Genomic DNA, 57,671 nt, shown 5'->3' with positions numbered 1-57,671 from the left:
TCGTGGCGAACTCGGGCGTGGCCGGGTCCTCACCGTAGATCTGGCCGGCGGTCTGCCGCAGCGTCAACGGGGCTGAGGCTGCCGCCATCAGGGCCAGCAGCAGGAACGCGGGGTCGATCCCGGCGGGGAGTTCGCCGGCGGCCTGACGGGCCCGCATCTCCTCCACCTGGCCGCGGAAGAACTCCTCGTCGGTCGGCGGGCTGTCGCCTGCCAGGTTCGCCCACGCCCACATGCGGCCGTGGTCGGTGAGCGTGGTCATGACGAACCCCGCCACCACCTCGTCCAGCGCCTGCTGGCGGCCCGCGAGCTCGGCGGCGGAGGAGTGCCAGCTCGTGGCGAGCTCCTTGTAGATGCCTTCCTTGCCGCCGAAGTAGTACGAGATCAGCTGCTTGTTCACGCCCGCCCGCGCCGCGATGTCCGTCGTGCGCGTGGCCGCGTAACCCTTCGCGCCGAACTCCGCCGCGGCCGCCTCCAGGAGCAGCGCCCGCGTGCGTTCGGGGTCGCGCTTGCGTTCCGAGGCGGCGGGAGAGCGGCGTTGATCCACGGCGACACGGTAGCCGACGGACTGTTTTCAACCAACGGGTTGACTTAATCAACCAAGCGGTTGAAACTCGGCGGCATGAGAATCGCAGTGGTAGGTGGGGGAATCGGCGGGCTGTGCCTGGCGCACGGGTTGCGCAGGGCCGGCGTGGACGTGGCGGTGTACGAGCGCGACCTCTCGCGCACGGACCGCCTGCAGGGGTACCGGGTGCACATCAACCCGCACGGTGCCGCTGCCCTGAGAGAGTGCTTGCCCGCGGCGAGCTGGGAGCGGTTCGAGCGGAGCGCGGGAACGGACGGCAACGGGTTCGGGTTCCTGACCGAGCAGCTCCAGCCGCTGCTGGTGCTCGACCCGGACGAGGAGAGGCACTACTCGGCCAGCCGGATCACGCTCCGGCAGGTGCTGCTCGACGGGCTGGACGTGCGGTTCGGCAAGCGGTTCGAGCGCTACGAGCAGGGCGACGACATCAAGCTGCACTTCGAGGACGGCACGGCTGAGTCGTGCGACGTGCTGGTCGGCGCGGACGGCATCCGGTCGCGGGTGCGCGCGCAGTACCTGCCGCACGCGGGCACGGAGAAGATCGGTGTCACGGCGATCGCGGGCAAGCTGTTCCTCGACGACAACGACTGGGTGCCGCGGGAGCTGGTCGACAGGGCCAACACGGTCGTCCCGACGTCCCGCGCGGGCATGTTCCTGGCCGCGCACGACGGGCTCGGCGTCACCGACGACGACGATCTGTTGTTCGACAACGTGCGTCCCTACCTGATGTGGGCCTATGCGGCCGCGGATCTGACCGTCCACGATGGACAGGACCTGCAACGCGAGGTGCTCGCCAGGATCGCGGGGTGGAGCCCCGAGCTGACCCGGATCGTCGCGACCTCACCGGCCGAGACGATCAGCGAGTGGCGCATCCGGTCGTCCAGGCCGGTCGAACGCTGGCAGCCGACGAACGTCACGTTGCTCGGCGACGCCGTCCACGCGATGACGCCGATGAGGGGAATCGGGGCGAACATCGCGCTCAGGGACGCACAACTGCTGACGCGGTGCATCGCCGAAGGTGGTGACGCCATCGCCAGGTACGAGGAGGAGATGTACGACTACGGCTTCGCGGCCGTGCGCGACTCGCTCAAAGCCGCCCGCCGGTTCGCCGATGGTGGCCCTGTCGCACGGACGATCTTCAGGACCGTGCTCAGGACCGCGAGCGCCGTGCCCGTGTTGAAGCGCGCGATGTTCTGAAAATCAGTTTGAACCGTTCTGGCCTTCTCTGCGTGTGATGGGCGTCGGAGGCACTAGCCAGGAGGTTCAGGATGATCCGCAAAGGTGTGGCGGTCGTCGCGCTGGGGTTGATCTCGCTGACCGCCTGCGCGGGGACGCCGGAGAGCAAGCCGGTGGCACAGCAGCGGCAAGAGGGCGCGGTGGCGCTGAAGACCGCGGAGATCGTGGACCTCGGCCCGGTCGTCACCGACGACAAGGGCTTCACCCTCTACCGGTTCGACGGCGACAAGCCCGGCGAGTCCACTTGCGACGGTCAGTGCGCCGCGGCCTGGCCTCCCGCCACCGTTCCCGCCGAGGACTTCTCGGTGAACGGCGTCGACCAGGCCCTGGTCGGTTCCCTCGTCCGCAAGGACGGCAGCCGCCAGATCACCGTCGACGGCATGCCGCAGTACCGGTTCGCCAAGGACACCAAGCCCGGTGAGACCAAGGGCCAGGGCCTGCAGGGCAAGTGGTTCGCCACCGGCGTGGACGGCACCCGCACCCAGCTCGCGGCACGAACCGGTGTCGTCGCGGGGCTCGGCGCGGTGCTGACCAACAACGCGGGCCTCACGCTCTACCGGTTCGACGGCGACACGGCCCAGCCGCCGGCGTCCACTTGCGACGGTGGCTGCGCGGAGAACTGGCCGCCTGTCATCGTGGAGGGCGACACGCCGCGGGTGAAGGGCGTCGACCCCAAGCTGCTCGGCACGGTCACCCGCGCGGACGGCAAGAAGCAGCTGACCGTCGCGAACTGGCCGCAGTACACGTTCAAGAACGACGGCAAGCCCGGTGAGGCCAAGGGCGTCACGGTGCCGAAGTGGTTCGCCACCGCCACCGACGGCAAGAAAGCCCAGCAGAACAAGGCGATCGCGCTGACCAGCGCGACCGTCGGGGACCTCGGCGTCGTCGCCACCGACTCCGACGGCATGACGCTCTACCGGTTCGACGACGACACCGCGGAACCGCCGGTGAGCAACTGCTCCGGCGACTGCGCGGTGCAGTGGCCGCCCGCCTTCGTCAGCGAGGGCTTCCAGGTGCAGGGCGTGGACGCCTCGCTCGTGGGGACGATCGAGCGGGACGGGAAGAAACAGCTCACCATCGCGGGGTCGCCGCAGTACCTGTTCGCAGGGGACGAGGTCTGCGGTGAGGCCAACGGGCAGGGCGTTGGCGGGAAGTGGTGGGCCACCAAGGCCGACGGAAGTCGCGCCGGCCGGTAAGAGGGGAGAGGAAGGCCCCGGCGGGAAGCACTCCGCCGGGGCCTTCTTCCTATGTGAGGCGCAACAGCAGTGCCTGCTCCGGTTCGAGCACGGGCAGCTGGACACCGACCTCCGACAGCACGGAACCGGGCAGCTCCACCGAATTCCAGTCCGCGGGAAGCCTCTGGATCAGCCTGGGCCGCCCGGCGGGAGCGTCGAACGACAGCCGGTACGTCCGCGCGGGGTCGAGTCCCGGCAGCCGCACCCGGCGCGGCTTGTTCTGCACCGAGGTCGCGAGCTGCACGTACCCGAACAGGGCCTCGGACCGGTCGGGGGCAACGATCCCGTGCACCCAGGCAGCGGGGTCGGGGTGGTCGGAGTGCACGGTGACACCGGTGTGCACCAACGACCGCACGTCCTTGTAGTACTCGATCGCGGCCTGCAGCCCGGCCCGTTCCTCGTCCGTGGCCGAGTTGATGTCCCACTCGATCCCGAAGTGCCCGAACAGCGCCGTGGCCACCCGGAACGACAGGTCGTGCACGCGCCCGGTCGTGTGCGACTTCGTGGGGCCGACGTGCGCACCCATCAGCTCCGGCGGCAGGAACACGCCGGTCCACCGCTGGATCAGCTGGCGTTCCAGGGCGTCGTTGCAGTCCGACGTCCACACCCGGTCGGTGCGCGAGAGCACGCCGAGGTCGATCCGCCCGCCACCGGACGAGCAGCTCTCGATCTCCACGTGCGGGTGCCGCAGCCGCAGCTCGTCCAGCAACCGGTAGAACGCGGCCGTCTGGTCGTGCACGCGCGAGCCGATCAGGTCGCGGTTGTGGTCCCACTTCACGAACGCGATGTCGTTGTCCGACAACACCGACGAGACGCGGTCGAGGATGTGCGCGTACGCCTCGGGGTGCGCGATGTTCAGCACCTGCTGGTTGCGCGACGGCGGCGGCAGCACGCCGGGACGCGGTCCGAGCACCCAGTCCGGGTGGGCGCGGTAGAGGTCGGAGTCGGTGTTGACCATCTCGGGCTCGAACCACAGCCCGAACTCCATGCCGAGCGCGCGGACGTGCTTGATCAACGGCGTCAGCCCGTCCGGCCACACCGTCTCGTCGACGTACCAGTCACCGAGGCCGGCGGAGTCGTCGCGGCGGTGCCGGAACCAGCCGTCGTCCAGCACGAACCGCTCGACGCCCATCGCCGCGGCCGTGTCGGCCAGCGAGGTCAGCCGCGCGAGGTCGTGGTCGAAGTAGACGGCCTCCCACGTGTTGAGCACGACCGGGCGGGGACGCAGCGAACGCTCCCGCAGCTGCTGGTGGAACGCGGCGCTGATGCCGTCGATGCCCGTGGACGAGTAGGCGGCGTAGAGCCACGGCGACTCGTACTCCTCGCCCGGCGCCAGCCTGATCTCGCCCGGCAGCAGCAGTTCGCCGCCGCCCAGGACGGGCAAGCCGTCGACCAGGTTCTCCGCGTACGTCACGTGGTTGCCGCTCCACGCCACGTGCAGCGCCCACACCTCGCCGTCGCGGAACGAGAACCCCGGCGTGCCGGCCAGCAACCCGATGGTCGCGTCGTGCCCGGTGCGGCCCCGCCGGCTCTCCCGCACCCAGGACCCGTACTGCAGCGCCTGCCGCTGCGGTGCGCGCTCACGAGCCCAGCGCCCGGTGAAGTCGAGCAGTTCGGTGGCGTGCGAGGGAACGGGGAGCGCGGTTTCCAGGCCCTCCAGCGAATACGGCGTCTCGCCGTCGTTGCGGACGACGTGCCGCAGCCGGAGCATGCCGGACGGCAGCAGCTCCACGGTGCCGGTCACGGTCAGCCCGGCGGCCTCGTCCGACGCGACGTAGCGGAAGATCGAGCCGTCCTCGCAGGAGTTCGACGTCACCGCCAGCGCGGGCGCGAAGTGCTCGCCGCCGCGGTGGCCGCGCAGTCCGGGACGGCCGACGTACCCGGCGCCGGCGTCGGGCAGCAGCGCGAGCGGGACCGGTGCGTCCGGCGCGTTGTTCGGGTTGGTCCACGAAACGGCGCCGACCAGGCCCAGCAGCGCGGTCTGGTCGACGTCTCCGAGCGTTCGCCCCCAGTGCGCCACGACCGGCAGGCTCGCGCCCGCGAGGGTGATGACGACGCTGGAGGTGTCGTCGTGCAGGTGCACGACCTCCGTGTTGCTCATGCGGGCCCCGTCCACATCAAACACAAATGAACATTGAGCCGATCCTCAGATGCGGGCGGGGTGTTGTCAAGCGTTCGAATATGTTGGGTTCTGTCTTAGCTCGTGCAGTTCGCGGCCTGCTTGTAGGCCGCGTCCAGCGCTGGCTCGGCGTCGCGCAGATCGCCCAGGCCGGGGCCTTCCGGCAGCCACGACATGACCTCGACGCCGGCGAGCACAGCGGGCGCGTCGATGCCCTGCGCGGGGAACCTCTGCACGTTGTCCAGGTACTGCTGCAGCTTCGGCACGATCTCGCCGAGGCCCTTGCGGTGCCCGGCGACCAGCTCGTCGCCGCGCGGGACCGGGGACGGACCGACGCCGTCGTACGCCGTCTTGGCCTGTGCGTACATGTCGCGCAGCTTGGTGACGTACGCGATCACGGCAGGCCGGTCGGCTTCTGTCGGCTGCCGCTCCGGGGAGAACTTCGGACCCGTCGCGACCACGGCGCTGACGGTGAGGATCGGCTTGTCGGCGGCGCAGATCTGGTCGATCCACGCCAGTACCGCGGACTTGTCCGTTGCGGGGGAGGAAGAAACCGGTGGAGACGCGGGCGGCGGTGGCGAGGAGCACCCCGCCACCGCCGCGATCACGAGCACGCAGGTCAGGTTTCGATTCACACGGTCAGACAACCAGACTGAGCACCGCCGCGACCACGAAACCGACCACCGAGAGGATGGTCTCGAGGACCGTCCACGACTGCAGCGTCTCCTTCACCGACAACCCGAAGTACCGCGACACGATCCAGAACCCGCCGTCGTTGACGTGCGAGGCGATGATCGAACCGGACGCGATGGCCATGACGACCAGCGCGAGCTGCGGCTGCGAGTAGTTCAGGTCCGCCAGCACCGGTGCCACGATGCCCGCGGTCGTCACGATCGCGACCGTCGCCGAACCCTGCGCGATGCGGATGACGCAGCTGATCACGTACGCCAGCGCGATCACCGGCAGGCCGATGCCGGACAACTCGGTCGCCAGCGTCTTGCCGATGCCCGTCGCGGCCAGCACGGCGCCGAAGAAGCCACCGGCGCCGACCACGAGCAGGATCATCGCGACCGGCTTCAGCGAGGCGGCGGACAGTTCCGCGACCTTCTCCCGCGTCATGCCGCGCCGGAAACCCAGCAGCCAGAAAGCGAGCAGCACCGAGATCGTCAGCGCCACCGCGGGCGTGCCGAAGAACGTCGCCACCGAGTACAGCTGCGTGCCCTTGGCCAGCAGGATCGAGCCGAACGTGCCGGCGAGGATCAGCACCAGCGGCAGGCCGATGATCGAGAGCACCAGGCCGAGCGACGGCGGTTCGCGGTCGCCGTTGTCCTCACGCGCGGCCTCGGCCGCCGCCAGCATCTCCTCCGGCACCGGCACGTTGATGCGCTTGCCGATCCAGTACGAGTACAGGACGCCGCCGACGAACCACGACGGCAGTGCCACCGCGAGGCCCATGATGATGATCCAGCCGAGCGACACGCCCAGGAGACCGGCCGCCGCCACTGGTCCCGGGTGCGGTGGCATGAACGCGTGCATGACCGAAAGGCCTGCCAGCAAGGGCATGCTGAACAGCACGATCGACTTGCCGCTGCGCTTGGCCGCCACGTAGACCAGCGGTGCGAGCACGAAGATGCCGATGTCGAAGAAGACCGGCACACCGAAGATCAGGCCGGCGAGTCCGATCGCGACCGGCGCCTTCTTCTCGCCGAACGCGTTCATCAGCTTGTCCATCAGGACCTGCGCGCCGCCGGACGCCTCGAGGATCGCGCCCAGCAGGGTGCCGAGACCGATGATCGCGGCGATGTGCCCGAGGATCGAGCCGAAGCCCTTCTCCAGCAACGAGTCCGAGGCCTTCTGCGCCGACCCGACCAGTTGCTCCACCGGCACGCCGGCCAGGAGGGCGACCAGCAGCGCCACGACGATCAGCGCGATGAACGGCTCGACCTTGAACTTGATGATCAGTAGCAGCAGCACCGCGATGCTGACTACCGCGAGGGTGAGCAAGCCCCCTGTTGAGTGTTGCAACCAGTCGATCACGGGCGGCTCCTGAGTGAATGGCCTGGCAATGAGCCGGTGGCGGTTCCGTCGTCGATCACCGTCACCCCGTTGCAGAACACGTACGGGATGCCGGCGGCCTGCTGTCGCGGCTCGTCGAACGTCGCCGTGTCGGCGATCGTCGCGGGGTCGAACAGCACCAGGTCGGCCGCGTAGCCCTCGCGGACCAGACCTCGGTCGGTGAGCCGCAAACGCTTGGCCGCGCGGCCGGTGAGGTGCTCGACGCACTCCTCCAGGCTCAGCACGCCCAGTTCGCGGACGTAGCGCGCGAAGTACCGGGGGAACGTGCCCCACGCGCGCGGATGTGGCCGGTCGCCGACCAGCAGCCCGTCGCTGCCGCCGGTGTGCGCCGGATGCTTCATGATCGCCTGCACGTTCTCCTCGTGACCCACGTGCATGAGGCACGAGGTACCCATCCGCTCGTCGACCAACACGTCGAAGTAGAGGTCGCCCGGCGCGCGTCCCAGCCGGGACGCCGACTGGAGCACGCTGGAACCGACGAGGTGCGCGTTGCGCTCGTTGCGGACGCCGTTGATCTCGATGGAGTCCCAGTCGACCGGCACGCCGTGGCAGCCGTCCGACCCGGTCTCCTCGATCTCGGCCCGGATGCGCTCGCGGGTGTCCACATCGGACAACCTCGCCAGTGCCCTCTCCGGCCCGCCCTCCGTGGCCCACGACGGCAGCAGCGCACTCAGATAGGTCGCGCCCGGCAGGTACGGGTAGGTGTCGAGCGAGATGTCGGCGCCGTTCGCCATGGCGTCGTCCAGCAACGCCAGCAGTTCCGGTGCCTTGCCCTTGTTGACCGGGAAGTTCATCGTGGCGTGCGCGAGGTGCAGCGCGCACCCCGAGCGCTTCGAGACGTCCACCATCTCGGCGTAGGCCTCCAGCGCGCCGGCGCCGTAGCTGCGGTGGTGCGGGCTGTAGAAGCCGTTGTGCTGCCCGACGACCTCGCAGAGCCGCACGAGCTCGGACGTGTCGGCGTACATGCCCGGCGTGTAGGTGAGCCCGGACGACATGCCCATCGCACCCTCGGCGAGCGATTGCGCCAGAACGGACCTCATCGTGTCCATTTCGGACTCGGTAGGCCGCCGGTCGTCCCAGCCGACCACCAGCATCCGCAGCGTTCCCTGCGGCACCAGGTACGCGGCGTTCACCGCGATGCCCTGGTCGAGCCGGTCGAGGTACTCGCCGACCGAGCGCCAGTTCCAGTCGAAGCCCGGCGGGTCGTCGTTCCACCCGGCGAGCTGACCGCGCAACGTCGCGAGCACCTCGTCGTTCACCGGCGCGTACGACAGGCCGTCCTGGCCGAGCACCTCGGTCGTGACGCCCTGCGAGACCTTCGCCAGGTGGTCGGGTTCGGCGAGCACGCGCAGGTCCGAGTGCGAGTGCATGTCGATGAACCCCGGCGCGAGCACCAGCCCGTCCGCGTCGATCGACCGCGTGGCGCTCACCCCGTTGCCGATGGACGAGATGACGCCGTCCTTGATCCCCACATCCGCCTGGTAGGCGGGTGCGCCCGTGCCGTCGGCGATCAGTGGTCCACGCAGGACGACGTCGTCCATCGGTGCGCTCCTTCTAGAAGTAGGTGCGGATCAGGTCGACCACGGTCGTGCCCTGCACGACCGGGATCAGCTGCCACTTGTCGAACACCGTGCAGGGGTGCGACAGGCCGAGGCCGATCCAGTCGCCGACGCGGACCGTGGCCTCGGGACCTAGCTGGAGGAACGCGTGCTGGTCGTTCAGCGCGGTGATCCTCGCGCCCGTCAGCGGGGCGATCGCGCCGTCGCCGCGGCGGACGAGCTGCGGTTCCGGCAGGCCCTCGTCGAACGACGCGTCGCGCTTGCCGATCGTCAGCAACGCCAGGTCGCGCTGCGGCCGTGACGTCACCTGGGCCCAGGCCCGCAGGGCCGGTCGGAACGGCTCCACGCCGCCGATCCGCGCGAACGGTGAGATGCCGCGGTAGAAGCCGTCGTCGTGGGTGATGTACGCACCGCTGCGCAGCACCGGCGTCACCGGCATCGGCCACGGCTGCGACAGCGTCGTCGCGACCTGGTCGAAGTACGCGCTGCCGCCCGCGGTGACGATCACCGTGTCCAGCTCGTCGAGCAGCCCGCCGTCGGCCAGGCGCAGCACGAGCGTGCGCAGGTCGGTCAGGTAGCGGTCCACGATGGACTGCGACGACTCGGACGCGTCGTGCGCGAGCGCGCCCTCGTAACCACCGGCGCCCACCAGCCGCAGCACAGGGCTCTGGGCCACCGCCCGCGCGACACCCAGCGCCGTCTCCAGGTCACGCGCACCCGTCCGGCCGCCGGGGGCACCGAGCTCGACCAGCACGTCGACCGGCCGTGACGGCTGGAGCTCCTGCAACGTCTCGCTCATCAGCGCGACCCCGGCCTCGGAGTCGGCCCAGCAGCTGAACTCGAAGCCGGGGTCCCGGTCGAGCTCGCGGACCAGCCAGCGCAGCGCGGCGGGGTCGAGCAGCTGGTTCGCCAGCAGGACCCGGTTCACCCCGAACGCCCGGTAGACCCGCAGCTGCGACGCGTTGGCCGCGGTGAGGCCCCAGACGCCGTGCTCGACCTGCCGCCGGAACAGCTGCGGCGCCATCGTCGTCTTGCCGTGCGGTGCCAGCTTGACGCCGTGGTTGTCGCACCACTTCGCCATCGTCGTCAGGTTGTGCGCCAGCGCGTCCTCGTCCAGTACGACGAACGGCCCGACGAACTCGTCGCCGAACAGGTCGAGGCGCCGGGCGGCGACTTCGCCGATCGTCGACCCGAACGTGCTCGACGGCAGGCCCTTGAAGCGCCAGCTGACCTGTTCCGACCGGATGTCCTCGACGGCCGCGAGGTCCATCTCCATCAGATGTTGCATATTTTGCAACTCCCATTGCGCGATGTGATGCTGAGTTGTGTAGCATTCGGTCTCGCCGCCGTCAACGAACACCTCTGGAGCGCGCATGCGGTTCGATCACGTCGGCGGTGTCGTGTGTCTCGGCGAGACCATGGTGATGATGGTTCCGGCTGAACCCGGTCCCGTGCATCTGGTGCGAACCTGGCACAGGGCCGTCGGTGGCGCCGAGTCCAACGTCGCCGTGCACCTGACGCGGCTCGGCGTCCGGTCGTCGTGGGTCAGCGCGGTCGGCGACGACTCGTTCGGGCTGGCGGTGCTCGACGCGGTGGGCGGCTTCGGCGTCGACGTGTCCCGCGTCCGGATCGACCCGGCGCGCCCGACCGGTCTCTACGTCAAGGAGGCCTCGCCGCACGGCAGCCCGGTGCGCTACTACCGGCGCGGTTCGGCGGCCTCGGGCATGGGGCTGGAGATGATCGACCGGCTCGGCCTCGGCGAGGTCGGGCTGGTGCACCTCAGCGGCATCACGGCCGCCCTGTCCGACTCGTGCCTCGCGATGATGCGCGAGCTGCTGCGCCGGCCGCGGCACGGGTTCCGGATCTCGTTCGACCTGAACTGGCGGCCCGCGCTGTGGACCGACCGCGACCCGCGCGTGCTGCGGGAGCTCGCCGACATGGCGGACGTCGTGCTGGCGGGCTCCGACGAGGCGGAACTGGTGTGGGGCACGGGTGACCCCGCCCGGTTGCGGCAGCTGCTGCCCGGCCCGGCGTCGCTCGTGGTCAAGCAGGGTGCGGACGGTGCGACGCTGCTGGAAGGCGGTGCGTCGTACTTCGAACCGGCGCTGGAAGTCGAGGTCGTGGAACCCGTCGGCGCGGGTGACGCGTTCGCGGCGGGCTTCCTCGCGGCCACCTTGGCGGGGGAGTCGCCATCGGTGCGGTTGCGCGCCGGGCACCTGCAGGCGGCGACCGCTTTGCTCACCGCCGAGGACGTCGGAGATCCTTTGCCTGACGACGTGACGGTTCCGCTGCTGCACGCCGACCCGCAGACCTGGGCTTCCGCCCGCCTGGAGGTGTGAATGAGCCAGAGTCTCGACAGAGCGCTCACCCTGGTGAGCCAGCTCGCGACGGGCCCGAAGACGCTGGACGAGCTGTCCGGCGTGATCGGCGTCCACAAGTCCACGACGCTGCGGTTGCTGCGCACGCTCGAGTCGCACCGCTTCGTGCAGCGCGACGGCGTGCACCACTACCGGCTGGGTACGGCGCTGTTCGACCTCGCCAACCGCGCTCTGGAGGAACGCGACGTCCGCCGCGCCGCCGAGCCCGCGTTGCGCGACCTCAACTCCCGTCTCGGCCACACCGTCCACCTCGCGTCCTACGAGGACGGTGAGGTGATCTACATCGACAAGTACGAGTCCAGGCACCAGATGCGCATGTACTCGCGCATCGGCCGCCGCGCGCCGTTGCACTGCACGGCCGTGGCGAAGATCCTGCTGGCCGACCTGCCGGGGCCCACCTTGCAGAAGGTGGTGTCCGGCATGGAGTTCCCGCGCCTGACCGAGAACACCATCCTCGGCCCGGCCGCGTACCTGGCCGAGCTGGACCGCGTGCGCGCCCACGGGTACGCCGTCGACAACTCCGAGCACGAGGACTTCATCCACTGCATCGCCGCCCCGATCAAGGGCGCGCGGGGCGAGGTGCTCGCGGCCGTGTCGATGTCGGTGCCGAAGGTGCTGCTCGACTACGACGGCCTGCTCTCGCACCTGCCGGACCTGCTCGCCACCGCCGAAGCTGCATCAGTCGAATGCGGTTATGTTCCAAGATAAGGGGAATTACGTTGTCCAAGGTTGAGATCAAGACCGCTGACGCTCCGCAGCCGGTGGCCCGCTTCTCGCAGGGTGTGCGCAAGGGCAACATCCTGCAGGTGGCCGGACAGGTCGCGTTCGACCCGAAGTCGGGCGAGATCGTCGGCACCACCGTCGCCGAGCAGACGCGCCAGACGTTCGCGAACCTGCACGCCGTCCTCGCCGCCGGTGGCGCGTCCATCGACGACGTCGTGATGATCCGCGTCTACCTCACCGACACCGCGCACTTCGCGGAGCTGAACGAGGTCTACGGCGAGTTCGTCACCGACCCGGCACCCGCCCGCACGACCGTCTACGTCGGACTCCCGGCCGGCCTGCTGGTGGAGATCGACGCCCTCGCGGTCGTCGACTGATCCCGTTGCACGACAACGGCCCCGCGGAGACGTTCCGCGGGGCCGTCGTCGTGCGTGCCGTCAGCGCAGGCGCTTGACCTTGCCGCCCTGGTAGGCCGGTCCGGCGGCCGCCGCCGAACGCTGTGCCGTGGCCGAAGGGCTGACCTGGCCGTACAGGCCGCGGAACACGACGAGCTCACCCATCGGGTCGCGGAACGCCGTCCTCCACGTGCCGTCGGTCCACATGGTCATCGAGACGTCGCTGGCGATCTCGTAGGGCTTCTCGCCCACGAGTTCCTGCCAGGCGCGGAACGGGCTGCCCGGCGCGTTCTGGCCGGTGTGGTAGGCCTGGGTGCCGGTTCCGCGCACCACGACCTCGACGGTGTCGTTGTCCGTCCACACCGCGGCGGGGGCGCTGGCGGCGACGAGTCCGTCGATCACCGACCACGAGCCCGGGAAACCGCTGACGCTCTCCTGCTGGATGTAGATCTTGTTGTCGGACTTGCGAATGAGGATCCGCAGCCTGTTGTCGTCGTCCACGACCACTGCCGCCTTGCCCACGCCGTTGGTGCCGCCGAGGTGCGTCCAGCTGCCGAGCACGCCGTTGGTGAGGCGGGCGACGCGGAACGAGTTGTCCGTGTGCCGCGCGACGACGGCGAACGAGGTGCCGTTGGCCACCACGGTGATGTCGGTGGTCAGGCCGGTCGCGCCCGCGACCTGGTTCCAGGCCGGGAACACGCCGTTCGCCGCGATCTGCTTGCGGGACCAGAGCTTCCCGTCACTGCTGACGCCGAACGACGACAGCGGCCCGTCGCTCCCCTTGACCAGCACCGAATCCCCGGCCAGGTGGCCGCGGTGCTGGGTGAGGCCGGGGCCGAACGCGCCGTTGACCGCCGCCTGCGTCTTACCCCGCGTCTCGGCGTCGTCGAAGCTGTGCGCCTGGACCTCGAACAGGTTGTTGGCCTGCATCGCGGCCCCAGGCGTGCCGGTGTACTTGTCGTGACCGGGCAACGGGGTGTGGTCGACGGTCTGGAGGTCGCTCGAGCTGCGCTGACGGCCGTGGATCAGGGCGCCGTTGTTGTGCACGAAGAAGTAGTTCGGCAGGTTGTCCTGGCCCTGGAGGATCGCGACGGGGGAGGTGAAGTTCCCCGGCACGGAAGGACGAGGCGTCGTCGGGTAGCCGAGCAGCCGGCAGGCGTTGGTGTCGGCCATGACGTCGAACTCGCTGTACCAGCCGGTGCCGACGACCTTGCCCAGGCCGGTCGCGGGGTCGCCGGGCGCCCAGGTGCCGGTGTCCTCGTGGTAGCGGTACCAGAGCAGCTGGCCCGTGCCGTCCTGGCCGGGCCACGTGCCGTAGAGGATGTCGCCGCCGGGGGAGAAGATCCGGTTGAACATCTGCCAGCCGGCGCCGACCTGCCGCGGCGCGGCCTCCACGAACCGGTCGGCCGCCGCGTCGTAGCGGTAGCGGAACAGGCTGCCGTCGGGCTTGCGGGCGTACAGCACGCCGTCGCCGGACGCGGTGATCAGGTCGTACTGGCCGAAGCCGGTGGCGAGGACCTTGCCGCCGCCGGTCTCGGCGGTCCACATGCCGTCGTCGCCGCCCTGCCAGACGAACACCTTGAGGTTGCCGTCCGCGTTGATCTCGTACAGACGGCCCTTCTCGTCGATCGTCACCTTGTTGCGGTGCACGGCTTCGGTGTAGCGGGACCAGCCGCTGCCCACCTGGCGGAACTGGCCGCCGCCGGGTTGGGTCACCCAGGACGCGGGCGCCGTCGTGTAGTCCAGCCGGAACCGGCGGAGGTCACCGCTGCCGGCGACCATGCTGTAGATCACACCGTCCGGACCGGCGAGCGTACGGCCGCCCGTCCAGCCGCTGCTCGGGATCGACTGCTTCGCACCCCACACGAAGGTGCCGTTCTCCGGCTCCTCGTGGGGATACGTGAACACGGAACCCTGCTGGTTCACGCCGATGACGGTCGCCGCGGTGTTGCAGCTCAGCGTCGCGGCGGCGGAAGCGACGGTGGCACCGGGTGCGACGATCAGGGAAACGCCCAGCACGCTGGCCACGGCCGCGCCCAAGCTGGATCTGCGCACGCGAGAAGAGCGCGTTGACATTAACTCCCCCAGAGTCCAGTCAAAGTGGACAGTCGACGCCGTGTCCGCGTCGTTCCTGCGCCACGTTCTGCGAAGCGGAACGTAACCCAGCCGGCCCGAGAAGACCAGAGCCGTCCGGGAGGGAAGTACGTCCGGCTTCGTTTTGACAGGCCGGAAAGCCGCTCAGCCCTTGACACCGAGTCGGCGTCCTGACGATGCTCAGGCGTCGACGTCTGGGGTTGACAGCGATTTCACATGCTGTGTCGAGCACACGGATGCCTGGGGGTAGTCCAATGGCCAGCGGCCGTATTTGGCGTGCGCGGATTCTGTTCCCTCGTACGAGAAAAGGCAGGATCGCCGCCGTCGTCGGTCTGGTCATGGTGCTGCTCGCGGGCACGGTGGGGCCGTCGGCGCTCAACGTGATCCCCGGGTGGGGCGGCGGGAACAGCCTCGATCCGAGCGAGCTCGCGCCCGACCAGAGATGGGGCTCGGCGGAGGGACAGCCGCACGAGTCCGAAGCCACCCCCGGCAACCGTGCGATGCCGAAGTCCGAGCTCGCGAAGCACCCGCAACCGAACTTCCCGGCGGCACCCGCTCCGCCGCCCAACGCGGCGCACGAGGTCTCCGCGCCCAGCGGCTTCACCGGCTTCAAAGCCGGGGACAGCAAGGAGGACGCGGCCAAGCGGGACGCGAACTCGCGCACGTACCGCAACCCGGACGGCACCCAGACCACCGAGTACTCGCAGTCGGCGCTGAACTACCAGCGCTCCGACGGCTCGTGGGAGCCGATCGACACCAGGATCGTCCCGGACGGCGACGGATACCGGAACGCCGCGGACTCCGTGGAGACGCGCTTCAACGCCACCGCCTCGGAATCGCCGTTCGTGCGCATGCGCCTGCCGGACGGCCACGAGATGTCGTTCGGTTTCGCGGGAACGGGTGCGGCGAAGGCACGAGTCGAGGGCAGCCGGATCACCTACCCCGGCGTCGCCGCGCAGACCGACCTGCGGCTCGACGTCGGTCCGGGCGGTGTCAAGGAGACACTCGTGCTGTCGTCGAAGGACGCTGCCACGACCTGGCTGTTCCCGTTGCAGCTCAAGGGTTTGCAGGCCAAGATCAGCAACGGTGCGGTCGTGCTGAGCGACGGCTCCGGCGCCGTCAAGGCCACGATCCCGGCCGGTGACATGACCGACGCGGCGGGCAGCGCGTCCACCGCGATCTCGTACGAGCTGGTCTCCCACAACGGCGGCCAGGCGTTGAAGATGACCGCGGACGCGGCCTGGGTGCGCGACGGCGCGCGCAAGTTCCCGATCGCCGTCGACCCGACGGTGACCGGTCCCAGGGCGGATGTCGCGATCTCCACTAACGGCAGGGCGTCCGAGGCCCTCACCGGGTCCACCCTGAAGTCGGGTGACGGGTACACCACCTACCTGAAGTTCAGCCTTCCCACGATCGCCGGCCACCGCGTGTTCGCCGCCCAGCTCTACCTGTCGAACTACGACGCGCCCTCGTGCCTGCCGCAGCCCATCAGCGTGCACCCGGTCAACCAGAGCTGGAACGGCCAGACGACGTCGGTGCTGGCCACCGGCGCCTCACTGGCCGGTGCGTCGTTCGCGTACGGCCACGTCGGGCTCGGCCAGCCCCAGTCGGCCTGCCCGCCGCGACCGGAGGCGATCGACCTCGGCGACGCCGGCAAGAACCTGGTGCAGGGCTGGGTCAAGGGGCAGCCCAACAACGGCCTGGCGGTGAAGGCCCTCGCCGGTTGGAAGCTCTTCGCGGGCGCCCTCACGCAGAACCCGCCCAAGTTGTTCGTGACGAGCACGCCGTACGACGCGGGATACCGCATCGAGCGCGGAATCCCGGAGCCCCCGGTCCACCGCACCAGCGACGACCCGCCGGCTTCCAACCCGGCCAAGCCGCTCGTCCGGATCGCCGTCACCAACAAGAGCTCCAGCGAGTGGACCCCCGGCGACTACAAGCTGTCGTACCGCGCGTTCACCACGGCCGGCCAGCCGAAGGACGCGAGGGTCGCGGCGGAGCTGCCGCGCCGTGTCCCAGCCGGCGACACCGTCACACTGGACGCCAGGGTGTTCCAGCTGGACCCGGGCGACTACCTGCTCGACTTCAGCATGGTGTACCGCAACACCTTCTTCACCGACGAGCAGATCCCGCCCGCCCGCCTGTCGTTGACGGTGTTCGAACTGCCGCCGATCGTGAAGGCGCAGTACCCGCCGGCCGGCCATTCGTCGCCGGTGCTCACACCGCAGCTGTGGGCCGACGCGGTGGACGTGGACGCGCCGCCGAACACCACCGTCGACTACGAGTTCGAGATCTGCCAGCGGGACGAGGCGACCGGCCAGATCAACCTCGGCTGCCGCGTCTCACCGAAGTCGAAGTCACGCACCTGGACCGTCCCGAAGAACTGGGCGCTGCAGTGGAGCGAGACCTACTACTGGCGGGCCTTCGCGATCGACCCCGCGGGCACGCGCAGCGAGAAGCTGGAGTTCAGCGCGCTGCTGACCGCCGTGCCGCAGCCGGACATCACCTCGCACCTGGGCGGAGCGCCCTACAGCGCGGGTGACCTGGACTTCGACCCGCAGATCGGCAACTACACGACCGCCGCGGTCGACGCGGCCATCGGTGTCACCGGACCCGACCTCACGGTCGCCCGCACCTACAACAGCCTCGACCCGCGCAAGGACTCCGCGTTCGGTGCCGGCTGGTCGACGCGGTTCGACATGCGTGTCGTGCCGGACGGCGACGACACGGGCAACGTCGTGGTGACGTACCCGGACGGCCAGGCGGTCCGGTTCGGCAAGAACGAGCAGGACGGCAGCTTCGACCCGCCGCCCGGCCGCCAGGCGACCTTCTACCAGGACGTCCTGGAGCCGCGGAACTACGTCCTGGTCGACAAGTCCAACACCGTCTACCGGTTCCGCGCCTCCGACGGCAAGGTCGTCACGATCCACGACAACGCCGGCCGCGCGGTGGAGTTCGACTACGGCGTGACCGGGCAGCTGAAGCGGGCGATCAGCCGCACGAGCAACCGGACGCTGTACTTCACCTGGGCCGGCAACCACGTCAAGGAGGTCAGGACCGACGCGCCGGTCACGGGTGGCACGCCGATCAAGTGGACCTACGAGTACCTCGGCGACCAGCTCAGGAAGGTCTGCGACCCGACCAGCGCCTGCACCCAGTACGAGTACTCCACCGGCTCGCACTACCGCACCGCGGTGATCGACTCGAAGCCCGACTCCTACTGGCGGCTGGGCGAACCGCAGGGTGACCCGGCGGTCAGCCAGGTCGCGACCAACCTCGCCAAGGACTGGGGCACGCACGTCGCCACCACGCGCGACCACACCGGTCCGCTGGACGGCAGCCCCGACAGGGCGACCGGGTTCAACGGCACCAGCTCGCACGTCAAGCTGCCCGACGGCGCGATCAAGAAGAGCCGCGACCTGTCGATCGAGATGTGGTTCAAGACCACGGCCGGTGGACCGCTGATCGGCTTCCAGCAGAAGCCGTTCACCGAGGACCCCGTGGGCGCCGTACCCGTCCTGTACGTGGACAGGGACGGCAAGCTGCGCGGCCAGTTCTGGCACGGCAGGGTCTCGCCGATCACCAGTGCCGGCGCGGTGAACGACGACCGGTGGCACCACGTCGTGCTCACCGGCTCGCTCGCCGTCACGACGATGTACCTCGACGGCGGCAAGGTCGGCGAGATCACCGGCGCCGAGATCGACGACAGCCTGCTGAACTTCGGCCAGATCGGTGCCGCGCACGCCGTCGGTCCCGCGGACTGGGCGCCGCACGGCTGGTGGCCCAACGAGGGCAAGAAGTTCTTCACCGGTCAGATCGACGAGGTCGCGCTCTACCAGCACCCGCTGGGCGAGTCGGCCGTCAAGGCGCACTACGGCGCGCGTGAGCACTCCGACCAGCTGGCCAAGGTCACGATGCCGTCGGGCCGCGTCGCCGCGCAGCTCGCCCACGACACCGTCAACGACCGCATCTCGGAATACACCGACGAGAACGGCGGCACCTGGAAGCTGGGCCTGCCGCAGGTCTCCGGCACCGAGGACAAGGACCCGGCCGGGCGTTCGGTCAAGAACCTCGTGCGCTCGATCGAGGTGACCGACCCCGGCAAGCGGCCGCACTTCTTCGACTACGACCCGGTCAAGGGCCGGATCATCCGGTTCGTCGCGCCGCTGGGCGTCGGTGTCCGGCAGGAGGACAGGCTCGATCCGTCCGTCGTGCCGACCGCGCCGACCTCCGCCCAGCCGTGCACGGGCACGCCGGCACCGAACCCGGACGGCAGCCCGATCTACTGCGGTGGCAAGGCGAGCAACGACCCGACCTGGGTCGGTGGTCCCGTCCAGGGACTCGGCGTCCGCACGTACGACTACGACGAAAGCGGTTTCCAGCACGTCATCACCGACGAGAACGGCCATCAGGTCGTGCTCCAGCACGACGAACGCGGCAACGTGTTGTCGCGCAAGACGTGCCGGACGTCGATCCAGTGCGACACCGAGCACTTCACCTACCAGAAGCCGGCCGCCGGCAAGGTGAACGACACCGATCCGCGCATCGACAAGCAGCTCACCGCCCGTGACGCGCGGTCCGCGAACGCGGACGACAACACGTACAAGACGTCGTCGGTCTACAACCTCCTGGGCGACCTGACCGAGCAGATCTTGCCGGACGGCTCGAAGGTCAAGCACAGCTACACCACGTCGGGGCAGCTGGAGAGCACGACGGACGGTCGTGGCCAGACCACGCTGTACAAGTACTACCCGAACGGCGACCTGCAGTCCGTCACCGAACCGCCGCGCGCGGCCGGCGCCGCGGGCGTCGTCACCGAGTACCGGTACGACCTGCTCGGCCGGAAGACCAGCGAGAAGCAGATCTCCGACGCGTACCCGGACGGTCTGGAGACGAAGTTCGTCCACGACGGGCGGAACAAGCCCGTCGAGGTGACCGACGCGGCCGTCACGAACGCGGTGACCGGCGTCAAGCACACCAGGCACACCAGGACGACGTTCAACGCCGACGGCCTTCCCGAGCGGGTCGACATCGCCGACCTCACCGGTGGCGACGAGACCAGGACGATCTCCTACGGCTACGACGACCGCGGCCGGCAGAGTTCGGTGACCGACGCCGAGGGCGCGACGACCTCGTACGCCTACGACGTCTTCGGCAACCGGACGTCCGTCGTGGACCCGTTGGGCACCAAGGTCGAGTACGCCTACACGGCCCGCAACAAGCTCGCCGAGGTGCGGCTGCGCGGCTTCCACGGCAAGGCGATCACCGGCGGCGTCAACGCCGCGGAGCCCGAGGACGACGGCCGCCTCGTGGTGCTGGAGTCGTACACCTACGACTTCGGCGGCCGGCTCGTCTGGCAGACCGATGCCATGGGCCGCAAGACGATGTACGAGTACTACCAGAACGGCCTGCTGTTCCGGTCGCGCGCCGAGATCCGCAACGCCGACGGCACCAAGTCCACGAAGACGCTGGAGGAGAACTCCTACGACGCCGTGGGCAACGTGGAGTCCCGCAAGGGCGTCGGCGACCGCGTCACGACGTTCCAGTACAACACCAACAACCAGGTCAAGGTGATCATCGCCGATCCGGGCCGGCTGGCCAGGAAGACGGCGTACACCTACGACGAGAACGGTCTCGTCAAGCAGATCGCCAAGTCCGGCCAGGCTTCCGGCACCGGGCCGACGGTCGACGCGTCGACGGACGAGGTCGTCGACTACACCTACGACAGCGTGGGCAACCAGCTCACCGAGTCGGTCAAGTCCAGCCTGCAGACGTACAGCACGGCGCGGAAGTACGACCGCCGCGGCCTGATGGTGGAGGAGACCGACCAGCGCGGTTTCACCACCGAGTACTCCTACGACGAGCAGGAGCGCCAGGTCCGGGTGAAGCTGCCGGCGGTCGACGTGGAGACCGGTGGCAACGCACCGGTCAGCGCCAGGCCGGAGTCGTCGGTCGGCTTCAACACCTTCGGCGACGAGGTGCAGAACAAGGACGAGAACGGCCAGATCACCAAGCGGTTCTACGACAAGAACGGCCGCCCGACCAGGGTGGAGCTGCCGGACTACGTGGCGCCGGGCACGACCACCCCGGTCAAGTCCGTCACGTCCACGAAGTACGACGTCGCGGGCAACGCCGTCGAGACGACCAACCCGCGTGGCGCGGTCAGCCGGTTCCGCTACGACCAGCTCGGCCGCATGGTCGAACGGCAGGACCCGAAGGCGGACGCGCCGACCGAGGTCGGCGGCGTGTGGAAGTACACCTACACGAACAAGGGCGAGCAGCTCTCCGCCACGGACCCGACGGGCGCGCGCACCGAGTCGACGTACGACGACCTCGGCCGGGTGGTCACGCAGTCCGTGCTGGAACGCAAGCCCGTCGCGGCCGCCTTCACGACGAAGCTCGAGTACAACGACGCCGGCGAGCTGGCCAAGGCCACCGCGCCGAACAACGACGTCACGACGTTCACCTACGACTCGCTGGGCCAGCGGATCACCGCCACCGACCCGGCGAACGTGACGACGAAGTTCGGCTACGACGGTGCGGGCCGCCAGGTGTGGCAGCAGGACGCGCTGGGCCGCACCAGCTACGTGCGCTACGACGCGGCGGGCCGCATGACCGGCCAGTCCAGTCTCGACGCGCAGGGCCAGACGTTGCGCCGCAACGGGTTCACGCACGACCAGGCGGGCAACGTCCTGACCGCGACCGACGCGATGGACCGCACCGCGCGCTACACCTACGACGCGCTCGGCCGGATGACCCAGCAGGTCGAGCCCGTCTCGGACAACGCTGCCGAGAACATCACGACCTCGTTCGGTTACGACGCCAAGGGCCAGCGGACCCGGTACACCGACGGCCGCGGCAACAAGTTCATCACCCACTACAACTCGTGGTCGCTGCCCGAGTCCGTCGTCGAACCGTCGACCGACGCGCACCCGAACGCGGCCGACCGGACGTGGACGAGCACCTACGACGCCACGGGCAACGTCGCGAAGATGGTGGCACCCGGCAACGTCACGAGGGAACGGCAGTACGACTTCCTCAACCGCGTCGTGCGGGAGACGGGAGCCGGTACCGGCGTGGCCTCCGCCGAGCGGACCCAGGCCTACGACCTGGTCGGCAGGCTGCTCGAGTCCGGTGCGCCGGGCGGCAAGAACGTCTTCACCTACGACGACCGCAGCGGAATGCTCACCGCGAACGGCCCGTCGGGCGACTCGTCGTTCGAGTACGACGACCTCGGCCGGCTGAAGACCAGGACCGACGCCTCCGGCACCGGCCGCTTCACCTACGACAAGGGCCGGCTGCACACCGCGACCGACAGCGTCACCGGCACCGGCCAGGTGTTCACGTACAACGCGGCCGGGCAGGTCTCCCGCGTCCAGTACGGCAGCAGCCGCAGCCGAGACCTCGACTACGACGTGCTCGGCCGGATGAAGTCCGACGTGGTGAAGAACGCCGCGACGTCGGCCGTGGTCTCGTCGACGGCCTACGAGTACGACAACAACGACCGGCTGACGCGCAAGCTCACCACCGGCCTGGCCGGCGCGGGCGACAACACCTACACCTACGACCACGCGAACCGGCTGAAGTCGTGGACCGTCGGTGGCGTCACGACCGGCTACGAGTGGGACGCCTCCGGCAACCGCACGAAGGCCGGCGCCAAGACCGCGGAGTACGACCAGCGCAACAGGCTGAAGTCCGACAGCGACTACACCTACAGGTACTCGCCGTCCGGCGCGATGCTGTCGCGCACGTCGTCCGGCTTCGAGGAGAAGTTCTCCTTCGACGCCTTCGACCGGATGATCGCGGTGGGCCAGACCTCCTACGCCTACGACGGTTTCGACCGCGTGGTCTCCCGCAACACCAAGAAGTTCGCGTACGCCGGCACCGACATCGACCCGGTGTCCGACGGCGACGCGACCTACGGCCGCGGCGCCTCGGGCGAGCTGCTGTCGATCGGGCAGGGCACCGAGAAGCGCATCGCCGTGACGGACAAGCACGGCGACCTGGTCGGCGGCTTCGACCCCGCCCAGCAGGGCATGCAGGACTCGACGGCCTACGACCCGTTCGGCAGGCAGATCGCCTCGGCGGGCACGAAGCGTTCCGTCGGCTACCAGAGCGACTGGACCGACCCGGACTCCGGCCAGGTCAACATGGGCGCCCGCTGGTACCAGCCGAACACGGGGGCGTTCGCCTCGCGCGACACGGTCTCCGCCTCGTCGGGCGCCTCGATCCTGTTCAACCGCTACACCTACGGCGCCGGCCGCAGTCTCGACATGATCGATCCCGACGGCCACTGGCCGGACTGGGGCAACGTCTGGAACGGCGTCAAGTCCGTGGCCAAGGTCGGCCTCGAGGTGGTCAAGGAGGTCTCCGGCTACAACGACATCGCGAACTTCATCCGCGAGCCGAGCCTGGGCAACTTCCTGTGGGCAGCCTCGAACTTCGTCCCGTTCGGCAAACTGGCCAAGGGCGCCAAGTACCTCTTCAAGTACGGCGACGACGTTCTGGGAGGCGCACGCAGGTACGGCGACGACATCGTCGGCGCGGGCCGGAAGTACGGCGACGACGTAGCAGGCGCCGGCCGCAAGTACGGCGACGACCTGGCCGGGGCCGGCCGCCGCAACGCGGGTGACATGGCCAAAACAGCGGCCCGCGAGGCAGCACAGACAGCAGCGAAGAGAGCCGCCGCCGCAGCAGCCGCCGCGGCAGCCCGCCTGGCGGCGATGAAGGCGGTGACGGCCCGCGCCAAGGCCGCGATCGCCCACGCCGTCAAGAACAACGCGATGCCGATCCTCCAGGCCGCTTTGAAGCCGAAGATCGCCGCGAAGGACCTCGTGTCCTCCTCGGCGAACATGCCGGCCCGGCTCGTGTCGGCGGTGGCCGAGAACGTCCAGGACGTCAACAAGGTCTGGGAGACGATCAAGGCCACCATCATCAAACCCGGCGTGTCCGTGGTGCAGTCCGTGGGCGAGCAGATGGTCTCGGACTTCGCCAACAGCCAGGTGCCTGGGCTGGGTGATGTGATCGGGCTGTTGGGGGCGAACAAGAAGCGGGGCAACGACAAGGCCAAGGACTCCGGGGCTCAGGGGCGCAACGCGGCCGGTGCTTCCTGCCCGATCTCGACCGCCAAGAACAGTTTCACCGGCGACACCCCAGTTTTGATGGCGGACGGAACGCGCAAACTCATCCGGGATCTTCGCGTCGGTGACGTCGTGCTGGCCACCGATCCGACCACTGGTGAGACCGCGGCCAAGGAGGTCACCGACGTCCGTGAGTACCTGACGGACGCTTTGGTCCACCAGCTCGATGTTTCGTCGGAGACCGGGAGCGGCAAGATCTCGGTGAGCGAGGAGCACCCGTTCTGGGTGCAGGGGCTCGGGTGGCGTGAGGCCCAGGACATCCTGCCCGGGTACCAGTTCCTCACGGCGGACAACCGGTCGGCGACGGTCACTGGGACTCGGCCGCTCTCGGCTGGACGGCTCGTCTACAACCTCACGGTTGACGGGCTGCACACCTACTACGTGGGTGCCGGTGGTGCTGGAAAGGCTGCCGCTGCCGATGTCCTCGTTCACAACCAAGATCCGAGGAACTCGGCCGGTTGCGGGGGCGTCGAGCCGGGGCCGGGCGGGGAAACCGACGCGAGACTCGCCATGGATCGTGCCAACGAGCTGGCCGCGCAGTACTACGCGGAAGGCACCGTCGCGGTGATCGGTGTGTTCAACACCAAGACGAAGGCCAGGTCGATCCGGATCGGCATCAATGGAGACCGGGACAAGCCTGCGGGCTGGAAACTGCGTGACGGTGAGGAATTCGTGCGGGAGGGCGGACACGCCGAGGAAGGCATCCTCGACAAGCTCGGCGAGCACGAGCTGGTGGAATTCGGTGGTGTCAGCCGGAACGTATGCTGGGACCGCTGTCACCGAGCACTGGCTTCACGTGATCTGGTGTTCGGCGGTGGGGAGTTCCCCGGCCGGGACGACAAATCGCCGTGGCGGATGTTCTGGACTCGTCGTGATTGATGGAGGCGGTGGCTGTGCGGGCACACGAGGTTCCCGAGGTCGACGACGGCGATGTGGTCGTGTTGTCGAGCCCGGTGGTCTCCACGACCGTGGCCGAGGTCTCGGCCTATCACGTCTACCTCGTGTGGCCGTGGAAGACGAAGGACCCGGAGTCGCAGTTCGCGTGGAACGGGACGGTGGCGTTCTCCAGGGATTCCGAAAGCCCAGAGTGGCTCAACACGCCGTGGCGCTTCGGGAGTGATCCTTCGGATCTGAAAACCGGGGACACGGTGGAGCTGTCCATTCCCGAATTCGAGGCCACAGTCCTGTCGGTGAAGAAGCACGAACCCGCAAGGGATGCGGGCTGGTTGCCTCGCCCCACGCTGACGCTGGGGTTGTGCGCCACGGAGTTCGTCGATGATCCGGAAGCGGGGTTCGTCATCTACTGCGACACCGAAGAACCAATTTCGATGTTTGTCGCCGACCGAGGTTGAGTGGGCTATCCGCCAGTGGCTGGAGGCGAGTGATTGATGATCGAGTCGCCGGACGCGCGGCGTCCGCCACTTGATCATCGACGCCTGAACGGTCACGTGACACCATCCGCCACATGAAGTGGTACGCGGACAGACCGGCAAGGTTCACGCGTCAGCTGATCGCCGACCTGCTAGCCGTGGCATGGGTGGCCACCTGGATCTGGGTGGCCACCACCGTCCACGACTGGGTCCTGGAACTCAGGGCCCCGGGAGACGGCCTGGTCAACGCGGGCGGCGACATCCGCGACGTCTTCACCAACGCGGCAGCCAAAGCCAGGGGCGTGCCCTTCGTGGGCGAGGACCTGGCGGGCGCGCTGGGCAACGGCACCAAAGCCGGCGAAACCCTGACCAGCGCGGGCAACGCGCAGATCAGCGTGGTCCAGGACAGTGCTTTCTGGCTCGCCACCGCCATCGTTGTCATCCCGGTCCTGTTCCTGCTCATCACCTGGCTGCCGGTCCGCCTGAGGTACGCCCGCAAGGCGGCCGACACCGCGCGGCTGCGCGACAAGCCCGACCTGCTGGCCCTGAGAGCGCTCACAAGCCTCAGCCCCCGGCAGTTGAGCAAGTTCGACGGTGACCCCGCCGTGGCGTGGCGGACGGGGGACACGGACGTGATCGACGAGCTGGCGCGGCGTCAGCTGGCCTCGGTGGGGGTGAAGGCGTGATCGCGATCGCTGTGATCGCCGCGGTGGTGGCGATGTGCGCTTTGGCCGTCGCCTTGTGGCAGGCGCGCGAGGCCAAGCACGCGCAGACGGCCGCGCAAGAGGCGCAGAACGCCGCGGGCAGGGCCCAGGAGGAGGCGCAGGCCGCGCGCAAGGCCGTCGAGCAGGCCACGGCCAGTGCGTTCCAGGCCAAGAACGCCGCCGAGGAGGCCAAGAAGGCGGCGATGAAGGCCGAGGAGGCCGTGGGGAAGGCCGCCGAGGAGGCCTCGGCTTCGCGGATGCTGGCGGACGAGGCGCAGTTCACCGCGCAGCAGGCGACGGCGCAGATCAACGAGATCACCGAGCTCATCGCGGTCGAGCGCAGCAAGCGGGGGATGCCCACGTTCGCGATCACGCCCGGCGCGCCGGACGAGTTCCGGCTCAGCTACTTCGGCGGGCCCGCCGTCATCGAGCAGCTCACCGTGTCGGTGGTGCCGGGGTCACGGGTGCTCGGGCTCTCGCAGTACGACGAACCGCCCGCCGAGCACCTCGAGCTCGGGCCGCTCCACAACGGCTCCGCCATCACCTTCCGGGCCGCCACCGGGCAACGGTCCAGTGCGGTCTTCCAGGTCAGGGCGGAGCCGTGGGAGCCGGTCGTCGTGCGGGCGGATCAGTAGACGGGACCGGTGAACTTCTCGCCGGGGCCCTGGCCGGGCTCGTCGGGCACGGCCGAGGCCTCGCGGAACGCGCGCTGCACAGACTGCAGGCCGTCCTTCAGCGGGGCGGCGTGCGGGCCGAGGTACTCGGAGGTCGCCGTGACCAGGCCGGCGAGGCCGGTGATCAGGCGGCGGGCCTCGTCGAGGTCGCGGCGCGGGGAGTTGTCCGGGTCCGGGTCGGCGAGGCCCAGGCGCTCCGCGGCGGCGGACAGCAGCATCACCGCGGCCCGGCTGATCACCTCGATGCTGGGGACATCGCCCAGGTCACGGATGCTGTCTTCAAGCGGATCGGTCACGCCCCATTCAAGCAAGCCGCCGGGGAGGGCCTGCGTCACAGGGCCGCGATTCGGGGGTTGACAAGAGTGTCTGCTAGTATTTCGGACGCGACCAGCTCTCGTTAGTGCGAGAGCGGCAAGTGGAGCCCCGCTCCCACCCGCGTTCACCGCTTCTTGAGGTGGCCGGGTCCGGTCCTCCAGGCGACAGGCACACGGGTGCTGGTTGTTCTGAGGTGCGATCGGTCGGAAGCGGGCCCCTTCACCGGGAGACGGTGACGGGGCTCTTGTTTTTGGCGCAACCGAGTCTCAAAGGACGTGAATGACAAGTCCCTCGAACCGCGGTGCACCCGTCAGCACCGAGCCGCGCATCAACGACCGCATCCGGGTGCCGGAAGTTCGTCTGGTCGGGCCGAATGGTGAGCAGGTCGGGATCGTTCGCATCGAGGACGCGCTCCGACTCGCGCAGGAAGCGGATCTCGACCTCGTCGAGGTCGCCGCTCAGGCTCGCCCGCCGGTCTGCAAGCTCATGGACTACGGCAAGTTCAAGTACGAGACCGCGCAGAAGGCTCGCGAGTCGCGTCGGAACCAGCAGCTGACGGTCATCAAGGAGCAGAAGCTCCGCCCGAAGATCGACCCGCACGACTACCTGACGAAGAAGGGCCACGTGGCCCGCTTCCTCTCGCACGGGAACAAGGTCAAGGTGACCATCATGTTCCGCGGTCGCGAGCAGTCGCGCCCCGAACTCGGGTACAGGCTTCTGCAGAAGCTGGCGGAGGACGTCGCGGAGCTCGGCTTCGTCGAGTCGAACCCGAAGCAGGACGGCCGCAACATGATCATGGTGTTGGCGCCGCACAAGAACATCAAGCCGCGCGTGGTCAAGCAGGACGACGACGCGACCGAGGCGGCCGACACCGCTTCGGAAGAGGCGTAGGAACGCACGCCCGCCCCCGATCCCGGTGGGTAGCACGAGACGAGGACGGAAATGCCGAAGAACAAGACGCACAGCGGGACCTCGAAGCGCTTCAAGGTCACGGGCAGCGGCAAGATCCTCCGGGAGAAGGCCGGCAAGCGCCACATCCTGGAGAAGAAGTCCAGCAAGGTGACGCGTCGCATGAGCGGCACCGCGGTCGTGTCGGACAACGACGCCCCGCGCATCAAGAAGCTGCTCGGTCTCTGACCCGCTTCGACACCCCTTAGCTAACTCGGGAACCGTTAGCGCCGAACATTCCGGCGAACTCCGGTTCCCCATGAGATCGACAGGATGTACCCGTGGCACGCGTCAAGCGGGCTGTAAACGCCCAGAAGAAGCGTCGTACCGTTCTCGAACTGGCCAGCGGTTACCGCGGCCAGCGCTCGAGGCTGTACCGCAAGGCCAAGGAGCAGGTGCTCCACTCGCTCAACTACGCGTACCGCGACCGCCGTGCGCGCAAGGGCGACTTCCGCAAGCTGTGGATCCAGCGCATCAACGCTGCCTCCCGTGCGAACGGCATGACCTACAACCGCCTCATCCAGGGCCTGCGCCTGGGCGGTGTCGAGGTCGACCGCAAGATCCTCGCGGACCTCGCCGTCCACGACGCCACCGCCTTCACGGCGCTCGTCGAGATCGCCCGCAAGGCGCTCCCGGCCGACGTGAACGCTCCTGCCGGGGACCAGGCCTGAGCCAGCACCCTCGCGACAGCAACCGACCCGAGGCAGATCCGTTCACCGAACGGACACCTCGGGTCGTTGCTGCTCGCCACCTGACCCGCCGCCAGGGCCGCGACAAGGCAGGCCGCTTCCTCGTCGAGGGCGCCCAGGCCGTGCGCGAGGCACTCGCCTGGCAGGGCGGCGAGGTGCACGAACTCTTCGTCACCGCGCCGGCCGCGGAACGGAACACCGAACTGCTCCAGAGCGCCTCCGAGCGAGGCATCCGGATCAGCGAGGTCACCGTCAAGGCCGCCGAGTCGCTGTCGGAAACCGTGACGCCCCAGGGCATCGTCGCCGTGTGCGACGCGGTCCCGCAGTCGCTCGAAGCCGCCCTGCAGGGCACGCCGCGCCTCGTCGCCGTGCTCCACGGCGTCTCCGACCCCGGCAACGCGGGCACCGTCACGCGCGTGGCCGACGCGGCCGGAGCGGACGCGGTGATCTTCGCGGGCGACACGGTCGACCCGCACAACGGCAAGTGCGTGCGCGCCTCCACCGGCTCGCTCTTCCACCTGCCGATCGCTCGTTCCCGCGACGCGGACGAGGTCTTCGCCGCCTGCCGCCAGGCCGGGCTGAGGCTCGTGGCCGCCGACGGCTACGCGAAGCAGGACCTGGTCGAGGCATCGGCGAACGGCGAACTGGAGCAGCCCACCGCGTGGGTCTTCGGCAGCGAGGCTCACGGCCTGCCCGACGACGTCATCGCGAAGCTGGACACCTCGCTGAAGGTGCCGCTGTACGGCGCCGCCGAGAGCCTGAACCTCGCGACGGCCGCCGCGGTGTGCCTCTACGCCTCCGCGCGGGACCAGCGGAATTGAGCTGACGGACGCCGGGCGCGCGGCTACTGTGCGCCCGTGCGCGAACCCGAGATCGAGATCCTGTGCTCCCAGCTCGCCTCCTACTACGTCTTCCCGGACACGGCCAACGAGATCGCGAAGGTCGTCCGCGCTCGCCTCGACGAGGGTGCCTACTCCGATGTGGACGATGAGGAGTTCGCGGCCAGGGTGACCGCGGACCTTCAGAGCGTCAACGGCGACAAGCACCTCCGCCTGCTCCACAGCGCCGAGGAGGTCCCCGAGACCGGCCAGGAGTCGGCCTGGGACCCGGTGGCCTACAAGATGGAAGCCGAGCTCGACGCGTTCGGCGTCTACAAGGTCGAGCGGCTCGAAGGCAACGTCGGCCTGCTCGAGATCCGCCTGCTGCACGACGCCGAGATCGCCACGCCGGCCTACGTCGCCGCGATGAACCTCATCGCGCACACGGACGCGTTGATCCTCGACCTGCGTGAGAACCGCGGTGGCGACCCGCACACGGTCGCGTTGATCTGCAGCTACCTGTTCGACGAACCCGTGCACCTCAACGACATCTACAACCGCCCGGAAGACTCCACCCACCAGTTCTGGACGCTGCCGCACGTGCCGGGCCCGAAGTTCGGCGGCACGAAGCCCGTCTACGTCCTCACCAGCGCCCGCACGTTCTCCGGTGGGGAGGAACTGAGCTACAACCTCCAGCAGAACGAGCGCGCCACGCTGATCGGCGAGACCACCAGGGGCGGCGCCCACCCCGGCGACCGCTACCGGGTCGGCCCGCACCTCAAGTCGTCCATCCCGAACGGCCGAGCCGTCAACCCGATCTCCGGCACCAACTGGGAAGGCGTCGGAGTGGTGCCGCACATCGAGGTGCCCGCGGAGGAAGCGTTCGAGGTCGCCTACGAGAAGGCGACCTCGAACAGCAGCAACTAATCCAGCCGAGCGGTCAGCTCGCGCACCAGCGGATCGGTGCCGGACGGCTTGTTCTGGCGCCGCAACGCCTCCGACAACATCGAGAGCACGTTCCCGGCCTGGTTGTCGTCGGGCAGCAGCGATGCCGCCCGGCGTGCCTCGGCCTCCGCTCCCGCCGCGTCGTCCGCGATGAGCAGCACGTGCGCCGCCTTCAGCACGACGAACACCCGCCAGCCCTCGTCGCCCAGCGACACCACCAGTGCCTCGGCGTCGCGGTACTGCTTCATCGCCAGCGCGAACTCACCGGCCTGGCCGTGCACCCACGCGCGGATCGCGGCGATCTCGGCCTGGCGCCGGGTGATCTCCGCCGGTTCGTCCAGCGACGGCAGCAACGCCTCGGCGTCGTTCACGGCCGCCCTGGTCTCGGTGATCTCGTCGTCGGGCAGGCTCGACGCCAGCTCGACCAGCGAGCCGATCGCCTCCGAGAGGTTGCCCTCCTGCTGCCACAACGCGGCACCGGCGCGCCAGGACGCGATGGCCTCGTCGTGCTTGTCCAGCTGGCCCTGCACGGAGGCGAGCGCGTCGAGCAGGAACGCCCGGCGGCCCGTCTCCTCGGGTGGCAGCAGTTCGGCCGCCTCGCGCAGGTAGCGCTCGGCCGCCGGGAGCTCACCCAGCTTGCGGCACACCTGGCCGAGCCGGAACACCACCTGCAGCCGCAGGTCCTCCTGGCCTTCCTGCAGCAGCCGCAACGACTCCTCCAGGACCTCGGCGGCCTCGACGAACCGGTCCGTCTGCACGTAGCCGCCGCTCAGCGCGAAGCAGAAGTGCGCGGTGTGGCCGGGGGAGAGGTGCACGCGGGAGATCGCCACGGCCTCGCGCAGATCGCCCAGGCAGGCCCCCTCCTGGTCCAGCTCCTGGATCGCCGCGACCTGGTACCAGCGCGCCTCCGCGGACTCCGGCAGCGGGAACGCCGCCACGAACTCGCGCGCCGTCGCCACCGCCTCGGGAACCTTGCGCAGCAACGTCTCCAGCCGCAACCGCAGCCGGTAGCCCTCGAACCGGGCGTTCAACGGGATGTCGCCCGCCATGACAGCCAGGACGTCCGCGTACGCGCCTTCGAGGTCCTGCTGCCGCGCCTTGTGCTCGGCCGTCTCGACCGCGACCCGGCCGCGCAGCTCCGGAACGTCCAAAGAGGACGCCAGCGCGATCATCTCGTTCGCCTGCTCGTGCGCGTGCGCGTCGTCGTACAGCTCGGCCAGCGACAGTGCCGCAACCGTTCGCGTGTAGTCCGTCGCCGCCTCGGCCAGGCACCGCTCGGCGAGCGCCTGGCCGTCCGGGAGCCCCATCGCGAGCCGCGCCTGGTAGCGCAGCGCGAGGTCGGCGGGCAACGCCGTCAGCAGCTCGTCGAACACCGCCGGGTCGAACGGCACGAGCCCGGTCGTCATCCGGCGGATGCCGGCGTGCGCGGCGAGGTCGGGCGGCAGCAACGAGTCCATGTCCGCGGGCAGCGAGTCGAGCATCCGCCGCGCCTTCACGAAGTCGCCCTGCTCGTACAGCGTCACCATCGACTCGGCGATCTCCACCGGGTCGCCGAACACGACGGACTCCTCGGCGGGCGCGGAGACCGGCGCGGCCGGCACGGCGAGCTCCACCGCCGGGTAGTCCTTCTGCTCCAGCGAGTTCGTGATCCGCTCGAGCCACGCCGGCGTGCCGTTGCGCTCGTCGAACTGCTTCGCGAGCTGCAGAGCCCGCTTCGACAGCCGGTCGAGGAGCTCGGCGGCCGTCCGCGACCCGACCGCGGGGACCTCGAACACCGTGTCGGCCGGAAGGCGCTGCAGCAGCACGGAAGCGCACTCCGCGAACGACATCTCGTCGGCCGGCAGCTGCACGCCCGTCACCTTGTGCAGCGAGCGGCGCAGGATGTCCTCGCCGCGCGCGAGGTTGCCCGTCAGCGCGCAGAACCGGATGTGCTCGTGCACGTACGAGGTGATCTCGTCGTCCTTGATCAACCGGTACGCCGTGGTGTGCGCGTGCGCGGCCTTCTCGAGTTCGCCGATCTCCAGCAACGGCCACAGCAGCGCGGACAGGATGCCCTGCGGCTGCGTGGCGCAGCCGGAGTCACCGGACAGGCCCTCCCAGCCGTGCGCGGCGGCCTCCTGGTGGCGGCCGAGGCGCGCCAGCATCCAGACCTGCTCCTCGACCACGCAGGCCTCGCAGTCCGCCATCGGCCCGCGTTCCGTGGCGAGGTAACGGCCGAGCTGCTCGGCGAGGCCCGTCATGTCACCGACGTGGTAGGCGTACTCGGCACGGGCGCCGTGCACCGGCTGCACCGAGAAACCGAGCTTGCCGTAGCGGTCCGCGAGCTGGCCGATCACGGCCTGCAGCTGCTCCAGCGAGAACTTCGGGTCGCGGCGCAGCCCGGTCGCGATCCACTTGTGCGCCCAGTTCAGCGAGTGGACCTCGTACTCGTTGAACGCCTCGGGGTCCTTCTCCTCGGCGGCCCGCACCCACGCGAACGGCGCGAGCATCAGGTCGTAGCGCGACAGGTAGTACGCCGAGTCGATCAGCGCCGTGCGGCACGAGACGCCGAGCGGCAGGTGCCCGAGCGCGTCGGACATGCGCGCGGCCCGTTCCAGCGCCTCGTGCTTCGGCATGCCCGTGGGCATGTTGTACGCCTCCAGGAACGCGCGCTCCGCGTCCTCGGCGGTGAAGTCGGCCATGTTCACTTGCCCCCAACGGCGCGGTCCAGCAGTTCCAGGAACGAGCGGTTCAGCGCCGCCGTGTCCTTCGGTCGCATCGCTCGCCGAGCCTGCAGGACGGCGTGCACGTACAGAGATTCGAGCGTCAGCTCCACCAGGGCCGGGTCGGTCAGCCGGGCCAGCCGCTGCACCAGCGGGTTGCGGCAGTTGAGGACCAGCTGCTCGGGACGCGACGAACTGGAGCCCGCGGTCAGCTGCCCGAGCAGCTCCGCCCACAACGGGTCCGTCACCTCCTCCGCCGTCTGCTCGGTGTCGAGCTTGCGCTGCTGCTCCGCGTTGGTGATCAGCAGGGCGGGCAGCGAGACCGGGTCGAAGTCGCGGATCACCGCGTCGCAGTCGTGCCGGTCCAGCGCCGCCGCGCCCTCGGAGAGCCGCAGCCGCAGCGCCGTCTCGATGCCCGGTTCCGGATCGGCCAGCGCCGCCAGCAGTTCCGACGGTGCGACCCGGCGCGCGACGGCAGGGCCGTCCAGGGCGCTCAGCCGGTTCAGCAGCTCCATGTCGTAGGCGTAGCCCGCGTTCACGAGGCCCAGCCCCTGCGCGGCCGCGACCGGCGCGAGCTGGTGGAACTCGTCGACGTCCGGGATGTAGAGGATCGCGCCGTGCTTGCGCTTGAACTGCCGCAACGGGATCGCGCCCTCGGTCGTCTCGAACGGCAGCCACCGCTCGACCAGCCGCAGCATCTCGTCGTCCGAGCGCGCCAGCGACTTGATGCCCAGGTGGTGCGCGGCCAGCAGCTCACCGGCCCGGCGCGGCTCGATCGCGTCCAGCCGGATCAGCCAGTCGCGGATCTGCTCGCCCAGCTCCTCGCGCACCGCCAGCAGCATCTCGTCCTGGTACAGCGACTCGCGTGACGCCGTGGGCCGGATCGCGGACGCGTCGACCACGCACCGCACGAAGTACGCCCAGTCCGGCAGCAGGCCCTCGACGTTGTCGCCGACCAGCATCCGCTTCAGGTACACCCGGTGCGTCTGGCGCGTGCCGGGGTGCACACCGGACGGCAGCACGAACGCGACACCGGTCAGTCCCGCCGCCTCGACCTCGATCGGGATCGCCTCGAAGGGCTTGAACCCGAAGACCTGCTCGCAGTACTCGGAAAGGTCGGCGTCCTCTCCGTCTTCAAGGCTGTCCCACGGGCGCACGCCACGGGTGACCGCCGCACCGTCCAGCGTCACGACGGCCGGCAGCAGATCGCCGTAGTCGCTCACCAACGGCCGCACGACGTCGGCTTCGAGCCAGTGCTCGTTGCCCCGCGACGCGCTCAGCTCGACGGTCGTGCCGACCGGTACACCGTCCGCAGTGTCTACTTCGGACACGGTGTAGTTGCCGGACGAATCCGCCTCCCACCGCACCGCCGGACCACCGCGAGCGGACCGCGTGATCACCGTCACGGACGAGGCGACCAGGAAGCACGACAGCATGCCGACGCCGAACTGGCCGAGGAACCCTTCGCGGGCGAACCCCAGGTCATCCCTCTTGGACGTGCGGCCGAGCGTGGACAGCAGCTCGTGGACCTCGTCCTCGGTGAGCCCCACGCCGGTGTCGGTGATCGTCAGCCCCGGCCCGCAGGTGATCGTGACTTCGGCGGGGCACGACGGGTCGAGCTCGCGCCTCGCCGTGATCGCGTCGACGGCGTTCTGCAGCAGTTCCCGCACGTAGACGCGCGGGCTGCTGTACAGGTGGTGGCTGAGCAGGTCGATGATGCCGCGCAGGTCGACGCGGAAGGTGTGCGACATGATGCCGCCCATCCTAGGGACGATCGAGGGGCCGGTGCCGCTCTTTAACGGAAGCGCCCAGAGCGGTCAAGACGGCACCGACTAGGATCGGCCTGTTGATTATCGAGTAGTCCCCCGTGTGCATCGAACTGGGAGCTGTCCACAAACCATGTCCGGAGCCAACGACCCGTACGACCCGAAGCAGGTCGCGGCGCTGTCGGCCGAGCACCTCGAAGCGGCCGTGCGGAAGGCGCGCGAGGCGTTCGCCGGAGCAGCCGACCTCGAGGCGCTCGCCGCGGTCAAGCCCGGCCACCTCGGTGACCGGTCGCCCGTGCTGCTGGCCCGTCGCGAGATCGGTGCCCTGCCCCCCAAGGCCAAGGCCGAGGCCGGCAAGCGGGTGAACGAGGCGCAGTCCGCGATCAAGACCGCGTTCGAGGAGCGCTTCGCCGTGCTCCAGGTCGAGCGCGACGAGCGGGTCCTGCGCGAGGAGTCCGTCGACGTCACGCTGCCCTGGGACCGCTTCCCTCGCGGCGCGCGCCACCCGATCACCACGCTCGCCGAGCGCATCGGTGACGTCTTCGTGGCCATGGGCTACGAGATCGCCGAAGGCCCCGAGCTCGAGACCGAGTGGTTCAACTTCGACGCGCTGAACTTCGGCAAGGACCACCCGGCCCGCTCGATGCAGGACACGTTCTACATCGCGCCGGGTGACTCGCAGCTGGTCCTGCGCACGCACACCTCTCCCGTCCAGGCCCGCACGCTGCTGGACCGCGAGCTGCCGGTGTACGTCGTGTGCCCCGGCCGCACGTTCCGCACCGACGAGCTCGACGCGACGCACACCCCGGTGTTCCACCAGGTCGAGGGCCTCGCGGTCGACAAGGGCCTGACGATGGGCCACCTCAAGGGCACGCTCGACGCGTTCGCCCGCGCCATGTTCGGCGAGGACTCGAAGACCCGCCTGCGCCCGAGCTTCTTCCCGTTCACCGAGCCGTCGGCCGAGGTCGACGTCTGGTTCCCGGAGAAGAAGGGCGGTGCCGGCTGGGTCGAGTGGGGCGGCTGCGGCATGGTCAACCCCAACGTGCTGCGCGCCACCGGCGTCGACCCGGACGTCTACTCCGGCTTCGCGTTCGGCATGGGCCTGGAACGCACCCTGCAGTTCCGCAACGGCCTCCCCGACATGCGCGACATGGTCGAGGGCGACGTCCGCTTCACGCAGCCTTTCGGAACGGAGGCCTGATCCGGATGCGCGTCCCGGTCAGCTGGCTGGTCGAACACCTCGGTTTCGACGAGGTCCCCACCCCCGACGAACTCGCCGAGGCGTTCACCCGCATCGGCATCGAGGTCGAGGAGGTGAGCCCGCTCGGTCCCGTGACCGGCCCGATCGTCGCCGGTCGCGTCGTCGAGATCGAGGAGCTCACCGAGTTCAAGAAGCCGATCCGCTACTGCAAGGTCGAGGTCGGCCCCGAGCAGGTCAACCAGATCATCTGCGGTGCCACGAACTTCGTCGAGGGCGACTCGGTCGTCGTCGCGCTGCCCGGCGCCGTGCTGCCGGGTGGCTTCGCGATCTCCGAGCGCAAGACGTACGGCCGCGTGTCGCAGGGCATGATCTGCGCCTCCGACGAGCTCGGCATCGGCGACGACCACTCCGGCATCCTCGTGCTGCCCACCGGCACCGCGCAGCCCGGCGACGACGCGCTGGAGCTGCTCGGCCTGAACGACAGCGTCATCGAGCTCGCGCCGACCCCGGACCGCGGCTACGCGTTCTCGGTCCGCGGCCTCGCCCGTGAGATCGCCTGCGCGCTCGACGTGCCGTTCGGCGACCCCGGCGTGGTCGAGATCCCCGAGCCCGAGGGCGAGGCGTGGCCGGTCCACATCGAGGACCGTCCCGGCTGCTCGCGGTTCGTCGCGCGCCGCGTCACCGGTGTCGACCCGACGGCGCCGACGCCGTGGTGGATGCGCCGCCGGCTGATGCTCGCGGGCATGCGCTCGATCTCGCTGCCGGTCGACGTCACGAACTACGTGATGCTCGAACTGGGCCAGCCGCTGCACGCGTTCGACGCGGCGTCCCTGTCCGGCGCGCTGACGGTGCGCCGTGCGCTGGCGGGCGAGAAGCTCACGACGCTGGACGACCAGGTCCGTGCGCTCGACTCCGACGACATCGTGATCGCCGACGACTCGGGCGTGATCTCGCTGGCCGGTGTCATGGGCGGTGCGTCGACCGAGGTCGGCGACAACTCCTCGGACATCCTGCTGGAAGCCGCGAACTGGGACCCGGCGTCCATCGCGCGCACGGTCCGCCGGCACAAGCTGCCGTCCGAGGCCGCGAAGCGCTTCGAGCGCACCGTCGACCCGGCTCTCGCGCCCGTCGCGCTGGAGCGGGCCGCGAAGCTGCTCAACCACTACGCCGAGGGCCAGATCAAGCCCGGCCGCACAGACGTGGGCGCCCCCGCGCTGCCCGCGCCGGTGTCGATGCCGATCGACCTGCCGGACCGCATCGCCGGCGTCCGGTACGCGCGGGGCGTCACGGCCCGCCGTCTCGGCCAGATCGGCTGCCAGGTCTCGGTGACCACCTCGGAGGAGGGCCAGACGATCGTCACGGCCGTGCCGCCGACGTGGCGTTCCGACCTCGTGCAGCCCGCCGACCTGGTGGAGGAGGTGCTGCGCCTGGAGGGCTACGACACGATTCCGTCGGTGCTGCCGCCCGCTCCCGCCGGTCGCGGCCTGACCGAGCAGCAGCGCCGTCGCCGCACGGTGTGGCGCACGCTGGCCGAGGACGGGTTCGTCGAGGTCAAGCCGTTCCCGTTCATCGACCCGTCGGTGTTCGACGCCTTCGGCCTGCCGGCGGACGACATCCGGCGCAACACGGTCGGCGTGCTGAACCCGCTGGAGGCGGACAAGAACGTCCTGGCGACGACGTTGCTGCCGGGTCTCTTGGAGACCCTCCAACGCAACCTCGCCCGTGGTGCCAAGGACGTCTCGCTCTACAACATCGCCCAGGTGACGCTGCCGCGCGCCCAGCAGGTCCCCGTGCCGTCGCTGGGCGTGGACCGCCGGCCGACCGAGGCCGAGGTGGCCTCGCTGCTGGCCGCGCTGCCGAACCAGCCGCTGCACGTCGCCGGTGTGCTCACGGGCCACCGCGAACTGGCCGGCTGGTGGGGCAAGGGCCGCATCGCCGACTGGTCGGACGCCGTCGAGGCCGCCCGCCGCGCCGCTCAGGCCTACGGCGTGCAGCTGCGCGTCGTGGCGTCGGACCTGCTGCCGTGGCACCCCGGCCGTTGCGCCGAGCTGCGGGTGGGCGACTGGCCCGTCGGCCACGCCGGTGAGCTGCACCCGAAGGTGATCGAGGCGCTCGGCCTGCCCAAGCGGACCGTGGCGTTCGAGCTCGACCTCGACGCGCTGCCGCTGGACGACCACCGCCCGGCCCCGATGGTGTCGGCGTACCCGCCGGTGCTGCTGGACGTCGCGCTGGTCGTCGACGCGTCCGTGCCGGTGCAGTCGGTGTCCGAGGTACTGGGCGCGTCCGCGGGCGACCTGCTCGAGGACATCCGCCTGTTCGACGTCTACACGGGGGAGCAGGCGGGCGAGGGCAAGAAGTCGCTCGCGTACTCCCTGCGCTTCCGCGCGCCGGACCGCACGCTGACGGTGGAGGAGGCGACTGCGGCCCGCGACGCCGCCGTCGCCGCCGCCGGCGAGCGCCTGGGTGCGGCTCTGCGCGCCTGATCGGTCAGACCGAGTCGAGGCCCGGGATCCTTCGCGGATCCCGGGCCTCACGCGTTGGACGGGTGCCGGTTCGGCGTAACTTTATGTACACAGTATTGTGGCAACAGGGAGAGGTCCGGAGTCGCGTTCACCGGGCCACGCAGGAGTCCACACCGCGGTCCGCAGCTGGTCCACGAGTCACACGCAGATAAATTTGCCCACGAAAGTTCGCTCGATCGGCTGAGTCCTGCACGTCGGGATTTGGGATCAAATCAGCAGGTGGTAGCCCTGCGTAGCTGTCAAGGTGCCAAAGGTCCCGCATTACAAGGGGAAATCGGCGCCCGTCCGACGCTTGCGCAGTACGTGAAGCTTCTCCAAGATTGGCGGCGCGGCCCGCTAGGGCCGAGGGGCGAAGCGATGAACCACCGGGCGAGTATGGTCGCCGGTCCGGTGGGGAGCTAGAGGCGAACCCACCGCCTGGGAGCAACAACTCTGGAGAGTTGCGCCATGCGTAGTCTGGGTCCGCGCCTTGAGATCGCCGTGTCCTTGACGATCCTCATGGTCGGCGCCGCGGTCGTGGCGGCCATGCACCTCACGTGGCCTGAGCCGAAACTGCCCGCGATGGCGTACTCCGTGAGCAGCGGCGAGTCGGGCATGCAGCAGCTCAAGCCGTTCGAGATCAACGACATCTCCGGCGCTCCCGTGGAGCTCACGCCGGGTGCCGTGGGCGAACGCAAGGTGCGGCTGTCCAACCCCAACCCCGTCGTCATCATCGTCGAGAGCCTGTCGGCGGTCCCCGGTCAGCCGCTCGACGGCACGCAGCAGCGCGTCGAGGGCTGCCCGTCCGGCGTGCTGACGGTCGTGCCGCTCACCGACATCGTGGAGATCCCCGCGGGAGGCGCGGTCGAGGTCGCCATGAGGGTCGAGGTCGCCGCCGACGTCCCGGCCGCGTGCGCCGAGCTCGTCTTCCCGCTCACCTACTCGGGCCGCGCGAAACACGGCTAGCCGGCCGCTCGCGGACAGGCCCAGCACCCACGTCCGCACGCTAGTGGCGTGACCCGGAACGATGCCGGGCGAATTCGCGGTCAGACGGGCGCATCGCGGCGCCGCCCCCACGTCCTCGTACTGGATGTACGGGGGTATGGGGGCGGCGCCGCGAGGTGTCCTGCTGAGCGTGAATTACCCAGCCGACGTTCCGGGTCACGCCACTAGAGGTGTTTCAGGGCCTCGCGCCGTGACAACGGCGACAGCCCCGGCCGCGCCTCGACGAACGAGCGCACCCAGCCAGGCTCGGTCTTCGCGAACTCCCGCAGCGCCCACCCGATCCCCTTGCGCAGGAAGAAGTCGGGATCGTCCACGTTGGCGTCGACGCACGCCGTCAGCAGGTCCACGTCGGTCGCGCCCTTGGCCCCGAGCTGGCAGATCACCGACGTCCGGCGGCGCCACCTGTCCGCGTCGGCCGACCACCGCAGCATCAACGGCCGCACGACGCCAGGCGTCGAACGCAGCAACGGCCCGACCCTTTTCGACGCGATCTCGTCGACGTAGTCCCACCACGCGCCGGTCACGATCATCTCGTCGAACCACGGCAGCAGATCAACGGACTGGAATCGGCGATCACCGCTCAGTGACAACGCGATGTAGCGCTCCTCGCGATAGGTCGCCTCGCGCCACAACATCCGGATCGCGTCGAGCCACACGTCCCGGTCGTGCAACTGGGGCAGCGACTTCAGCAGTGCCACCCGTCCCGGTTTCTGCACGCCCAGGAACGGCATCCCGGACTTCATGTACGCCTGCATCTCCAGTGCCTTCACCGGATCCGCGCGCTCCTCGAGTCCCGCTCGAACCGCCTCGATCAAGGAAACCTCAAGAGTCACGCCCAAACGTTATAGGCATAAGGAGTAGCCCTGTTGAGATTTATGGCCCCATCGGTACCGGAAGTGCTAACGAAAGCGCAAAACATCACTTGACCGGGTGCTCATGTGAACGGAAAGGGTGCTTGATCCGGATACAGTTCGCGTTCATGCGCGTGCTCATGGTCGTGGCGGCGCTCGTGCTCGGCAGCATGGGTGCAACCAAAGCGGACACGGTGGATTATCTCGATCTGCCGCTGGTGAACGGAAACGGCGAACAGCGGGGTGGAGTGCACCCCGACCTGCCGTCCGACCGTGCCGCGATCGAGCAGGCGCTGGCCGGATACCGGGCCAAGGGCATCGCGCCGGCGCGCTTCAGGGCGTTGCTGTGGCAGTACTGGATCGTGCGCGCCGCCGAGGACGCGGGCGTCAACCTGTCCGAATGGGACCCGCAGCGTTCCGCGGACTCGAACCGCGCGGTGATCTTCGCCGTCTACGACTTCTACGCGAAGCTCTACCTGACTCACCCGGACACGTTGCGGTGGATGGGTTTCGCGAACATCGGCGCGCCCGCTTTCGCCGCCGGCATGCTCGACCTCGGCACGGTCCCGGAACTGCGCTGGTTCTCGTCGATGCTGATGTCCATGCAGAAGCACATTTTCATGGACTTGGGTGCGATGCACGCCGCTTACCTGCACGGTGGCGTCAAGGCCGTGGAGGAACTGCGCGACGCGGGCATCATCGACGCGGACACCACGGCGGCGTGGGCGGACCCGGCGCAGGCCGTCATGGAGTTCTCGTCGCGCGAGCAGAACCTGGTGATCGCCGACCAGTTCGACCGGATGCGGGCGCGGTTCCTGCCGCCCGGCGAGATGGTCACGTACGCGATCACGGTCGCCGGGCCGATGCCCGTTCCCGGTGGGAGGACTCCGGCGCAGTACCGGCCGTTGTTAGGCGGTCCGCTGCCCGCGTTCAACTACGCGGACCGGGTGGCGCGCTGGGACTTCCTGAGCAACGACACGGTGCCCGCCTACGAGCGGCTGAGCAGGGACGCCGTGCACAGGATCGTGCAGCGGCCGTTCGCCGAGCGGGTCGCGGACTACCGGGCCACCGGCCGCCTGCTGGATCTGCTGCCGTTCCGGAGTTCCGGAGTGGAATCGCATCCGTCGAAGTAGTCTGACGACCATGACGCCGTACGACTACGACCTGATCGTCATCGGCTCTGGGCCTGGCGGCCAGAAGGCGGCGATCGCGGGTGCGAAACTGGGCAAGCGCGTGGCGATCATCGACCGGCAGGAGATGGTCGGCGGTGTCTGCGCGAACACGGGCACCATCCCGTCGAAGACGCTGCGCGAAGCCGTCATGTTCCTGACGGGCATGAGCCAGCGCGAGCTGTACGGCGCCAGCTACCGCGTCAAGCAGGACATCACGATCACCGACCTGATGGCCCGCACGCAGCACGTGATCGGCCGCGAGGTCCAGGTCGTGCGCGCGCAGCTGCACCGCAACGGCATCGAACTCCTCAACGGCTGGGGCCGCTTCCTCGACGAGCACACCGTCGCCGTCGACGGCAGCCACCGCGGTGACCACACCACGATCACCGGCGAGTACATCGTCATCGCGACCGGCACGACACCGGCCCGTCCCTCCGTCGTGGACTTCGACGAGGAGCGGATCCTCGACTCCGACGAGGTCTTCGCGCTGAAGGAGATCCCGGCGTCGCTCGTGGTCGTCGGCGCGGGCGTGATCGGCATCGAGTACGCCTCGATGTTCGCCGCGCTGGGCACGCGCGTGACGGTCGTGGAGCAGCGCGAGAAGATGCTGGACTTCTGCGACCCCGAGATCGTCGAGTCGCTGAAGTTCCACCTGCGCGACCAGGCGGTCACGTTCCGCTTCGGCGAGAAGGTCGTGAACGTCGAGGTGTCCAAGGGCGGCACCATCACGACGCTGGCGTCCGGCAAGCGCATCCCGGCCGCCGCCGTCATGTACTCGGCGGGCCGGCAGGGCACAACCGAGAAGCTGGACCTCGCCGCCGCGGGTCTGGAAGCCGACAACCGCGGCCGCCTGTCGGTCGACGAGCACTACCGCACGCCGGTCGAGCACATCTACGCCGTCGGCGACGTCATCGGCTTCCCGGCACTGGCCGCGACGTCGATGGACCAGGGCAGGCTGGCCGCGTACCACGCGTTCGGCGAGGCGGTGCACGAACTGACCGCGCTGCAGCCGATCGGCATCTACACGATCCCCGAGATCTCCTACTGCGGCGCCACCGAGGCCGAGCTGACGTCGTCCGCGGTGCCCTACGAGATCGGCATCTCCCGCTACCGCGAGCTGGCACGCGGCCAGATCGTCGGCGACGCGTACGGCATGCTGAAGCTGCTGGTGTCCACTGTGGACCGCAAGATCCTCGGCGTGCACGTCTTCGGCACCGGCGCCACGGACCTCGTGCACATCGGCCAGGCCGTGATGGGCTGCGGCGGCACGGTCGACTACCTGGTCAACACGGTCTTCAACTACCCGACGCTGTCCGAGGCCTACAAGGTCGCGGCCCTGGACGCCACCAACAAGATCCGCGCACTGGACCGCTTCACGACGCAGTGATCACGACCGGGTGAGGCCGGCGTCGTGAGCGACGATGGCGGCCTGCACGCGGTTGGAACACCCCAGCTTGGGCAGGATCCGGCTGATGTGCGCCTTCACCGTGCCGGTCGCCATGAAGAGCTGCTCGCCGATCTCGGTGTTGGACAGCCCTTCGCCCACGAGCTTGAGCACGCCCCGCTCGGTCTCGGTGAGCGCGTCGATCTTGCGGCGCGCCTCCGGGCCGTCGTCCGGTGCGATCAGGTGCTTCTCGATCAGGCGCTTGGTGATCTGCGGGGCCAGGATCGGCTCGCCCCGCGCGGCCTTGCGGACGGCGTTGATCAGCTCCTGCGGCGGGGTGTCCTTGAGCAGGAACCCGGTCGCGCCGACCTTCAGCGCCTGCGCGACGTAGGAGTCCTCGCCGAACGTCGTGAGCATGACGACGTTGGTCCTCGACGCGATCTGCTCGGCGGCCTTGAGCCCGTCCCCACCCGGCATGCGGATGTCGAGCAGCGCGACGTCGATCGTGTGCTTCAGGGTCAGCTCGACGGCCTGCCTGCCGTCGCCCGCCTCGGCGACCACGGTGATCTCGGGGTCGTTCTCCAGGATCAGCCGGATGCCGGCCCGCATGAGCGTTTCGTCGTCGGCGATGAGAACTCGGATCACGCGGGCAAGCCTACGGGCGCTCCTGCTCCTTGGAGGACAACTTGCCGTCGCGGAAGCACAGCTTGTAGGAGAGCTCGGGGTTGTGCGACGTCCGGAACCGCGAGCACCCGTCCACGCCGAGCTGCCCGACGCCGAACTCCTCGTAGATGTCCCCTTCGGTCGTGACGCCCACCCGCAACGAGTCGAAGTACGGCGCGTTCATCTGCGTCGGGTTGAGCAACGCGAAGAGCAGCAGCACGGTCAGCGCGCCCGCGATCGGCAGCAGCGCCAGCAACCCGAGACAGCCACCGCCCAGCACGCGCGGCACGGTCAGCACCTCTGCGGCGAGCGGCGGAGGTACCTCCGCGACCTCGGCGGCGGTCTGGTCCGCCTGGGCAGGCGGCTTCAGCGGCACGTCCGCCGCCACCCGGAAACCGCCCTCGACCGGCGGGCCCGCGCTGAACGACCCGCCGAGCAGCCCGACCCGTTCCTCCAGGCCGATCAGGCCGCGCCGGGTGCCCTTGCCGGGGGTCGCCGGCGACGGGCCGTTCACCACCTGGATGCGGGCCCGGCCGCCCTGGACCGCGACCTGCACCCGCGTGCGGGCGGACGGCGCGTGCTTGGCGACGTTGGTCAGGGCCTCGCGGACCACCCGGTGCACCGCGCGGCGGGTGCGCTGGTCGGCGCCGTGCAGGTCGTCGCCGGACCAGTCGAGCGTCGCGGCGAGCCCGGAACCCTCGACCAGCGCGGTGATGTCGGAACGGGTGCCGGTGTCCTCGTCGAGCGACTCGGGCTCGGGGTTCGTCCGCAGCACACCGAGGATCTCCCGCAGTTCGGCCATCGCGAGCGACGACGTGGTGCGGATCAGCTCGGCCTGCTCGTGCAGCTGGGGAGCCTTGCGGGCGGTCGTGAGCTCGAGCGCCCCGGCGTGGATGGAGATCAGGCTGAGCCGGTGGCCGAGCATGTCGTGCATCTCGCCGGCGATGTGCGCGCGTTCGTCGGCACGGGCGGACGCGGCGGTCAGGGCGCGGGCGCGTTCGAGGTACTCGTTGCGTTCCTGCAGCAGCCGGACCATCGGCCTGCGGCGGCCGAGCAGCATGCCCGAGACCGCGGGGAACAGCACGAAGAACACCGAACCGACGATCGCGCCGGCCACGGCCTCCCAGAGCGGCATGCTCCGGTAGCTCTCCTGGAACTGGCTGAACACCGACTGCAGCAGCGTCATGATCCCGAGCAGCGCCCACAACCGGCCCCGGGGCGGCAGGCGTCGGCACGCGGTGAAGACCACGAACGTCGTGATGGCCTGCGCCCACAGGTTGTTCACCGCGAACAGCGGCGCGGTGAGCAGCAGCGCCCACTCGGGCCTGTCCGGCGCGATCCACACCAGCGCGGCGATCCACACCGCGGTCGCGACCGTCAGCGCGGGATGGGGGTCCGGCGCCAGCGGGGCGATCAGCGGCACCAGACCGACCAGGAACGAGAGCAGCGTCCAGACGTACCTCATCGGGCGAGCTCCCTCTTCGTGGTCATGAGCCCGCTGTTCCGGTCGAAGCAGAGCTCGAAGTCGCGGTCGTCCGAGCCCTCGACGTGGTAGCGGTAGCAGCCCGTGTTGTCCGAGGGGACGCCGAACCCGAACGTCTCGGTGAGCTCCTCCTCGTGCGTGACCGACGCCTGGAACTTCCCGAACTCCTCCGGGCTGATCTCGCTGCGGCTGAAGACCGCGACCAGGAGCAGCACGAACACCGTGCCGAGCGCCGGCACCAGCGACAGCGTGGCCAGACAACCGCTGCCGACCACGCGCGGCATCGTCAGCACCTCGGCGGTGATCGGCGGCGGCGCCTCGGTCACCGCGCCCGCCGCACCGGTCTCCTCCTGCACGACCGGGTGCGACGGCAGGTCGGCCGACACCCGGAACCCGCCGCCCGCCTGCACCCCGGCGAGGAACGACCCGCCGATGAGCTCGACGCGTTCCTCCAGGCCGATGAGCCCGCGCCGGGTGCCGGCGCCCCTGGGTGCCGCGCTGGGACCGTTCACGACCTCGACCCGCACCCGGTCGCCGACCGTCACGGCCACCCGCGTCCGCGCTGAAGGGGCGTGCTTGTGCACGTTGGTGAGTGCTTCACGCACGACCCGATGCACCGCCCTGCGCAGGCGTGCGTCGGCATCGGCCAGATCAGCGCCGGACCATTCGAGGTAGACGGAGAGGCCTGCCGCAGAAGACGCCGCCACGAGCCGTTCGACGTCCACGCGCGTGCCGGCGTCCTCGTCGTGTTTGGACGAGGTGCCCAGCACGCCGAGAATCTCGCGCAGCTCCTCCATCGCGACCGCGGACGTCTTGCGGATCAGCTCGACCTGCTCGCGCAGTTCCGGCGCGTGTTCGGCGGCGGACTGCTCCAGTGCGCCCGCGTGCGCGGTCAGCTGCCGGAGCCGATGGCTGAGCATGTCGTGCATCTCGCTGGCGATGTGTGCGCGCGTGGCCGAACGAGCGGTGCTCGCCGTCAACGCACGCGCGTGTTCCAAGTAGTCGTTGCGCTCCATCAGCACCTGCGTCAACGGCTTGCGCCGCCCGATCAGCGCACCGGCCACGGCGGGGAAGATCAGCAGGCACACGATCGAGAACAGCGTGCCGAGCACGTACTCGGGGACGCTGTCGCCGGCCCGCCACGAGTGCAGACCGCCGAACGCCGCCTGCAGCACCGCCGTGACGCCCATCAGTGCCCACAGCTGCCCCTGCGAACGGACCGACCGGGCCGCGCGGAAGACCACCAGCGACGTCGGGGCGATGGCGAGCAGGTTGTTGATGCCGTTGAGGGGAGCGGTGAGCACGAAAGCCCACCGCGGCCAGCGTGCGCCGATCGGTACCAGTGCTGCCGCCCACAGCGCGGACGCCACGACCAGCCACCAGTGGACGGGCCTGCCGAGCGGGGCGAACAGCGCCACCATGGCCAGCAAGAAGGCGGCAGCCGTCCACAGCGCGTCGCGGACCTTCACGTTCACGCGGATCATCATCGTCGACCGCGTTCAGCGCCCCCAGCACCAGGTGGCCCCGATCGGGTGGCCAGGTGGCCACGTTCCCTGTTGAGTGAGTTTGCATGTCAGTGCATAATCATGCGTATGACAGTGAGGATCGCGGTCGCGGGCGCCAGCGGGTATGCGGGTGGCGAGCTGCTACGCCTGCTACTGGGCCATCCGGACATCGAGATCGGCGCTTTGACGGCCAACAGCAGCGCCGGTGACAAGTTGCTGAAGCACCAGCCGCACCTCCTGCCGCTCGCCGACCGAGACCTACAAGACACCACAGTCGAGACGCTCAAGGGCCACGACGTGGTGTTCCTCGCACTTCCCCACGGTCACTCAGCCGCGCTGGCCGAGCAACTCGGCGACGACACCGTCGTGATCGACTGCGGCGCCGACCACCGGCTGACCAGCGCCGACGACTGGAAGCGGTGGTACGGCGGTGAGCACGCCGGCACCTGGCCGTACGGGCTCCCGGAGCTTCCCAACGGGCGGGACGCGCTCGTCGGCGCCCGCCGCGTCGCCGTCCCCGGCTGCTACCCGACGGTGTCCTCACTGGCCCTAGCCCCGGCCGTCGACCTCATCGAGGACGAGGTCGTCATCGTCGCCGTGTCCGGCACGTCCGGTGCCGGCAAGTCGCTGAAGACGAACCTGCTCGGTTCCGAGGTCATGGGGTCGGCCAGCGCGTACGGCGTCGGTGGCGCTCATCGGCACACGCCCGAGATCACCCAGAACCTGAGCGCGGCGGCGGGCCGGCCGATCAAGGTCAGCTTCACGCCCGTGCTCGCGCCGATGTCGCGAGGCATCCTCGCCACCTGCACGGCGACTTTGAAGGACGCCGCAAACGTTCGCGAGGCCTACGAAAAGGCGTACGCGGACGAGCCGTTCGTGCACCTCCTGCCCGAAGGTCTCTGGCCGACGACGAACGCCGTTCTCGGTTCGAACGCCGTCCAGCTGCAAGTCACCGTCGACTCCGACCTCGGCCGGCTCGTGGTCGTGGCCGCCGTCGACAACCTGGCCAAGGGCACCGCCGGTGCCGCTGTCCAGTGCATGAACCTCGCTCTCGGACTGCCGGAAACGACCGGCCTCTCGACCGTTGGAGTCGCTCCGTGAACCGCAACAAGGGCGTCACCGGACCCCAGGGCTTCCGGGCCGCCGGGATCGCCGCCGGGATCAAGGAATCCGGCGCTCTCGACCTGGCGCTCGTCGTGAACGACGGGCCGTCCGACTCCGCCGCGGGCGTCTTCACCACGAACAAGGTGAAGGCCGCGCCCGTGCTGTGGTCGCAGCAGGTGATCCAGTCCCGGCGTCTCACCGCGGTCGTGCTCAACTCCGGCGGCGCCAACGCGTGCACCGGCCCCGAGGGCTTCCAGGACACCCACGCCACCGCGGAGAAGGTCGCCGAGGTGCTCGGCACCGGCGCCGTCGACGTCGCGGTCTGCTCCACCGGCCTGATCGGGGAGCGCCTCCCGATGGACAAGGTCCTGGCCGGCGTCGAGAACGCCGCGAAGGAACTGGGCTCTTCGGTGGAGGCCGGGCTCAACGCCGCCACCGGCGTCATGACCACGGACAGCCGCCCGAAGCAGTCGTGGAAGGCCTCCGAGCAGGGCTGGTCGGTCGGCGGGTTCGTGAAGGGCGCGGGCATGCTCGCCCCGAACATGGCCACGATGCTGTCGGTCATCACCACCGACGCCAAGATCTCCGGCGAGTCGCTGGACAGGGCGCTGCGCCTGGCCACCTCGAGGACGTTCGACCGGCTCGACGTCGACGGCGGCACGTCCACCAACGACACCGTGCTGGTGCTGGCCTCGGGCGCCTCGGGTGTCGAGCCGGCGTTCGAGGACTTCGCCGCGTTGCTGACCGAGGTCTCCGCCGACCTGGTCAAGCAGCTGCAGGGTGACGCCGAGGGCGTGACGAAGGAAATCAGCATCACCGTCAAGCAGGCCGCCACGGAGGCGGACGCCGTCCACATCGGACGGACCGTCGCCGAGGACAACCTGGTGAAGACGGCGCTCTTCGGCAGCGACCCGAATTGGGGCCGCATCGCGATGGCGCTGGGCCGCGCGGACGCCGTGATCGACCCGGACGTCCTGCAGATCCTGATCAACGGCGTGTCGCTCTACCGCAACGGAACCCGCGACCGCGACCGCAGCGAGGCCGACCTCTCGGGCCGTGACATCGAGATCGTCATCGACCTCAACGTCGGCGAGGCCGAAGCCACGGTGCTCACCACTGACCTGTCCCACGACTACGTCGAAGAGAACAGCGCTTACTCCTCATGAACGCACAAGAGAAGGCGGCAGTCCTCGTCGAAGCGCTGCCGTGGCTGGAGCGTTTCCGCGGCGCGCTCGTCGTCGTCAAGTACGGCGGCAACGCCATGGTCGACGACGAGCTGAAGAAGGCGTTCGCCGAGGACATGGTGTTCCTGCGGCTGTGCGGCCTGCGCCCGGTCGTCGTGCACGGCGGCGGTCCGCAGATCAAGGCGATGCTCGACAAGCTCGGCATCCACAGCGAGTTCCGCGGCGGCCTGCGCGTCACCACGCCGGAGGCCATGGACGTCGTGCGGATGGTCCTGGTCGGGCAGGTCGGGCGTGAGCTCGTCGGCCTGATCAACCAGCACGGTCCTTACGCCGTGGGCATCTCCGGCGAGGACGCGCACCTGTTCACGGCCACGCGCCGCGGTGCGGTCGTGGACGGCGAAGAGGTCGACATCGGCCTCGTCGGCGACATCACCGAGGTCAACCCGGACGCGGTGCTCGACATCGTGCGTGCGGGCCGCATCCCGGTCGTGTCGTCGGTCGCGCCGGACATCCACGGCGTACCGCACAACGTGAACGCGGACACGGCGGCCGGCGCTCTCGCGGTCGCTCTCGGCGCCGAGAAGCTGGTCGTGCTGACCGATGTCGAGGGCCTGTACGCGAACTGGCCCGACAGGTCGTCGTTGCTGAACCAGATCCGCGCCTCCGAACTGGAGAAGATCCTGCCGGACCTGGAGAGCGGCATGGTGCCGAAGATGGAGGCCTGCCTGCGCGCGGTGCGCGGCGGGGTCCCGCAGGCGCACGTGATCGACGGCAGGCTGGCCCACAGCGTTCTGCTCGAAGTCTTCACCACTGAAGGTGTCGGAACCATGGTCTTGGGGGACAAGTGACCACGCGGTGGCAACAGTCCATGATGGACAACTACGGCACACCTTCGCTGCAGCTGGAACGCGGTGAGGGCGCGCACGTCTGGGACGCGGACGGGAACCGTTACGTCGACCTGCTGACCGGCCTCGCCGTCAACGCCCTGGGCCACGCGCACCCGGCGATCGTCGAGGCGGTGTCCACGCAGATCGCGAAGCTCGGCCACACCGGCAACCTGTACGTCAACGAGCCCGCGCTGAAGCTCGCCGAACGGCTGCTCGACCTCGCGGGCGAGCCCGGCAAGGTCTTCTTCTGCAACTCCGGCGCCGAGGCCAACGAGGCGGCGCTGAAGATGGCGCGCCTCACCGGCCGCACCAAGATCATCTCCACGATCGGCGGGTTCCACGGCCGCACGATGGGCGCGCTGACGCTCACCGGCCAGGAGCCGAAGCGCGCGCCGTTCGAACCGCTCGTGCCCGGCGTCTCGCACGTCCCGTTCGGTGACGTGGCGGCGCTGGAGGCCGCGATCGACGACGACACGGCGGCGTTCATCGTCGAGCCGATCCAGGGCGAGCAGGGCGTCATGGTGCCGCCCGCCGGCTACCTGCAGGAGGTCCGCCGGATCACCTCCGAGCACGGCGCGCTGTTCGTCCTCGACGAGGTGCAGACCGGCATCGGCCGGCTCGGCACGTGGTTCGCGTTCCAGCAGGCCGGGATCGTGCCGGACGTCATGACGCTGGCCAAGGGCATCGGCGGCGGCCTGCCGCTGGGCGCCACGATCGGCTTCGGCGCGGCGGCGGAGCTGTTCAAGCCGGGCCACCACGGCACGACGTACGGCGGCAACCCGGTGTGCTGCGCCGCCGGGCTCGCGGTGCTCGACACGATCGCCTCGGAAGGCCTGCTGGAGCACGTCTCGTCCGTGGGCAAGGAGATCGCCGCGGGGGTGGAGGCGTTGCACCACCCCGCGATCTCCGGAGTCCGCGGAGCCGGTCTGCTGCTCGGCATCACGCTGCGCGAGGCGGTCTCGGCGAAGGCCGCGGCGGCCGCGCAGAAGGCCGGTTACCTGATCAACCCGATCCAGCCCGACGTGCTGCGGCTGGCTCCGCCCCTGGTGCTGGAAGAGTCCGACGCGCAGGCCTTCGTCGCCGCGCTCCCCACCTTCTTCGAGGAGACGCAGTGACTTTGCGGCACTTCCTTCGCGACGACGACCTCTCCACCGAGGAGCAGGCAACCGTTCTCGACCTCGCCGACACCTACAAGGCGGACCGGTTCACCGCGAAGCCGCTGGCGGGCCCCAAGTCCGTCGCCGTGATCTTCGAGAAGAACTCCACGCGCACCCGGCTGTCGTTCGAGGTCGGCATCGCGCAGCTCGGCGGCAACCCGGTGATCATCGACGGCCGGTCGATGCAGCTGGGCCGCGAGGAGACGATCGAGGACACCTCGCGGATCCTCTCCGGCTACGTGGACGCCGTGGTGTGGCGGACGTTCGCCCAGGCACGCATGGAGGCGATGGCCTCCGTGTCGCGCATCCCCGTGGTGAACGCGCTGACCGACGAGTTCCACCCGTGCCAGGTGCTCGCGGACCTTCAGACGATCCGCCGCCGTTACGGCAAGCTGGCCGGTCTGACGCTGACCTACCTGGGCGACGGCGCCAACAACATGGCGCATTCGCTGCTGCTCGGCGGTGCCACGGCGGGTATGCACGTTCGCATCGGTGCACCGGCTTCCTTCGTGCCGAACCCGCAGTTCCTGGAGGACGCCAAGAAGCGGGCCGCCGAGACCGGCGGTTCGGTGGCGTTGATCAGCGACCCGCGCGAGTCGGTCGACGGGTCGGACGTGCTGGTCACCGACACCTGGACGTCGATGGGGCAGGAGAACGACGGCAAGGACCGCGTCGGCCCGTTCCGCCCGTACCAGGTGAACGCCGACCTGCTGGCCGCCACCGGGAAGCCGGACTCGACGGTGCTGCACTGCCTGCCCGCGCACCGCGGCTGGGAGATCACCGACGAGGTGCTCGACGGCCCGCAGTCGCTGGTGTGGCAGGAGGCGGAGAACCGGCTGCACGCGCAGAAGGCGTTGCTCGTGTGGTTGCTGGAGCAGTCGTCATGACTCGCACCGCTCGCCAGGGCCGCATCGTCGAGGTGGTGTCGCAGCGTGCCGTGCGCAGCCAGTCCGAGCTCGCGAAACTGCTTGCGGCGGAAGGCATCGACGTCACGCAGGCCACGTTGTCGCGCGACCTCGACGAGCTCGGCGCGGTCAAGCTGCGCGGCCCTGACGGCGGTGCGCCGGTCTACGTGATCCCGGAGGACGGCAGTCCCGTGCGCGGCGTGCAGGGCGGCACCACGCGCCTGGTCCGCGTGCTCGGCGAACTGCTGGTGTCGACGGACTTCTCCGGCAACCTCGCGGTGCTGCGGACTCCGCCCGGTGCCGCGCAGTTCCTGGCCTCGGCGCTGGACCGCGCGGCGTTGCACGAGGTCGTCGGCACGATCGCGGGTGACGACACGATCCTGGTCGTGGCCCGCGAGCCGATGACCGGCTCCGAGCTCGCCGACCGGATCACCGCGCTGGCCTCGGGCGACGTTGATGAATGAGCCCGTGCACGCCGTTCTGACGTTCGACGCGGGTGTCGCGGTGGCGGTGGACGGCGAGACCGTCTCCGTCGCCGAGGCCGTCCGCGAGCTCAACTTCCGCGCCGGCGTCGTCAGGTCCAGTCTGGGCTCGGTCGCGGTGCGGGTCGCGCGGATGGCTTTGCCGTCGGGTTCCGGCGAGGTCGACGTCGCGCTGTACGAGGGGCGCGTGGTCGGTCTCGTCGCCCGTTCGGAAGAATCGCTCTACGACTTCGCTAGCTGAGAGTTAGCCAAATGAAAGTTGCACAGCAATGAGTTCTTTGTGGGGTGGCCGGTTCGAGTCGGGACCGGCCGAGGCGATGGCACGGCTGTCGCTGTCGACGCATTTCGACTGGCGGCTCGCGCCGTACGACATCGCGGGTTCGCGCGCGCACGCCCGTGTGCTGCACGCCGCGGGCCTGCTGACCGACGACGAGCTCGCCGGCATGCAGAAGGCGCTGGACGAGCTGCTCACCGACGTCGAGTCCGGCGCGTTCACCCCGGTGCTGGAGGACGAGGACGTCCACACGGCGCTGGAGCGGGGCCTGATCGACCGCGCCGGCACCGAGCTCGGCGGCAAGCTGCGCGCCGGCCGTTCCCGCAACGACCAGGTCGCCACGCTGTTCCGCATGTGGCTGCGCGACGCCGCCCGCCGCGTCGCCGCCGGTGTGCTGGACGTCGTGGACGCGCTGGCCCAGCAGTCCGAGACGCACTTCGGTGCCGTCATGCCGGGCCGCACGCACCTGCAGTCCGCGCAGCCCGTGCTGCTCTCGCACCACCTGCTGGCGCACGCCCACGCGTTGCTGCGCGACGTCGACCGCCTGCACGACTGGGACAGGCGCGCAGGGTTCTCGCCGTACGGCTCGGGTGCCCTGGCCGGTTCCTCGCTGGGGCTGGACCCGGCGAAGGTGGCCGCGGACCTGGGCTTCTACGCCCCGGTCGAGAACTCGATCGACGGCACGGCCTCGCGCGACTTCGCCGCCGAGATCGCCTTCGTGCTGGCCATGATCAGCGTGAACCTCTCCCGCGTCGCCGAGGAGATCATCATCTGGACCACCGCCGAGTTCCGCTTCGCGGTGCTCGACGACGCCTGGTCCACCGGCAGCTCGATCATGCCGCAGAAGAAGAACCCGGACGTGGCCGAGCTCGCGCGCGGCAAGTCGGGCCGCCTGATCGGCAACCTGGCCGGCCTCCTCGCGACGCTGAAGGCCCAGCCGCTCGCGTACAACCGCGACCTGCAGGAGGACAAGGAGCCGCTGTTCGACGGGGTCGAGCAGCTCGAACTGCTGCTCCCGGCCTTCGCGGGCATGGTGGCGACGTTGAAGTTCGACGTCGAGCGGATGGCGTCCCTGGCCCCGGCCGGCTTCACGCTGGCCACGGACATCGCCGAATGGCTTGTGCGCCAAGGCGTCCCGTTCCGCGTGGCCCACGAGGCAGCCGGTGCGTGCGTCCGCGCGGCCGAGTCCCGCGGCGTCGGCCTGGAGGACCTGACCGACGACGAGTTCCTCGCCATCTCGCCCGCCCTGACCTCCGAGGTCCGTTCGGTGCTCACCGTCGAGGGCTCCATCGCGTCACGCGACGCCCACGGCGGCACGGCACCGGTGCGCGTCCGCGAACAGCTCGACGCACTCGTGGCGAAGGCTGCTTCCGCACGTGACTTCTAGGCTCCTGACCAGGGAGGAGCTGGCCATCGACCCGGTCGATGCCGCCCAGCTCCTCCTCGGTTCCTACCTGGAGGCAGACGGCGTGCGCGTGCGCGTCGTCGAGGTGGAGGCGTACCGGGGCGGCGACGACCCGGCGTCCCACTGCTACCGCGGCAGGACCCCGCGCAACGAGGTCATGTTCGGCCCGGCCGGCTTCCTGTACGTCTACTTCGTCTACGGCATGCACTTCTGCGCGAACGTCGTGTCGTTGACCGACGGCGTGCCGGGCGCGGTGCTGTTGCGCGCGGGCGAGGTCGTTTCGGGGGAGGACATCGCCTTCTCCCGCCGCCCCGCCGCGCGTTCCGCCGCCGAACTGGGCAAAGGCCCCGCACGGTTGTGCAAGGTCCTCGGGCTGGACCGCACTCAGAACGGCCTCGACCTGACGTCCGCCGACTCGCCCGTGCGTCTCTATGCGGGCGAACCGGCCACAAAGGTGTTCGCAGGCCCACGCGTCGGTGTCGCCGTGGCGATGGACGTGCCGTGGCGGTTCTGGATCGACTCTCCGGCCGTGTCGACCTACAAGAGAGGCGGCAAGCGCCGCCCGTCAGCGTGACAGCCGGTCCAGCGCCGCCTTGAACTCCAGCTCCAACGCCGGCTCCACCTCGAACACCAGCGGCACCGTCATGTCGATCCGCTCTCCGGCGGTCAGCCGCTCGACCAGCGTGTCGGCCACCTCGCGCAGGTCCCGCGCCACCGCGTGCATCGCCTCGAGCTGCCGGTCCGCGAACCGCGCCTGCACCCGAGCGGCGGCACGGGCGAGCTCGTGCGCGTAGCTGGTGCCGTGGATTCCCCGAGCCCACTCGAGGATCTCGTCGAACGTCCGGACGAACAGTTCGCCGAGGTGCACGATCCGGTCCGCGTCACCCGGCTCGCCCGACCTGCCGAACGCGGCTTCCTGGGTGTCCGCGGTGAAGACGGACTCCACGGCGACCTTGATGATCTCGCCCAGCAGCACGTTGCGGTCGCGGATCAGGTCGATGCCGTTGCCGTGCTCGACGATGCCGTTGCGCGGCGAGTAGCGCAGGAAGTGCTCGCGGTACTTCTGCTGGAGATCAGCGAGTCCTTGTGCCACAACGGTTGCGTAGAGCAGGTATTCCCAGCCGTGTGGCTTCTCCCTGACCAGCGCGGCCACCGACTTGGCCGTGACAGGGGTGGTGGGGGTGAACTCCGCGCGGTGCTGCGCGAGCTTCTGCACGACGGCTTCCGCGATCGTCTTCGCGCTGTGCACGCGCAGGTCCAGATAGCCGACGTGCGGTGAGAGGCCGGGGATCGCGGTGTCGTCGACCCGGATCGGCAGCACGTACTCGGTGTGCTGTTCCAACGCACGTCCCAGGGCCGTCCGGCGTTGCAGCCTCGACCACTTGTCCACGTAGTTCCGCGACCCGAAGAGCAACACGTACCGCGCGCGCCGGCTGAACGCCTCCGAGAAGTACTCGACCAGGTCGAGGCCCCACATCTCGGTCTCGCGTTCCTTGCCGTGGAAGACCTCGACCCCGGAGTCCTTCAGCAGCTCGACAACGGGGAGGACCAGACGCTGGTCCTCCCCGGCGTACGACAGGGCGACGTCGAACTCGTACTCGGCCACCCCGGCATTCTTCTAGGGGCGCACCGTCCTGCGGTACCAGGCGCGCCGGTACTCGGAGGGCAACGCGACGCGGCTGATCAGGTTGGTCAGCAACGCACCGATGACCAACCACAGGAGCGCGGCCAGGCCCTCGTTGAGCAGCGTCGCCGCGGAGGCGTTCTCCGGCGTGAAGAGACCGTCCAGGCCGAGGGTGATGCCGTCCGCCCACCCCGCGACGAACTGGAAGAACCCGTTGCCGGCGTTCGCGCCTGTGATCACCAGGAAGATGTGCACCAACAGCACGATGGCGAACGTCCAGCACACGATGTCGATGACCGCGCAGACGGATCGCACCGTCCGCACCCTGCGGTAGTCGGCGTCGCGCTCGACGACCTCTTCGACCACCGGTTCGTTCACGCGCGGCATGTGCTCGGTCTGCCGGCGTAACTCCGCATCACGTGGGTCCGTCATGTCGTGGGCCTACCCACCCGGGTGGCAGGTCGAAACCCGTTCTGCCAGCGGACCCGGAAGTCTTCCCCTCCACCCTGCTCAGGTGGGCACCTGGAATTCGGTTCGGGCAGGTAGGGGAGAATGAGCGGCGTGAGCGAGCACATCCTTGACGAACTGTCCTGGCGCGGCCTGATCGCGACGTCCACCGACCTCGACGCACTCCGGAAGGACCTGGACGCCGGCCCGCTCACCCTCTATTGCGGCTTCGACCCGACGGCGCCGTCGCTGCACGCGGGCAACATGGTCCCGCTGCTCATGCTCAGGCGCTTCCAGCGTGCGGGGCACCGGCCGATCGTGATGGCGGGTGGCGCCACGGGCATGATCGGCGACCCGCGCGACACCGGTGAGCGCACGCTGAACTCGCTGGACACCGTCGCCGAGTGGGCCGATCGCATCCGCGGTCAGCTGGAGCGGTTCGTGGACTTCGACGACTCGTCCACGGGGGCGGTCGTCGAGAACAACCTCAACTGGACCGGCCGGCTCAGCGCACTGGAGTTCCTGCGCGACGTCGGCAAGCACTTCTCGGTCAACGTCATGCTGTCCCGGGAGACGGTGAAGCGCCGCCTCGAGGGCGACGGCATGTCGTACACCGAGTTCAGCTACCTGCTGCTGCAGTCGAACGACTACCTGGAGCTGTACCGCAAGTACGGCACCTCGCTGCAGGTCGGCGGCTCGGACCAGTGGGGCAACATCGTCGGCGGTGTCGACCTCATCCGCCGGGTCGAGGGCAAGCACGTGCACGCCCTGACCGCGCCGCTGGTCACCGACGCCGAGGGCCGCAAGTTCGGCAAGTCCACCGGTGGCGGCAGCGTGTGGCTCGACCCGGAGCTGACGTCGCCGTTCGCCTGGTACCAGTACTTCGTGAACGTCGACGACGTCACGGTGCTGAAGTACCTGCGCCTGTTCACGTTCCTCACGCGTGAGGAACTGGACGAGCTGGAGAAGCAGACCGCGGAGGCGCCGCACCAGCGAGCCGCGCAGAAGCGTCTCGCGCAGGAGTTCACCGACCTGGTGCACGGGGAGCGCGCGACGCAGCAGGTCATCCTCGCGTCGTCGGCGCTGTTCGGCCGGGGCGAGCTGCGCGATCTCGACGCACCGGTGCTGGAGGCGGCGCTGGCCGAGGCCCCCAAGGGGCAGGTCCGGCTGGCGGACGAGCCGACGATCGTCGACCTGCTGATCGCGTCGGGCCTGGCCGAGAGCCGGGGTGCCGCGCGGCGGACGGTCAACGAGGGCGGTGCCTACGTGAACAACGCGAAGGTGACCGACGAGGAGTGGAAGCCGGCGGCGTCGGACCTGCTCCACGGCAAGTGGCTGGTGCTCCGCCGCGGCAAGCGCAACAACGCGAGCGTGCAGGTAGAGCTCTGACCTGCACGTTCTGGTCCCCGAAGGCCGCCGATCCCGTCCGGGAACGGCGGCCTTCGATGTTTCTGGATGTGATCGCGGTCACACTGTGCAGGGGATCAGGCCTGGGATAGCGTGTTCATGGGTCCTGTACGGGGCCGCTGACCTGCGGTTTCTTAACCGCGGGTGAGTGCGGTGCCCCCGATTTGACCCTGCGTTGGCGTGCGTGTAACTTTCTCCATGTCAGCGAGGAACGGGCCGGGAACACCGGAACGGAGCGCGACACAGATCACGAACCAAGCTTCCACCGAGTGTGGTAGAGTGGGTGATCTAGAAACGACGAAGACCCAGCCGGTAGCTCGTCTGAGCTCAGAGGCCAAGGGCGTCGGAAGTTTCAACCACAAAGCTTAAGTACGACACAGCCCCGGAAGCGACATCTCTCCGTGAGACTAGCTGCGGTGTGCGCGTGTTCTTTGAGAACTCAACAGCGTGCCGAAACACAGCCAGTAATATATGAATTACCTCCTCGTCGAGGTAGTTCCTTTGAGGCAAGACTAGATTGATGCCAGACATATTCCGTCTGGAGCGATCAAACACAATCCTTAT

45 protein-coding genes (1 of these 45 running past the window's edge) are annotated in these 57,671 nt (G+C 69.4%); 29 read left to right on the top strand and 16 right to left on the bottom strand.

The features are described from left to right. Nucleotides 1–544, bottom strand: the 5' portion of a protein-coding gene (locus tag DFR72_RS19960; protein ID WP_090067890.1) for a TetR/AcrR family transcriptional regulator. The gene continues 53 nt to the left of window position 1, outside the view; only the first 544 of its 597 coding nucleotides appear in the window; the start codon lies at nt 542–544; its stop codon lies beyond the left edge, outside the window. Nucleotides 545–619: 75 nt separating this feature from the next. On the opposite strand from DFR72_RS19960, the gene DFR72_RS19955 reads away from it, so the two are divergent. Together DFR72_RS19955 and DFR72_RS19950 are read left to right on the top strand one after the other, a co-directional pair. Continuing rightward, nucleotides 620–1,777: an FAD-dependent oxidoreductase gene (locus DFR72_RS19955; RefSeq protein WP_090067892.1), complete on the top strand. Its 1,158-nt coding sequence runs from the start codon at nt 620–622 to the stop codon at nt 1,775–1,777. A gap of 71 nt (nt 1,778–1,848) precedes the next feature. Continuing rightward, the gene (locus DFR72_RS19950; RefSeq protein ID WP_090067893.1) at nt 1,849–3,012 is read left to right on the top strand and encodes a hypothetical protein; all 1,164 of its coding nucleotides are present in this window, start codon (nt 1,849–1,851) and stop codon (nt 3,010–3,012) included. A gap of 49 nt (nt 3,013–3,061) precedes the next feature. Here the strand turns inward: DFR72_RS19950 and DFR72_RS19945 are convergent, their stop codons facing one another. From DFR72_RS19945 to DFR72_RS19925, 5 genes are all read right to left on the bottom strand, one after another. Continuing rightward, complete coding sequence (locus tag DFR72_RS19945) at nt 3,062–5,152, bottom strand: alpha-galactosidase (RefSeq protein WP_090067895.1); 2,091 nt, start codon at nt 5,150–5,152, stop codon at nt 3,062–3,064. A gap of 95 nt (nt 5,153–5,247) precedes the next feature. After that, the gene (locus DFR72_RS19940) at nt 5,248–5,805 is read right to left on the bottom strand and encodes a hypothetical protein (protein ID WP_143086818.1); all 558 of its coding nucleotides are present in this window, start codon (nt 5,803–5,805) and stop codon (nt 5,248–5,250) included. A 4-nt stretch (nt 5,806–5,809) separates the two neighbouring features. Then, nucleotides 5,810–7,207, bottom strand: a complete 1,398-nt coding sequence (locus tag DFR72_RS19935; protein WP_090067898.1) for a GntP family permease — start codon at nt 7,205–7,207, stop codon at nt 5,810–5,812. Continuing rightward, a complete protein-coding gene (locus DFR72_RS19930; RefSeq protein ID WP_090067900.1) occupies nt 7,204–8,787 on the bottom strand; it encodes an N-acyl-D-amino-acid deacylase family protein in 1,584 nt (527 codons plus the stop codon). The genes DFR72_RS19935 and DFR72_RS19930 overlap by 4 nt, the downstream gene beginning before the upstream one ends. Before the next feature lie 13 nt (nt 8,788–8,800). Beyond that, on the bottom strand, nt 8,801–10,093 hold the full coding sequence (locus DFR72_RS19925) for an amino acid deaminase (protein ID WP_090067902.1): 1,293 nt from the start codon (nt 10,091–10,093) through the stop codon (nt 8,801–8,803). A gap of 85 nt (nt 10,094–10,178) precedes the next feature. Between DFR72_RS19925 and DFR72_RS19920 the strand changes: the two genes are divergently transcribed. From DFR72_RS19920 to DFR72_RS19910, 3 genes are read left to right on the top strand one after another with little or no spacing between them, the layout of a single operon-like run. Next, complete coding sequence (locus DFR72_RS19920) at nt 10,179–11,144, top strand: sugar kinase (protein WP_090067904.1); 966 nt, start codon at nt 10,179–10,181, stop codon at nt 11,142–11,144. Next, nucleotides 11,145–11,891 (top strand): IclR family transcriptional regulator, encoded by a 747-nt coding sequence (locus tag DFR72_RS19915; RefSeq protein WP_090067906.1) that lies wholly within the window; start codon nt 11,145–11,147, stop codon nt 11,889–11,891. It abuts the gene before it with no gap. A gap of 11 nt (nt 11,892–11,902) precedes the next feature. Then, on the top strand, nt 11,903–12,283 hold the full coding sequence (locus DFR72_RS19910; protein WP_030481733.1) for a RidA family protein: 381 nt from the start codon (nt 11,903–11,905) through the stop codon (nt 12,281–12,283). Nucleotides 12,284–12,343: 60 nt separating this feature from the next. Here DFR72_RS19910 and DFR72_RS19905 read toward each other — a convergent pair whose 3' ends face one another. Continuing rightward, complete coding sequence (locus DFR72_RS19905; RefSeq protein WP_170176330.1) at nt 12,344–14,356, bottom strand: tachylectin-related carbohydrate-binding protein; 2,013 nt, start codon at nt 14,354–14,356, stop codon at nt 12,344–12,346. Nucleotides 14,357–14,649: 293 nt separating this feature from the next. Between DFR72_RS19905 and DFR72_RS19900 the strand changes: the two genes are divergently transcribed. The 4 genes from DFR72_RS19900 (at nt 14,650) to DFR72_RS19885 (ending at nt 26,244) form a co-directional block, all read left to right on the top strand. After that, nucleotides 14,650–24,414: a LamG-like jellyroll fold domain-containing protein gene (locus DFR72_RS19900; RefSeq protein WP_147290333.1), complete on the top strand. Its 9,765-nt coding sequence runs from the start codon at nt 14,650–14,652 to the stop codon at nt 24,412–24,414. 53 nt (nt 24,415–24,467) lie between these two features. Then, complete coding sequence (locus DFR72_RS19895) at nt 24,468–24,887, top strand: hypothetical protein (protein ID WP_143086819.1); 420 nt, start codon at nt 24,468–24,470, stop codon at nt 24,885–24,887. A 113-nt stretch (nt 24,888–25,000) separates the two neighbouring features. After that, nucleotides 25,001–25,591, top strand: coding sequence for a hypothetical protein (locus tag DFR72_RS19890; protein ID WP_090067913.1), 591 nt, complete (start codon nt 25,001–25,003; stop codon nt 25,589–25,591). Beyond that, complete coding sequence (locus tag DFR72_RS19885; RefSeq protein ID WP_090067914.1) at nt 25,588–26,244, top strand: hypothetical protein; 657 nt, start codon at nt 25,588–25,590, stop codon at nt 26,242–26,244. Before DFR72_RS19890 ends, DFR72_RS19885 begins: the two co-directional genes overlap by 4 nt. Here DFR72_RS19885 and DFR72_RS19880 read toward each other — a convergent pair. Then, a complete protein-coding gene (locus tag DFR72_RS19880; protein ID WP_090067916.1) occupies nt 26,238–26,579 on the bottom strand; it encodes a DUF1844 domain-containing protein in 342 nt (113 codons plus the stop codon). The genes DFR72_RS19885 and DFR72_RS19880 overlap by 7 nt on opposite strands. 298 nt (nt 26,580–26,877) lie before the next feature. Between DFR72_RS19880 and infC the strand changes: the two genes are divergently transcribed. From infC to DFR72_RS19855, 5 genes are all read left to right on the top strand, one after another. Then, nucleotides 26,878–27,489, top strand: coding sequence for a translation initiation factor IF-3 (gene infC, locus DFR72_RS19875; RefSeq protein ID WP_090067918.1), 612 nt, complete (start codon nt 26,878–26,880; stop codon nt 27,487–27,489). 51 nt (nt 27,490–27,540) lie between these two features. Beyond that, nucleotides 27,541–27,735 carry a 50S ribosomal protein L35 gene (gene rpmI / locus DFR72_RS19870; RefSeq protein ID WP_089950337.1) on the top strand — a complete coding sequence of 65 codons (195 nt, stop codon included), beginning with the start codon at nt 27,541–27,543 and terminating at the stop codon, nt 27,733–27,735. Nucleotides 27,736–27,827: 92 nt separating this feature from the next. Beyond that, nucleotides 27,828–28,217: a 50S ribosomal protein L20 gene (gene rplT, locus DFR72_RS19865; RefSeq protein ID WP_090067920.1), complete on the top strand. Its 390-nt coding sequence runs from the start codon at nt 27,828–27,830 to the stop codon at nt 28,215–28,217. Next, a complete protein-coding gene (locus tag DFR72_RS19860) occupies nt 28,214–29,056 on the top strand; it encodes a TrmH family RNA methyltransferase (protein WP_090068041.1) in 843 nt (280 codons plus the stop codon). The genes rplT and DFR72_RS19860 overlap by 4 nt, the downstream gene beginning before the upstream one ends. A gap of 36 nt (nt 29,057–29,092) precedes the next feature. Continuing rightward, a complete protein-coding gene (locus DFR72_RS19855; protein WP_090067922.1) occupies nt 29,093–29,980 on the top strand; it encodes a S41 family peptidase in 888 nt (295 codons plus the stop codon). Here DFR72_RS19855 and DFR72_RS19850 read toward each other — a convergent pair. Together DFR72_RS19850 and DFR72_RS19845 are read right to left on the bottom strand one after the other, a co-directional pair. After that, nucleotides 29,977–32,679, bottom strand: coding sequence for a hypothetical protein (locus tag DFR72_RS19850; protein ID WP_090067923.1), 2,703 nt, complete (start codon nt 32,677–32,679; stop codon nt 29,977–29,979). The two genes, DFR72_RS19855 and DFR72_RS19850, sit on opposite strands and share 4 nt — an antisense overlap. A gap of 2 nt (nt 32,680–32,681) precedes the next feature. Next, nucleotides 32,682–34,463, bottom strand: coding sequence for an HSP90 family protein (locus DFR72_RS19845; RefSeq protein ID WP_245983204.1), 1,782 nt, complete (start codon nt 34,461–34,463; stop codon nt 32,682–32,684). Nucleotides 34,464–34,599: 136 nt separating this feature from the next. Between DFR72_RS19845 and pheS the strand changes: the two genes are divergently transcribed. The 3 genes from pheS to DFR72_RS19830 all read left to right on the top strand — a co-directional run bounded on the left by pheS (nt 34,600) and on the right by DFR72_RS19830 (nt 39,134). After that, nucleotides 34,600–35,667 carry a phenylalanine--tRNA ligase subunit alpha gene (gene pheS, locus DFR72_RS19840; protein ID WP_090067925.1) on the top strand — a complete coding sequence of 356 codons (1,068 nt, stop codon included), beginning with the start codon at nt 34,600–34,602 and terminating at the stop codon, nt 35,665–35,667. 5 nt (nt 35,668–35,672) lie between these two features. Next, complete coding sequence (gene pheT, locus DFR72_RS19835; protein ID WP_090067927.1) at nt 35,673–38,150, top strand: phenylalanine--tRNA ligase subunit beta; 2,478 nt, start codon at nt 35,673–35,675, stop codon at nt 38,148–38,150. A gap of 486 nt (nt 38,151–38,636) precedes the next feature. Further along, nucleotides 38,637–39,134: a hypothetical protein gene (locus tag DFR72_RS19830; protein WP_090067929.1), complete on the top strand. Its 498-nt coding sequence runs from the start codon at nt 38,637–38,639 to the stop codon at nt 39,132–39,134. 203 nt (nt 39,135–39,337) lie between these two features. Here the strand turns inward: DFR72_RS19830 and DFR72_RS19825 are convergent, their stop codons facing one another. After that, entirely contained in the window at nt 39,338–40,006 is a 669-nt protein-coding gene (locus DFR72_RS19825; RefSeq protein ID WP_090067931.1) for a DNA alkylation repair protein, read from the bottom strand. A 146-nt stretch (nt 40,007–40,152) separates the two neighbouring features. Between DFR72_RS19825 and DFR72_RS19820 the strand changes: the two genes are divergently transcribed. Continuing rightward, complete coding sequence (locus tag DFR72_RS19820; RefSeq protein WP_143086820.1) at nt 40,153–41,157, top strand: hypothetical protein; 1,005 nt, start codon at nt 40,153–40,155, stop codon at nt 41,155–41,157. 10 nt (nt 41,158–41,167) lie between these two features. Beyond that, a complete protein-coding gene (sthA, locus tag DFR72_RS19815) occupies nt 41,168–42,583 on the top strand; it encodes a Si-specific NAD(P)(+) transhydrogenase (protein WP_090067935.1) in 1,416 nt (471 codons plus the stop codon). Here the strand turns inward: sthA and DFR72_RS19810 are convergent, their stop codons facing one another. The 3 genes from DFR72_RS19810 to DFR72_RS19800 are packed head-to-tail and all read right to left on the bottom strand — an operon-like array spanning nt 42,584 to nt 46,201. After that, complete coding sequence (locus tag DFR72_RS19810; protein WP_090067938.1) at nt 42,584–43,225, bottom strand: response regulator; 642 nt, start codon at nt 43,223–43,225, stop codon at nt 42,584–42,586. A 10-nt stretch (nt 43,226–43,235) separates the two neighbouring features. Further along, entirely contained in the window at nt 43,236–44,708 is a 1,473-nt protein-coding gene (locus DFR72_RS19805; RefSeq protein ID WP_090067940.1) for a sensor histidine kinase, read from the bottom strand. Next, nucleotides 44,705–46,201, bottom strand: a complete 1,497-nt coding sequence (locus tag DFR72_RS19800) for a sensor histidine kinase (RefSeq protein WP_170176329.1) — start codon at nt 46,199–46,201, stop codon at nt 44,705–44,707. The genes DFR72_RS19805 and DFR72_RS19800 overlap by 4 nt, the downstream gene beginning before the upstream one ends. A gap of 117 nt (nt 46,202–46,318) precedes the next feature. On the opposite strand from DFR72_RS19800, the gene argC reads away from it, so the two are divergent. From argC to DFR72_RS19755, 9 genes are read left to right on the top strand one after another with little or no spacing between them, the layout of a single operon-like run. Further along, nucleotides 46,319–47,332 (top strand): N-acetyl-gamma-glutamyl-phosphate reductase, encoded by a 1,014-nt coding sequence (argC, locus tag DFR72_RS19795; RefSeq protein ID WP_090067944.1) that lies wholly within the window; start codon nt 46,319–46,321, stop codon nt 47,330–47,332. Continuing rightward, nucleotides 47,329–48,501: a bifunctional glutamate N-acetyltransferase/amino-acid acetyltransferase ArgJ gene (gene argJ, locus DFR72_RS19790; protein WP_090067946.1), complete on the top strand. Its 1,173-nt coding sequence runs from the start codon at nt 47,329–47,331 to the stop codon at nt 48,499–48,501. The genes argC and argJ overlap by 4 nt, the downstream gene beginning before the upstream one ends. Beyond that, complete coding sequence (gene argB / locus DFR72_RS19785) at nt 48,498–49,367, top strand: acetylglutamate kinase (protein ID WP_090067948.1); 870 nt, start codon at nt 48,498–48,500, stop codon at nt 49,365–49,367. The genes argJ and argB overlap by 4 nt, the downstream gene beginning before the upstream one ends. A gap of 20 nt (nt 49,368–49,387) precedes the next feature. Continuing rightward, on the top strand, nt 49,388–50,521 hold the full coding sequence (locus DFR72_RS19780) for an acetylornithine transaminase (RefSeq protein ID WP_090068045.1): 1,134 nt from the start codon (nt 49,388–49,390) through the stop codon (nt 50,519–50,521). Then, complete coding sequence (gene argF, locus DFR72_RS19775) at nt 50,518–51,450, top strand: ornithine carbamoyltransferase (RefSeq protein ID WP_090067950.1); 933 nt, start codon at nt 50,518–50,520, stop codon at nt 51,448–51,450. The genes DFR72_RS19780 and argF overlap by 4 nt, the downstream gene beginning before the upstream one ends. Continuing rightward, nucleotides 51,447–51,932, top strand: coding sequence for an arginine repressor (locus tag DFR72_RS19770; RefSeq protein WP_090067952.1), 486 nt, complete (start codon nt 51,447–51,449; stop codon nt 51,930–51,932). The genes argF and DFR72_RS19770 overlap by 4 nt, the downstream gene beginning before the upstream one ends. Nucleotides 51,933–51,936: 4 nt before the next feature. After that, nucleotides 51,937–52,191, top strand: coding sequence for an argininosuccinate synthase (locus DFR72_RS47920; RefSeq protein ID WP_425459901.1), 255 nt, complete (start codon nt 51,937–51,939; stop codon nt 52,189–52,191). Nucleotides 52,192–52,219: 28 nt separating this feature from the next. After that, nucleotides 52,220–53,611 (top strand): argininosuccinate lyase, encoded by a 1,392-nt coding sequence (gene argH, locus DFR72_RS19760; protein WP_090067956.1) that lies wholly within the window; start codon nt 52,220–52,222, stop codon nt 53,609–53,611. Then, on the top strand, nt 53,601–54,203 hold the full coding sequence (locus tag DFR72_RS19755) for a DNA-3-methyladenine glycosylase (RefSeq protein WP_090067958.1): 603 nt from the start codon (nt 53,601–53,603) through the stop codon (nt 54,201–54,203). Before argH ends, DFR72_RS19755 begins: the two co-directional genes overlap by 11 nt. Here DFR72_RS19755 and DFR72_RS19750 read toward each other — a convergent pair. Both DFR72_RS19750 and DFR72_RS19745 read right to left on the bottom strand, forming a co-directional pair. After that, nucleotides 54,195–55,235 carry a toll/interleukin-1 receptor domain-containing protein gene (locus tag DFR72_RS19750; protein ID WP_090067960.1) on the bottom strand — a complete coding sequence of 347 codons (1,041 nt, stop codon included), beginning with the start codon at nt 55,233–55,235 and terminating at the stop codon, nt 54,195–54,197. The genes DFR72_RS19755 and DFR72_RS19750 overlap by 9 nt on opposite strands. 12 nt (nt 55,236–55,247) lie before the next feature. Then, on the bottom strand, nt 55,248–55,685 hold the full coding sequence (locus DFR72_RS19745) for a hypothetical protein (protein WP_245983202.1): 438 nt from the start codon (nt 55,683–55,685) through the stop codon (nt 55,248–55,250). A gap of 129 nt (nt 55,686–55,814) precedes the next feature. On the opposite strand from DFR72_RS19745, the gene tyrS reads away from it, so the two are divergent. Continuing rightward, complete coding sequence (gene tyrS, locus DFR72_RS19740) at nt 55,815–57,089, top strand: tyrosine--tRNA ligase (RefSeq protein ID WP_090068046.1); 1,275 nt, start codon at nt 55,815–55,817, stop codon at nt 57,087–57,089. Nucleotides 57,090–57,671: the final 582 nt, after the last annotated feature.

It is taken from the genome of Lentzea flaviverrucosa (assembly GCF_003350445.1).
GTDB lineage: Bacteria > Actinomycetota > Actinomycetes > Mycobacteriales > Pseudonocardiaceae > Lentzea > Lentzea californiensis.
Note: the sequence above shows the minus strand (reverse complement) of the source record. Positions and strands in the feature narration are given on the sequence as shown.

Excerpts from the sequence above, each read along its gene's own strand:
- DFR72_RS19955 (WP_090067892.1), top strand. The coding sequence starts at position 620 with ATGAGAATCGCAGTGGTAGGTGGGGGAATCGGCGGGCTGTGCCTGGCG.
- DFR72_RS19950 (WP_090067893.1), top strand. The coding sequence starts at position 1,849 with ATGATCCGCAAAGGTGTGGCGGTCGTCGCGCTGGGGTTGATCTCGCTG.
- DFR72_RS19945 (WP_090067895.1), bottom strand. The coding sequence starts at position 5,152 with ATGAGCAACACGGAGGTCGTGCACCTGCACGACGACACCTCCAGCGTC.
- DFR72_RS19930 (WP_090067900.1), bottom strand. The coding sequence starts at position 8,787 with ATGGACGACGTCGTCCTGCGTGGACCACTGATCGCCGACGGCACGGGC.
- DFR72_RS19925 (WP_090067902.1), bottom strand. The coding sequence starts at position 10,093 with ATGCAACATCTGATGGAGATGGACCTCGCGGCCGTCGAGGACATCCGG.
- DFR72_RS19920 (WP_090067904.1), top strand. The coding sequence starts at position 10,179 with ATGCGGTTCGATCACGTCGGCGGTGTCGTGTGTCTCGGCGAGACCATG.
- DFR72_RS19915 (WP_090067906.1), top strand. The coding sequence starts at position 11,145 with ATGAGCCAGAGTCTCGACAGAGCGCTCACCCTGGTGAGCCAGCTCGCG.
- DFR72_RS19900 (WP_147290333.1), top strand. The coding sequence starts at position 14,650 with ATGGCCAGCGGCCGTATTTGGCGTGCGCGGATTCTGTTCCCTCGTACG.
- DFR72_RS19890 (WP_090067913.1), top strand. The coding sequence starts at position 25,001 with ATGAAGTGGTACGCGGACAGACCGGCAAGGTTCACGCGTCAGCTGATC.
- infC (WP_090067918.1), top strand. The coding sequence starts at position 26,878 with ATGACAAGTCCCTCGAACCGCGGTGCACCCGTCAGCACCGAGCCGCGC.
- rpmI (WP_089950337.1), top strand. The coding sequence starts at position 27,541 with ATGCCGAAGAACAAGACGCACAGCGGGACCTCGAAGCGCTTCAAGGTC.
- DFR72_RS19850 (WP_090067923.1), bottom strand. The coding sequence starts at position 32,679 with ATGGCCGACTTCACCGCCGAGGACGCGGAGCGCGCGTTCCTGGAGGCG.
- DFR72_RS19845 (WP_245983204.1), bottom strand. The coding sequence starts at position 34,463 with ATGGGCGGCATCATGTCGCACACCTTCCGCGTCGACCTGCGCGGCATC.
- pheS (WP_090067925.1), top strand. The coding sequence starts at position 34,600 with ATGTCCGGAGCCAACGACCCGTACGACCCGAAGCAGGTCGCGGCGCTG.
- pheT (WP_090067927.1), top strand. The coding sequence starts at position 35,673 with ATGCGCGTCCCGGTCAGCTGGCTGGTCGAACACCTCGGTTTCGACGAG.
- DFR72_RS19830 (WP_090067929.1), top strand. The coding sequence starts at position 38,637 with ATGCGTAGTCTGGGTCCGCGCCTTGAGATCGCCGTGTCCTTGACGATC.
- DFR72_RS19820 (WP_143086820.1), top strand. The coding sequence starts at position 40,153 with ATGCGCGTGCTCATGGTCGTGGCGGCGCTCGTGCTCGGCAGCATGGGT.
- sthA (WP_090067935.1), top strand. The coding sequence starts at position 41,168 with ATGACGCCGTACGACTACGACCTGATCGTCATCGGCTCTGGGCCTGGC.
- DFR72_RS19805 (WP_090067940.1), bottom strand. The coding sequence starts at position 44,708 with ATGAGGTACGTCTGGACGCTGCTCTCGTTCCTGGTCGGTCTGGTGCCG.
- argC (WP_090067944.1), top strand. The coding sequence starts at position 46,319 with ATGACAGTGAGGATCGCGGTCGCGGGCGCCAGCGGGTATGCGGGTGGC.
- argB (WP_090067948.1), top strand. The coding sequence starts at position 48,498 with ATGAACGCACAAGAGAAGGCGGCAGTCCTCGTCGAAGCGCTGCCGTGG.
- DFR72_RS19780 (WP_090068045.1), top strand. The coding sequence starts at position 49,388 with ATGATGGACAACTACGGCACACCTTCGCTGCAGCTGGAACGCGGTGAG.
- DFR72_RS19770 (WP_090067952.1), top strand. The coding sequence starts at position 51,447 with ATGACTCGCACCGCTCGCCAGGGCCGCATCGTCGAGGTGGTGTCGCAG.
- argH (WP_090067956.1), top strand. The coding sequence starts at position 52,220 with ATGAGTTCTTTGTGGGGTGGCCGGTTCGAGTCGGGACCGGCCGAGGCG.
- DFR72_RS19745 (WP_245983202.1), bottom strand. The coding sequence starts at position 55,685 with ATGACGGACCCACGTGATGCGGAGTTACGCCGGCAGACCGAGCACATG.